At 67.0% G+C, this 54,626-nt stretch carries 57 protein-coding genes and 2 pseudogenes (2 of these 59 running past the window's edge); 20 read left to right on the top strand and 39 right to left on the bottom strand.

Annotation, left to right across the window (positions count from 1 at the left end):
- On the top strand, positions 1-324 hold the 3' portion of the coding sequence (locus KIT53_RS05585; RefSeq protein ID WP_297748915.1) for a hypothetical protein. Its footprint begins 1,239 nt before the window's first position; the window shows 324 of its 1,563 coding nt (coding positions 1,240-1,563); the start codon falls outside the window, past its left edge; its stop codon occupies positions 322-324.
- A 14-nt stretch (positions 325-338) separates the two neighbouring features.
- On the opposite strand, the gene KIT53_RS05580 is transcribed toward KIT53_RS05585, so the two are convergent.
- Genes KIT53_RS05580 through KIT53_RS05555 form a run of 6 tightly spaced genes read right to left on the bottom strand, consistent with a single transcriptional unit; the run spans position 339 to position 7,784 of the window.
- Positions 339-1,319, bottom strand: a complete 981-nt coding sequence (locus KIT53_RS05580; protein WP_297748913.1) for an aldo/keto reductase — start codon at positions 1,317-1,319, stop codon at positions 339-341.
- 40 nt (positions 1,320-1,359) lie between these two features.
- Positions 1,360-1,878 carry an OB-fold domain-containing protein gene (locus KIT53_RS05575; RefSeq protein ID WP_297748911.1) on the bottom strand — a complete coding sequence of 173 codons (519 nt, stop codon included), beginning with the start codon at positions 1,876-1,878 and terminating at the stop codon, positions 1,360-1,362.
- 13 nt (positions 1,879-1,891) lie between these two features.
- Positions 1,892-3,130 (bottom strand): hypothetical protein, encoded by a 1,239-nt coding sequence (locus KIT53_RS05570; RefSeq protein ID WP_297748909.1) that lies wholly within the window; start codon positions 3,128-3,130, stop codon positions 1,892-1,894.
- Positions 3,130-4,707, bottom strand: coding sequence for a class I adenylate-forming enzyme family protein (locus KIT53_RS05565; RefSeq protein ID WP_297748907.1), 1,578 nt, complete (start codon positions 4,705-4,707; stop codon positions 3,130-3,132). Before KIT53_RS05565 ends, KIT53_RS05570 begins: the two co-directional genes overlap by 1 nt.
- A 9-nt stretch (positions 4,708-4,716) precedes the next feature.
- A complete protein-coding gene (locus KIT53_RS05560) occupies positions 4,717-6,852 on the bottom strand; it encodes an acetate--CoA ligase family protein (protein ID WP_297748905.1) in 2,136 nt (711 codons plus the stop codon).
- Complete coding sequence (locus KIT53_RS05555; RefSeq protein ID WP_297748903.1) at positions 6,849-7,784, bottom strand: alpha/beta hydrolase; 936 nt, start codon at positions 7,782-7,784, stop codon at positions 6,849-6,851. Before KIT53_RS05555 ends, KIT53_RS05560 begins: the two co-directional genes overlap by 4 nt.
- A gap of 191 nt (positions 7,785-7,975) precedes the next feature.
- On the opposite strand from KIT53_RS05555, the gene KIT53_RS05550 reads away from it, so the two are divergent.
- Both KIT53_RS05550 and KIT53_RS05545 read left to right on the top strand, forming a co-directional pair.
- Entirely contained in the window at positions 7,976-9,592 is a 1,617-nt protein-coding gene (locus KIT53_RS05550; protein ID WP_297748901.1) for an NAD(P)/FAD-dependent oxidoreductase, read from the top strand.
- Between the two features lie 49 nt (positions 9,593-9,641).
- Positions 9,642-10,088, top strand: a complete 447-nt coding sequence (locus KIT53_RS05545) for a MarR family transcriptional regulator (protein WP_297748899.1) — start codon at positions 9,642-9,644, stop codon at positions 10,086-10,088.
- A gap of 787 nt (positions 10,089-10,875) precedes the next feature.
- Here KIT53_RS05545 and KIT53_RS05540 read toward each other — a convergent pair.
- Together KIT53_RS05540 and KIT53_RS05535 are read right to left on the bottom strand one after the other, a co-directional pair.
- The gene (locus tag KIT53_RS05540) at positions 10,876-11,610 is read right to left on the bottom strand and encodes an SDR family NAD(P)-dependent oxidoreductase (RefSeq protein ID WP_297748897.1); all 735 of its coding nucleotides are present in this window, start codon (positions 11,608-11,610) and stop codon (positions 10,876-10,878) included.
- Entirely contained in the window at positions 11,607-12,431 is an 825-nt protein-coding gene (locus tag KIT53_RS05535) for a glucose 1-dehydrogenase (RefSeq protein WP_297748894.1), read from the bottom strand. The genes KIT53_RS05540 and KIT53_RS05535 overlap by 4 nt, the downstream gene beginning before the upstream one ends.
- 163 nt (positions 12,432-12,594) lie before the next feature.
- On the opposite strand from KIT53_RS05535, the gene KIT53_RS05530 reads away from it, so the two are divergent.
- Together KIT53_RS05530 and KIT53_RS05525 are read left to right on the top strand one after the other, a co-directional pair.
- The gene (locus KIT53_RS05530) at positions 12,595-13,569 is read left to right on the top strand and encodes a tripartite tricarboxylate transporter substrate binding protein (protein WP_297748891.1); all 975 of its coding nucleotides are present in this window, start codon (positions 12,595-12,597) and stop codon (positions 13,567-13,569) included.
- A gap of 71 nt (positions 13,570-13,640) precedes the next feature.
- The gene (locus tag KIT53_RS05525; RefSeq protein ID WP_297748889.1) at positions 13,641-14,138 is read left to right on the top strand and encodes a MaoC/PaaZ C-terminal domain-containing protein; all 498 of its coding nucleotides are present in this window, start codon (positions 13,641-13,643) and stop codon (positions 14,136-14,138) included.
- A 17-nt stretch (positions 14,139-14,155) separates the two neighbouring features.
- On the opposite strand, the gene KIT53_RS05520 is transcribed toward KIT53_RS05525, so the two are convergent.
- Genes KIT53_RS05520 through KIT53_RS05510 form a run of 3 tightly spaced genes read right to left on the bottom strand, consistent with a single transcriptional unit; the run spans position 14,156 to position 17,564 of the window.
- Positions 14,156-15,913, bottom strand: coding sequence for an FAD-dependent oxidoreductase (locus tag KIT53_RS05520; protein WP_297748886.1), 1,758 nt, complete (start codon positions 15,911-15,913; stop codon positions 14,156-14,158).
- Positions 15,913-16,860, bottom strand: a complete 948-nt coding sequence (locus KIT53_RS05515) for an NAD(P)-dependent oxidoreductase (RefSeq protein WP_297748883.1) — start codon at positions 16,858-16,860, stop codon at positions 15,913-15,915. The genes KIT53_RS05520 and KIT53_RS05515 overlap by 1 nt, the downstream gene beginning before the upstream one ends.
- The gene (locus KIT53_RS05510; protein WP_297748880.1) at positions 16,857-17,564 is read right to left on the bottom strand and encodes an EthD domain-containing protein; all 708 of its coding nucleotides are present in this window, start codon (positions 17,562-17,564) and stop codon (positions 16,857-16,859) included. Before KIT53_RS05510 ends, KIT53_RS05515 begins: the two co-directional genes overlap by 4 nt.
- A 455-nt stretch (positions 17,565-18,019) precedes the next feature.
- Here KIT53_RS05510 and KIT53_RS05505 point away from each other — a divergent pair, with 455 nt between their 5' ends.
- The 5 genes from KIT53_RS05505 (at position 18,020) to KIT53_RS05485 (ending at position 23,376) form a co-directional block, all read left to right on the top strand.
- Positions 18,020-18,535 (top strand): TRAP transporter small permease, encoded by a 516-nt coding sequence (locus KIT53_RS05505; RefSeq protein ID WP_297748877.1) that lies wholly within the window; start codon positions 18,020-18,022, stop codon positions 18,533-18,535.
- Positions 18,532-19,809 (top strand): TRAP transporter large permease subunit, encoded by a 1,278-nt coding sequence (locus tag KIT53_RS05500; protein WP_297748874.1) that lies wholly within the window; start codon positions 18,532-18,534, stop codon positions 19,807-19,809. Before KIT53_RS05505 ends, KIT53_RS05500 begins: the two co-directional genes overlap by 4 nt.
- A gap of 63 nt (positions 19,810-19,872) precedes the next feature.
- Positions 19,873-20,895 carry a DctP family TRAP transporter solute-binding subunit gene (locus KIT53_RS05495; RefSeq protein ID WP_297748871.1) on the top strand — a complete coding sequence of 341 codons (1,023 nt, stop codon included), beginning with the start codon at positions 19,873-19,875 and terminating at the stop codon, positions 20,893-20,895.
- Positions 20,896-20,915: 20 nt separating this feature from the next.
- Complete coding sequence (locus KIT53_RS05490; protein WP_297748869.1) at positions 20,916-22,556, top strand: GMC family oxidoreductase N-terminal domain-containing protein; 1,641 nt, start codon at positions 20,916-20,918, stop codon at positions 22,554-22,556.
- Between the two features lie 61 nt (positions 22,557-22,617).
- Complete coding sequence (locus KIT53_RS05485; RefSeq protein WP_297748866.1) at positions 22,618-23,376, top strand: GntR family transcriptional regulator; 759 nt, start codon at positions 22,618-22,620, stop codon at positions 23,374-23,376.
- A gap of 27 nt (positions 23,377-23,403) precedes the next feature.
- Here the strand turns inward: KIT53_RS05485 and KIT53_RS05480 are convergent, their stop codons facing one another.
- The 8 genes and pseudogenes from KIT53_RS05480 to KIT53_RS05445 form a co-directional block, all read right to left on the bottom strand.
- Complete coding sequence (locus tag KIT53_RS05480) at positions 23,404-24,429, bottom strand: DctP family TRAP transporter solute-binding subunit (protein ID WP_297748863.1); 1,026 nt, start codon at positions 24,427-24,429, stop codon at positions 23,404-23,406.
- 54 nt (positions 24,430-24,483) lie between these two features.
- Entirely contained in the window at positions 24,484-25,509 is a 1,026-nt protein-coding gene (locus KIT53_RS05475) for a DctP family TRAP transporter solute-binding subunit (protein WP_297748860.1), read from the bottom strand.
- A gap of 73 nt (positions 25,510-25,582) precedes the next feature.
- A pseudogene (locus KIT53_RS05470) lies at positions 25,583-26,847 on the bottom strand (CoA transferase).
- A 198-nt stretch (positions 26,848-27,045) separates the two neighbouring features.
- Entirely contained in the window at positions 27,046-28,536 is a 1,491-nt protein-coding gene (locus KIT53_RS05465) for an aldehyde dehydrogenase family protein (RefSeq protein WP_297748857.1), read from the bottom strand.
- Positions 28,537-28,551: 15 nt separating this feature from the next.
- A complete protein-coding gene (locus KIT53_RS05460) occupies positions 28,552-29,811 on the bottom strand; it encodes a cytochrome P450 (protein ID WP_297748854.1) in 1,260 nt (419 codons plus the stop codon).
- A 23-nt stretch (positions 29,812-29,834) separates the two neighbouring features.
- Complete coding sequence (locus KIT53_RS05455; protein WP_297748850.1) at positions 29,835-30,155, bottom strand: 2Fe-2S iron-sulfur cluster-binding protein; 321 nt, start codon at positions 30,153-30,155, stop codon at positions 29,835-29,837.
- A gap of 73 nt (positions 30,156-30,228) precedes the next feature.
- Positions 30,229-31,467, bottom strand: coding sequence for an FAD-dependent oxidoreductase (locus KIT53_RS05450; RefSeq protein WP_297748848.1), 1,239 nt, complete (start codon positions 31,465-31,467; stop codon positions 30,229-30,231).
- A gap of 248 nt (positions 31,468-31,715) precedes the next feature.
- Positions 31,716-31,796, bottom strand: a pseudogene (locus tag KIT53_RS05445) (cupin); the annotation flags it as partial.
- Positions 31,797-31,873: 77 nt separating this feature from the next.
- Between KIT53_RS05445 and KIT53_RS05440 the strand changes: the two are divergent.
- Positions 31,874-32,797, top strand: a complete 924-nt coding sequence (locus KIT53_RS05440; RefSeq protein ID WP_297748845.1) for a DMT family transporter — start codon at positions 31,874-31,876, stop codon at positions 32,795-32,797.
- Here the strand turns inward: KIT53_RS05440 and KIT53_RS05435 are convergent.
- The 7 genes from KIT53_RS05435 to KIT53_RS05405 all read right to left on the bottom strand — a co-directional run bounded on the left by KIT53_RS05435 (position 32,781) and on the right by KIT53_RS05405 (position 39,054).
- Positions 32,781-34,166 (bottom strand): ATP-binding protein, encoded by a 1,386-nt coding sequence (locus KIT53_RS05435; protein WP_297748842.1) that lies wholly within the window; start codon positions 34,164-34,166, stop codon positions 32,781-32,783. The two genes, KIT53_RS05440 and KIT53_RS05435, sit on opposite strands and share 17 nt — an antisense overlap.
- Positions 34,167-34,168: 2 nt before the next feature.
- Complete coding sequence (locus KIT53_RS05430) at positions 34,169-34,828, bottom strand: response regulator transcription factor (RefSeq protein ID WP_297748839.1); 660 nt, start codon at positions 34,826-34,828, stop codon at positions 34,169-34,171.
- 117 nt (positions 34,829-34,945) lie between these two features.
- On the bottom strand, positions 34,946-35,515 hold the full coding sequence (locus tag KIT53_RS05425; protein WP_297748825.1) for an SCO family protein: 570 nt from the start codon (positions 35,513-35,515) through the stop codon (positions 34,946-34,948).
- A gap of 44 nt (positions 35,516-35,559) precedes the next feature.
- The gene (cyoE, locus tag KIT53_RS05420; RefSeq protein WP_297748822.1) at positions 35,560-36,468 is read right to left on the bottom strand and encodes a heme o synthase; all 909 of its coding nucleotides are present in this window, start codon (positions 36,466-36,468) and stop codon (positions 35,560-35,562) included.
- Positions 36,465-37,637 (bottom strand): COX15/CtaA family protein, encoded by a 1,173-nt coding sequence (locus KIT53_RS05415; protein WP_297748820.1) that lies wholly within the window; start codon positions 37,635-37,637, stop codon positions 36,465-36,467. The genes cyoE and KIT53_RS05415 overlap by 4 nt, the downstream gene beginning before the upstream one ends.
- A gap of 12 nt (positions 37,638-37,649) precedes the next feature.
- The gene (locus tag KIT53_RS05410; protein WP_297748817.1) at positions 37,650-38,327 is read right to left on the bottom strand and encodes a hypothetical protein; all 678 of its coding nucleotides are present in this window, start codon (positions 38,325-38,327) and stop codon (positions 37,650-37,652) included.
- Positions 38,308-39,054, bottom strand: a complete 747-nt coding sequence (locus KIT53_RS05405) for an SURF1 family protein (protein ID WP_297748813.1) — start codon at positions 39,052-39,054, stop codon at positions 38,308-38,310. The genes KIT53_RS05410 and KIT53_RS05405 overlap by 20 nt, the downstream gene beginning before the upstream one ends.
- Positions 39,055-39,109: 55 nt before the next feature.
- On the opposite strand from KIT53_RS05405, the gene KIT53_RS05400 reads away from it, so the two are divergent.
- Positions 39,110-39,352, top strand: a complete 243-nt coding sequence (locus KIT53_RS05400; protein ID WP_297748810.1) for a twin transmembrane helix small protein — start codon at positions 39,110-39,112, stop codon at positions 39,350-39,352.
- A 91-nt stretch (positions 39,353-39,443) separates the two neighbouring features.
- On the opposite strand, the gene KIT53_RS05395 is transcribed toward KIT53_RS05400, so the two are convergent.
- From KIT53_RS05395 to KIT53_RS05360, 8 genes are all read right to left on the bottom strand, one after another.
- Positions 39,444-40,325 carry a cytochrome c oxidase subunit 3 gene (locus tag KIT53_RS05395; protein WP_297748807.1) on the bottom strand — a complete coding sequence of 294 codons (882 nt, stop codon included), beginning with the start codon at positions 40,323-40,325 and terminating at the stop codon, positions 39,444-39,446.
- An 84-nt stretch (positions 40,326-40,409) separates the two neighbouring features.
- Complete coding sequence (locus KIT53_RS05390) at positions 40,410-40,619, bottom strand: DUF2970 domain-containing protein (protein ID WP_297748804.1); 210 nt, start codon at positions 40,617-40,619, stop codon at positions 40,410-40,412.
- A complete protein-coding gene (locus tag KIT53_RS05385; RefSeq protein ID WP_297748801.1) occupies positions 40,616-41,230 on the bottom strand; it encodes a cytochrome c oxidase assembly protein in 615 nt (204 codons plus the stop codon). Before KIT53_RS05385 ends, KIT53_RS05390 begins: the two co-directional genes overlap by 4 nt.
- A 19-nt stretch (positions 41,231-41,249) precedes the next feature.
- Positions 41,250-41,363, bottom strand: a complete 114-nt coding sequence (locus KIT53_RS05380; RefSeq protein WP_297748797.1) for a cytochrome oxidase small assembly protein — start codon at positions 41,361-41,363, stop codon at positions 41,250-41,252.
- Between the two features lie 37 nt (positions 41,364-41,400).
- Complete coding sequence (gene ctaD / locus KIT53_RS05375; protein ID WP_297748794.1) at positions 41,401-43,020, bottom strand: cytochrome c oxidase subunit I; 1,620 nt, start codon at positions 43,018-43,020, stop codon at positions 41,401-41,403.
- Between the two features lie 41 nt (positions 43,021-43,061).
- Positions 43,062-44,195, bottom strand: a complete 1,134-nt coding sequence (gene coxB, locus KIT53_RS05370; RefSeq protein ID WP_297748791.1) for a cytochrome c oxidase subunit II — start codon at positions 44,193-44,195, stop codon at positions 43,062-43,064.
- Positions 44,196-44,357: 162 nt separating this feature from the next.
- The gene (locus KIT53_RS05365) at positions 44,358-44,861 is read right to left on the bottom strand and encodes a DUF2244 domain-containing protein (RefSeq protein WP_297748788.1); all 504 of its coding nucleotides are present in this window, start codon (positions 44,859-44,861) and stop codon (positions 44,358-44,360) included.
- Between the two features lie 147 nt (positions 44,862-45,008).
- Positions 45,009-45,932 carry a biotin synthase gene (locus KIT53_RS05360; RefSeq protein ID WP_297748787.1) on the bottom strand — a complete coding sequence of 308 codons (924 nt, stop codon included), beginning with the start codon at positions 45,930-45,932 and terminating at the stop codon, positions 45,009-45,011.
- A 53-nt stretch (positions 45,933-45,985) separates the two neighbouring features.
- On the opposite strand from KIT53_RS05360, the gene KIT53_RS05355 reads away from it, so the two are divergent.
- The 3 genes from KIT53_RS05355 to KIT53_RS05345 all read left to right on the top strand — a co-directional run bounded on the left by KIT53_RS05355 (position 45,986) and on the right by KIT53_RS05345 (position 47,763).
- Complete coding sequence (locus tag KIT53_RS05355) at positions 45,986-46,714, top strand: phosphoribosyltransferase family protein (RefSeq protein ID WP_297748784.1); 729 nt, start codon at positions 45,986-45,988, stop codon at positions 46,712-46,714.
- 70 nt (positions 46,715-46,784) lie between these two features.
- Positions 46,785-47,258: a tRNA (uridine(34)/cytosine(34)/5-carboxymethylaminomethyluridine(34)-2'-O)-methyltransferase TrmL gene (trmL, locus tag KIT53_RS05350; protein ID WP_297748781.1), complete on the top strand. Its 474-nt coding sequence runs from the start codon at positions 46,785-46,787 to the stop codon at positions 47,256-47,258.
- Between the two features lie 235 nt (positions 47,259-47,493).
- Positions 47,494-47,763 carry a hypothetical protein gene (locus KIT53_RS05345; RefSeq protein ID WP_297748778.1) on the top strand — a complete coding sequence of 90 codons (270 nt, stop codon included), beginning with the start codon at positions 47,494-47,496 and terminating at the stop codon, positions 47,761-47,763.
- On the opposite strand, the gene KIT53_RS05340 is transcribed toward KIT53_RS05345, so the two are convergent.
- The 3 genes from KIT53_RS05340 to KIT53_RS05330 all read right to left on the bottom strand — a co-directional run bounded on the left by KIT53_RS05340 (position 47,754) and on the right by KIT53_RS05330 (position 49,654).
- Complete coding sequence (locus KIT53_RS05340) at positions 47,754-48,212, bottom strand: MaoC family dehydratase (RefSeq protein WP_297748775.1); 459 nt, start codon at positions 48,210-48,212, stop codon at positions 47,754-47,756. The genes KIT53_RS05345 and KIT53_RS05340 overlap by 10 nt on opposite strands.
- A complete protein-coding gene (locus KIT53_RS05335; RefSeq protein ID WP_297748772.1) occupies positions 48,209-48,826 on the bottom strand; it encodes a ParA family protein in 618 nt (205 codons plus the stop codon). The genes KIT53_RS05340 and KIT53_RS05335 overlap by 4 nt, the downstream gene beginning before the upstream one ends.
- A gap of 66 nt (positions 48,827-48,892) precedes the next feature.
- Positions 48,893-49,654, bottom strand: coding sequence for a sulfite exporter TauE/SafE family protein (locus KIT53_RS05330; protein WP_297748769.1), 762 nt, complete (start codon positions 49,652-49,654; stop codon positions 48,893-48,895).
- A gap of 53 nt (positions 49,655-49,707) precedes the next feature.
- Here KIT53_RS05330 and KIT53_RS05325 point away from each other — a divergent pair, with 53 nt between their 5' ends.
- Positions 49,708-50,346, top strand: coding sequence for a trimeric intracellular cation channel family protein (locus KIT53_RS05325; RefSeq protein WP_297748766.1), 639 nt, complete (start codon positions 49,708-49,710; stop codon positions 50,344-50,346).
- 177 nt (positions 50,347-50,523) lie between these two features.
- Here the strand turns inward: KIT53_RS05325 and pcaF are convergent, their stop codons facing one another.
- Complete coding sequence (gene pcaF / locus KIT53_RS05320; RefSeq protein ID WP_297748763.1) at positions 50,524-51,729, bottom strand: 3-oxoadipyl-CoA thiolase; 1,206 nt, start codon at positions 51,727-51,729, stop codon at positions 50,524-50,526.
- A 76-nt stretch (positions 51,730-51,805) separates the two neighbouring features.
- On the opposite strand from pcaF, the gene KIT53_RS05315 reads away from it, so the two are divergent.
- On the top strand, positions 51,806-52,240 hold the full coding sequence (locus KIT53_RS05315; RefSeq protein WP_297748759.1) for a DUF1841 family protein: 435 nt from the start codon (positions 51,806-51,808) through the stop codon (positions 52,238-52,240).
- A gap of 64 nt (positions 52,241-52,304) precedes the next feature.
- On the opposite strand, the gene KIT53_RS05310 is transcribed toward KIT53_RS05315, so the two are convergent.
- Positions 52,305-52,976: a c-type cytochrome gene (locus KIT53_RS05310; protein WP_297748756.1), complete on the bottom strand. Its 672-nt coding sequence runs from the start codon at positions 52,974-52,976 to the stop codon at positions 52,305-52,307.
- Between the two features lie 112 nt (positions 52,977-53,088).
- Here KIT53_RS05310 and KIT53_RS05305 point away from each other — a divergent pair, with 112 nt between their 5' ends.
- The 3 genes in view from KIT53_RS05305 to KIT53_RS05295 are tightly spaced (at most 29 nt apart) and all read left to right on the top strand, a layout consistent with a single transcriptional unit that may run on beyond the window.
- Positions 53,089-53,943: a MoxR family ATPase gene (locus tag KIT53_RS05305; RefSeq protein ID WP_297748753.1), complete on the top strand. Its 855-nt coding sequence runs from the start codon at positions 53,089-53,091 to the stop codon at positions 53,941-53,943.
- A complete protein-coding gene (locus tag KIT53_RS05300) occupies positions 53,940-54,533 on the top strand; it encodes a GNAT family N-acetyltransferase (protein ID WP_297748750.1) in 594 nt (197 codons plus the stop codon). The genes KIT53_RS05305 and KIT53_RS05300 overlap by 4 nt, the downstream gene beginning before the upstream one ends.
- A 29-nt stretch (positions 54,534-54,562) precedes the next feature.
- Positions 54,563-54,626 carry the 5' end (the start) of a VWA domain-containing protein gene (locus KIT53_RS05295; protein ID WP_297748747.1) on the top strand. Its footprint extends 1,124 nt past the window's final position, so only the first 64 of its 1,188 coding nucleotides appear in the window; its start codon is at positions 54,563-54,565; its stop codon lies beyond the right edge, outside the window.

Here is a 54,626-nt window from a genome sequence, read left to right as displayed (position 1 = left end):
AGGTTTAGGTTTGACAAAGCAATGTCCGGACCTAGTAGCGACCGTCTGCTGAGCAACCACATGCCCGCCCTGGAGCAGGCCGTGAACGAGGCCCGGCTCGCCGCCGGTGGTGCCGGAGCCCCGCGGGAGCACGCCTCCGAAGCCATCCCTGCCGCCCGTGACGGCGCAAGGGGCGCGGGATCCTTCTCGCTCCTCCACTTCAAGGACGTGCTGGCACGCCAGCCCGCCGCTGGCGCACAACAAACGCCTGCGTCCCCTACGGCGGGCGCGGCGGCGGCCGCCGCACCACCACCACCGACACCCGGCCGGCAACACGGCCTCTGAGCCGGGGAGTCCTGTCAGGAGAATCCCGCGACCGCGTGCGGCACGTACGGCGCCTCCAGCGCGGCCACTTCGTCGGGCGTGAGCTGCAGCGAGAGCGCGGCGACGGCGTCGCGCAGGTGCTCGGGCCTGGAGGCGCCCACGATGGGGGCGGTCACGTCCGGGCGGCTGGCCACCCAGGCCAGGGCCACCTGGGCCCGAGGGACGCCGCGTGCGGTGGCGACGGCGGCCACCGCTTCGGTGACGCGGCGGTCGGCATCGCCCAGGCCTTTGTGCAGGTGCTTGCCGTACTGGTCGGTCTCGGTGCGGAAGGTCTTTTCGTCGAAGTCGCGCGTGAGGCGGCCGCGCGCCAGCGGGCTCCAGGGAATGACGCCGACGCCTTCCTCGCGGCACAGGCGCAGCATCTCGCGCTCTTCTTCGCGGTAGAGCAGGTTGTAGTGGTTCTGCATGGAGACGAACCGCGTCCAGCCGTGCCGCTCGGCCAGGTACAGCGCCTTGCAGAACTGGTAGGCGTACATGGACGAGGCGCCGATGTAGCGCGCCTTGCCGGCCTTGACCACGTCGTGCAGCGCCTCCAGCGTTTCCTCCATGGGCGTGGTGTAGTCAAAGCGGTGGATCTGGTAGAGGTCCACGTAGTCCGTGCCCAGGCGCCGCAGGCTGGCGTCGATCTCGGTCATGATGGCCTTGCGCGAGAGGCCCAGGGCATTGGGGTCCTGGCGCATGGCGCCGTTGACCTTGGTGGCGATGACCACTTCCTCGCGCCGCGAGAACTCGCGGATGGCGCGGCCGAGGAATTCCTCGCTGGTGCCGTCGGAGTAGACGTTGGCGGTGTCGAAGAAGTTGATGCCGGCCTCGATGGCCTGGCGCAGCAGGGGGCGGCTGGCCTCTTCGTTCAGGGTCCATTCATGCGGTCCGCGCGTGGGGTCGCCGTAGGTCATGCAGCCCAGGCAGAGGCGGGAGACCTTGAGGCCGGTGCGGCCGAGTCGTACATAGTCCATGGCGTTGTCCTTTCTGCTTGCTGTGCTTCCTGGAAGCGGCTCAACCGGGGTAGCGCCAGGGCACGGGCTGGGCGGCGCTGTCGTCCAGCGTCCACTGGGGAATCGAGAAGCCTTCACCCACGTCGGTGTAGACCATCCTGACGCGCGAACCTATGCCCACGCGGGCGACGTCTGCGGGCGGTGCCAGGCGTCCGTCTGGTGTGACCAGATTGCCGAACACCCGCAAGGCTTCGTGCGGGGAGGGTCTTTCGCGCTGCTCGTCCAGCTCCACGAGCAGCACCATGTAGGGGGTGTGCGGCTTGAACCCGGGCTGGATGGCCTGCACCACCTCGTGGTAGGAGTAGACGGTGCCCCTGCCCTGGACGCGCCGCCATGCGTGCGCGGCGCCACCGCACCAGGGGCAGCCGGGCGCAGGCGGGTAACGCAGCAGATCGCAGGCCTTGCACGCCTGCAGGTGGAAGTCGTGGCGCGCGCAATGGGCGAAATAGCCGCGATGGACCTCGTCGATGGCGGCCAGGTGCAGGCTCATGCCCAGGTACTCGTGGCGGGCGTCTTCCATGCGTGCTTCTCCTTCAGGCGCGCCGCAGCACCATGGCCGAGCCGGTACCGGGCGAGTGCCAGCCGAGGTTGGCCGTGAGTTGCGGGTTCCTGACCTGGCGACAGCCGCCTTCGCGGTAGTCGTGCGTGTGCATGCGCCGTCCGTTCGGCCCGATCGGGCAACTGTCGTCCACGTCGTGGCGGAGCTGGCGCACGTTCTCGATCACCATGCTGATGCCATGGGTGTACCCCTCGCACAGGTGGCCGCCGCTGGTGTTGTTCGGTCGCCGCCCGCCCAGGCGTATGGTGCCGTCGCTCACGTAGTGCCCGCCCTCGCCCTTCCGGCAGAAGCCGTAGTCCTCCAGCTGCATCAGGGTGGTGAAGGTGAACGCGTCGTAGGAGCCGGTGATGTCGATCTCGTCGGGCAGCACGCCGGCGTTGCGCCACAGGATCTCGCGGCCGTAGTGGCCGGCGGTGAGCGTGATGGGGCCGTGCTGGAAATGGTTGTCGGTGCGCGGCTTGCTGCAGCGCCCGACCACGCCCTCGATGAGAACCGGGTGCTGGCGGCAGTCCCGCGCGCGCGCCGTGCTGGTGACGACGATGGCGGTGGCGTTGTCGGATTCGGTACAGCAGTCCAGCAGGTGCAGGGGCTTGCAGATCATGCGGCTGCCCAGCACGTCGTCCACCGTGACGCGCTGCTTGTACAGCGCCTTGGGGTTGTTGGACGCGTGCTCGCTGTGCGCGACCTTGACCGCGGCCACCTGCTCGGGCGTGGTGCCGTACTCGTACATGTGGCGCATGAAGCTGGGCGCGAACATCTGCCCGGCGCTGCGGTGGCCGTAGGGCCGGGTGTGCAGGAACTCGTCGAGCACCGGGCTGGCGGCCACCACGCCGGTGCCACCGATGCGCACGCCGGAATAGCCGTTCATGGCGCGGAAGATCACCACCGCCTTGCACATGCCGGCCTCGATGGCGCCAATGGCCAGGCCGATCAGCGCCTCGGTGGAGGAACCGCCGCCCATCACGTCCATGTAGAAGTTCAGGCGCAGGCCCTGGTCGGCCGCCACCAGCGGCGACTGGGTGGAGTCCGCGAGCTGGTAGGACAGCATGCCGTCGATGTCGCCGCGGTCCAGGCCGGCGTCCGCGATGGCCTTGCCCACCGCCTCATGCGCCATGGCGCGGTGCGTGCGGCCCGAGCCGCGCACGTAGGCGGTCTCGCCCACGCCGACGATGGCGTACTTGCTGCGCAGGTGGGAATGGGTGGTGGTCTCCATCAGGCGGTCTCCTGGCCCAGTCGTTCTTCCAGCAGATGGCGCATCACCTTGCCGGTGGTGCTGCGCGGCATGTCGTCGTGGGCCATGAAGCGGACCTCACGCGGCACCTTGTAGCCGGCGATGCGTCCGCGGCACAGGGCCAGCACGTCCTCGGCGCTCAGGCTCGGGTCCACCCGCGCCACGAAGGCCACGGGCACTTCGCCCCACTTCGGGTCGGGCTTCCTGACCACGGCCGCGTCCATGATGCGTGGCGAGGCCAGCAGGAGTTGTTCGATCTCCGCCGGGTAGATGTTTTCGCCGCCAGACTTGATGAGGTATTTGCGGCGGTCGACGAAGCGCAGCAGGCCGTCGGGCTGGCGCACGAACACGTCGCCGGTGTGGAACCAGCCACCCGCAAAGGCCTCGGCGGTGGCTTCGGGCATGCCCCAGTAGCCGCTGAACAGCGTGGGGCTGCGCAGCAGCAGCTCACCGGGTTCGCCAGGGCGCACATCGTGGCCGTCCTCGTCCACCAGGCGCACCCGGCACAGGGCGCTCTGGGTCTTGGCCAGATCGTCGGGCGGCACGCCCACCGCGATGCGCCCCGCGCTGGCGGGTGCGGGGCCGGTTTCGGTGGAACCGAAGCTGTTGCGAAAAGGCGCGTTGAACAGCCGCGTCACCTCGGCGATCTGGTGGCGCGGCACCAGATCGGCCATGCAGCCCACGGAATCCACCGGCCGCGGCTGCAGCCCCCGCCGCCGTGCTTCGTCGAGGAAGCGTTCGACCATGCCGGGCATGAGCACGAACCAGCCGATGTCCGCCTCGTTCTGGGCCGCATCGCAGAGGGCGTCGATCTGCAGGCCGTCCACCACGATCACCTTGCCGCCGCCGATCAGCGTGACCATGAGGTTGTCGGCCGAGGCCATGTGGAACATCGGTGGCCAGGCGATGAAGTGGCTGCCCCGCCGGACCCCGCGGTCCATGGTGCCAACGGCGCCGCGCGCCAGCAGCGCACGGTGGCTGATGAGCGCGGCCTTGGGTTTGCCGGTGGTTCCGCTGGTGTAAAGGATATAGAGGCCGTCCTCCGGCTGCACCCCGGCATCGGGTGGTGCGTGCACCGGCATGGCCAGCAAGGTCTGGTCCAGCGCATCGCCCAGCGTCAGGAGGCTGCCGACGCCCGCGGCGCGCAGCAGCGGCGCCTGCGACGCGAACCGGGGCGAGACCAGCGCGACGCGGGGGCCGACGAGCGCCAGACAGTGCGTCAGTTCCTCGGCGGACTGGCGCCAGTTCAGGCAGGCGACGATGGCGCCCAGCCTGGCCGCGGCCATCAGCAATTCCGCATACTCGGGCCGGTTCTCCGACAGGATGGCCACGCGCTCACCCCGCACCACGCCGCGCGATGCGAGCAAATGGCAGAGCCGGTTGACGCGTGCGTCCATCTCGGCATAGGTCCAGTGCCTGTCGCCGGCTTGCAGGGCGATCGCATCGGGACGCAGGGCGACCTGGTCGGCGAACAGGTCGCCCACGCACAGCGATGCCGCCGCGCCCGTCAGCGCGGCCGCGGCACGCGCGGACTCATCGGACAGGGGGCGGGCATCCATGGCGGCGGGTCATGGATGGGGCTCAGTGCCGCCCGGCGACCGATGGGTGGCCAGTGCGTCGAGCGCTTCGATGCGGTCCCCTTCGGCCAGCAAGGGGTTGACCTCCAGCGTGTCCAGCCCATCGCCCAGGGCCAGCGCGGCGTCGCCGATGCGCGCGACCAGCCGGGCCAGTCCATCGAGGTCCACCGGCGCGGCGCCGCGAAAGCCGCCAAGCAGGCTGGCACCGCGCAGCTCACCGACCATGCGCCTGACCTCATCGGGCGAGACCGGCAGCACACGCAGGCTCACGTCCTTCAACGCCTCGATCCACACGCCACCCAGCCCGAGCGCGAGCACATGGCCCCACTGGGCGTCACGCCGCACGCCCACGAACAGTTCCACGCCGCCGCGCCGCATGGGCGAGACGACCACGCCCTCCAGCCGGGCCCGTGGCTGCGCCGCGCGCGCCGAGGCCATGATGCGCCGGAAGCCCTCGGCCACCGCCGCCTCGCCCTGCAGATTGAGCAGCACGCCTCCCACCTCGGTCTTGTGGGCAATGTCGGGCGAGGCGATCTTGAGCACCACCGGTCCACCTCCCATGGCGCCGGCCGCCGCGACGGCCGCGGCCTCCGTCTCGGCCAGCACCTGCGGCACCACCGCCACGCCCGCGCCGGCCAGGTAGGCCATGGCCTCGCGCTCGGAAGACGGCCAGGCGGCGGGCGGCGTCACACCGCCAGCGGTGGCGCTGTCCGTGGCCTGGGCTCCCAGCTCACGCTGCTGCGCGGACCAGCGCTGCGCATGGCGCAACGCCTTCATGCCCACGTCCAGCCCGCAGGCCAGGTAGGGCAGGCCCGCCGCCGCGATCTCGGCACGGCTGCGGTCGGAGACGTACTTGACGGTGTTGCTGATCGCCAGGAAGCGCACGCGCCCCTGCGGCTTGAAGCGGCCGATCGCCTGCAGCGAACCCACGGCGAACGGCGCCCAGTCGTTGTTGAGGTCGGTGGGTACGTCGAACACGCAGACCAGCACCGAGATCGCCGGGTCCTGCTCCAGCACCTGCATGCATTCCAGGAACAGCTCGGGCTTGTTGACCACCGCACCAGTGAGGTCCAGCGGATTGGCCGGCGTGGCCATGGGCGGCAGCGCCGCGGCCAGGCCGTCCAGCGTCTGCGGCGCGAGGCGAGGCAGGGCCACGCCCTCCAGGTGTGCATAGTCGGCGGCCAGTTCGCCCATGCCACCGGAGGCGGACAGGACAGCCACGCCCTCGCCCTGCAGAACGCCGGTCTTCTCCAGCAGGGCGGCGGTGAACATCAGCTCTTCGATGGACCGCACGCGCAGCAGGCCGAACTGGCGGCAGACGCCGTCGAACACGCCATCGTCGCCCACCAGGGAACCGGTGTGCGACTGCGCGGCCTGCACGGTGATCTCCGAGCGGCCCACTTTGAGCACCACGATGGGCTTGCCGGCATGCAGCGCGCGTGCAGCGGCCGCGCGCAGCAACGCGGTGTCGCGGACGGACTCGGCGAATACCGTGATCACGCGCGTCTGCGGATCGTCCACCAAATAGTCCACCACCTCGGCCAGGCCCAACGCGGCCTCGTTGCCGGTGGCGGCCACCACGTTCAGGCCGATGCCGTGCTGGTGCGCGAAGTGCTTCATCACCGTGGCCACGGCGCCGCTCTGCGAAACGATGCTGATGCCGCCCTTGAGCGGGGGCGTGCGCATGGAGCCGGTCCAGCACACGCCTCCGGTGTTGAAGTTGATGAAGCCCAGGCAGTTGGGACCCAGCAGGCGGATGCCGAGCGAACGCGCGGTCGCCACCATGGCGTCCTGCAGCGCGCGGCCTTCGGCGCCGGTCTCGGCGAACCCCCCAGCCAGCACCACGGCGCTCTTCACGCCCGCCGCGCCCAGGTCGCGCAGGGCGTCGTTCATGGCGGCGATGGGCACCATCAGCAAGGCCACGTCCACCGGTTCGCCGATCTCCGCGACAGAAGTGAAGGTCTGCTGCCCATGCGCCTGTCCACCGCTGCGGCTGACCAGGTGCACCTTGCCGGCGAAGCCCAGCAGGCGCAGGTTGTCGTAGGCCATCTTCGACCAGGTGGAGCGGTCGGTGGCCCCGACCAGCACCACCGAGCGCGGATTGAACAGCGAGGACAGACCGCTCACTTGGCCGTCACCCGCGCGATGGCCGCCACCATTTTCTCGAACGCGCGGCCCGCGCTGGGCGCGTAGTGGATCATGGCCAGGAAACCGTGCACCAGGCCTTCGCCGCGCACCACCTCGGTGGGCACGCCGGCGGCCTTGAGGCGGGCACCGTAGGCTTCACCCTCGTCGCGCAGCGGGTCACGGCCGGCGGTCACGATCAGGGCCTCGGGCGAGACCGCGAGATCGCTGGCGTGCATGGGCGATGCGTCCGGATGGGAGCGGCGCGCCTCGTCCGGGCAATAGTGGTTCCAGAACCACTTCATGTCGTTGCGCGTGAGCAGGTTGCCTTCGGCGAACTCGTGGTAGCTGCCGGTGTCGAAGTCGTGGTCGGCCACCGGGTAGGCCAGCACCTGCAGGTCCACCTTGCGCGCCGGGCCCGCCGCGTTGTGCACGCGCGAGGCCACCGTCGCCAGGTTGCCGCCGGCGCTGTCGCCCATGGTGATCAGCGCACCCGGCGCCACACCCAGCGCCTTGACGGCCTCTTCCGACGCCGCCCAGCGCACGGCGGCCAGCGCATCGTCCACCGGCAGGGGGAACGCATGCTCGGGCGCGAGCCGGTAGTCGACCGACAGCACCGCGCAGCCGGTGCGGTTGGCCAGCGTGGCTGTAAAGGGGTGGTAACCCGCCACGGTACCGATGACCCAGCCGCCGCCATGGAAATAGACGATCAGGCCCTTGGGCGTTCCGGACGGCACATAGAGCCGGACCGGCAGAGCGTGGCCATGGGAGGAAGGGATGGTGAAACTCTCGTCGCGCTCGACCGCTGGCGGCTCCCCGAACAGCAGCGCCATCAGCATCGGGCCGCTGCGGGCCTCCTGCGGCGTGCTCTGCCAGAACGGCTTGCGGTTGGCTTCCTTGACCTTCTGCAAAAGGTCCTCTATTTCCTTGTCCATGGGGGTGTCTCCTGGGTGCGGGTGACGGCAGGGTGCCGCCAATACTTCAATGGCTTGACCATTATCACCAGATTCGATTTGATGTCCATTTTCGTTGCTCAGTCAACCTATTAGGTTGACATGACAACAATGATGCCGCAGAATCCATACCCATCATCCGTACACCAGCAAACAACACGAGGAGATATCCGATGACGACGAATGCGAGCCCCCGCAAGGTAGACCTGGTGATCGTGGGCGCCGGCTTTGCCGGGCTCTACCAGCTTCATCGCGCCCTGGGCATGGGCCTGTCGGTACAGGTGCTGGAGGCCGGCGACGGCGTGGGCGGCACTTGGTTCTGGAACCGCTACCCCGGCGCGCGCTGCGACGTGGAGAGCCTGGACTATTCCTACTCCTTCAGCGACGAGCTGCAGCAGGAGTGGAACTGGACCGAGCGCTACGCACCGCAACCCGAGATCCTGCGCTACATCAACCATGTGGCCGACCGTTTCAACCTGCGGCCGCACATCCAGTTCAACAGCCGCGTGGCCAGTGCCACCTTCGACGAGGCCGCCACCCACTGGACCGTGCTCACCGAAGCCGGCGAGCGCTTCGAGGCGCAATACCTGGTGATGGCCACCGGCTGCCTGTCCATTCCCCAGCCGCCCAAGTTCAAGGGCCTGGAGACCTTCAAGGGCCAGTGGTACCACAGCGCCAACTGGCCGCGCGAGGGCGTGGATTTCGCCGGCAAGCGCGTGGGTCTGATCGGCACCGGCTCCAGCGGCGTGCAGATGACCCCGGTGATCGCCGAGCAGGCGGATCACCTCACGGTGTTCCAACGCACCGCCAACTTCAGCGTCCCAGCTCAGAACGAACCCCTCACCGAGGCGGTGCTGGCCCATGTGAAAGCCCACTACGCGGAGCGCCGCGCCCTGGGCCGCGAAGCGGTGACCGGGCAGTTCCTCAGCGCCAACGACAAGAGCGCGCTGGAGGTGAGCGACGAGGAACGCATCAAGGAATTCGAGTTCCGCTGGCGCGGCGCGGGCGGCGGCTTTCGCATGCTGCGCGCCTTCAACGACCTGCTGCGCAACCCGGTGGCCAACAGGTACGCGGCCGACTTCGTGCGCGGCAAGATCCGCGCCACCGTCAAGGACCCGGCCAAGGCCGAGCTGCTGTGCCCCAAGGACGACCTGCCCTTTGGCACCAAGCGCCTGTGTGTGGACACCAACTACTACGAAACCTTCAACCGCGACAACGTGGACCTGGTCGATGTGAAGGCCAACCCGATCACCGAGATCACCCCCACGGGCCTGCGCACCACGCAGGGAGACCACCCGCTGGACGTCATCGTCTTCGCCACCGGCTTCGACGCCATGACCGGCGCGCTGCTGGCCATCGACATCCGCGGCACGGGCGGCCAGTCGCTGCGCGAGAAGTGGGCCGCCGGCCCCCGGACCTACCTGGGCGTATCGATCGCGGGCTTCCCCAACCTGTTCGTCATCGCCGGCCCGGGCAGCCCTTCGGTGCTGAGCAACGTGGTGCACTCCATCGAAACCCACGTGGACTGGATCAGCAACTTCCTGGAGCGCAGCCGCGCCAAAGGCGTCAAGCGCATCGAGGCCGAGCAGGTCCACGAGGACAAATGGGTGGACCACGTCAACGAAGCCGCCAATCAGACGCTCTACCCGGTGGGCAATTCCTGGTACGTGGGCGCCAACATGCCGGGCAAACCCAGGGTGTTCATGCCCTACGTGGCCGGCGTTCCCGCGTACCGCCGCATCATCGAGGGCGTGGCGGAAAAAGGCTACGAAGGCTTCGCGCTGAGCTGAGCGCCGGGCCCGCGGCCCCGGTGGGCGCAAGCCCACTACCATTCAGGGCATGAAACTGAACCTTGACCGCTATGTCCCCGGCCTGCTGCTGTGGCTGTCCAACAAGATGGCCAGCAGCGCCTCCAGCCTGTACCGGGCGCGCTTCGACCTCGGCGTGACCGACTGGCGGGTGCTGTCCTATTTCGAGATACACCCCTGGACCACGGCGTCCGCGGCCTGCGACCTCATGGGCCTGGACAAGGCGGCCGTGAGCCGCAGCGTGGCTCTTTTGCAGGAACGTGGGTACCTCCGGTCGCGCCCGCTGGGCCTTCGCAAGATCGAGTACAGCCTCACGCCGGCCGGCAAGAAGCAGCACGACCGCATCATCCGTCTGGCGCGCGCCCGCGAAGAAGCCCTGCTGACCGGCTTCTCCGACGAAGAGCGCGATGCCCTCATCGGCTACATGCAGCGCATGCTGGCGAATCTGGAAGCGGTCCGCCACGTGGGCAAGGATTGAGTCGCTTCCGTTCGGGCTGTGAGTCACCTCCGTTCGGGCTGAGCCCCCCTCCGTTCGGGCTGAGCCCCCCTCCGTTCGAACTGAGCCCCTTCCGTTCGGGCTGAGCCCCTTCCGTTCGGGCTGAGCCTGTCGAAGCCCCCGCCTGCACATTGAAGAACCCTTCGACAAGCTCAGGGCGAACGGATATCTGCCCCAGCACCAACGGCACCCGGGATCAGTTACCTCGATTCGGATTCAGTCCCCACCATTCGGATTCAAGCCCCCTCCATCTGGATTCAGCCCCCCGTTCGAACTGCCCCCCGTTCGGGCTGAGCCCCTCGTTCGGACTGAGCCCCCTCCGTTCGGACTGAGCCCCCTCCGTTCGGGCTGAGCCTGTCGAAGCCCTCGCCTGCACACTGGAGAGCCCTTCGACAAGCTCAGGGCGAACGGAGATCTGCCCCAGCACCAACGGTACCTGGGATCAGTTACCTCGATTCGGATTCAGTCCCCCCATTCGGATTCAAGCCTCCTTCATCCGGATGCAGCCTCAGTTCGAACTGAGCCCCTCCGTTCGAACTGAGCCCTCGTTCGGGCTGAGCCCCCTCCGTTCGGGCTGAGCCTGTCGAAGCCCCCGCCTGCACATTGAAAAGCCCTTCGACAAGCTCAGGGCGAACGGATATCTGCCCCGGCACCAACGGTACTCGGGATCAGTTACCTCGATTCGGATTCAAGCCCCCTCCATCCGGATGCAGCCCCCGTTCGAACTGAGCCCCTCCGTTCAGACTGAGGTCCCCCAAGCACCAGCGCCTCAGGAGCCGTTGAGCACGCCGCCGTCCACCGTCAGCAGTTGCCCGGTCACGTAAGCCGAATCCGGCCCGCACAGGAAGCGCACCACGCCTGCGATGTCCTCGGGCGTGCCGTAGCGGCCCAGAGGAATCTCGGCCATGCGCTGGTCGCCGGCGCGGGCGATCAGTTCGGCCGTCATGCGCGTCTCGATCAGCCCGGGGGCCACCGCGTTGACCAGGATGCCGGGCGCGAACTCGCGCGAGAAGGTGCGCGTGAGGCCGACGATGCCGCCCTTGGCCGCCGTGTAGGCGGCGCGTCCGGGCGCGCCACGCTGGAACGCGCGCGAGCTGCAGAGCACGATGCGGCCACCGCCGGGCGTGCCGCCCGCGTACTGGGCGCGGAAGGCGATCGCCATGTCGTAGGCGTTGCTGAGGTTGCTGGCGATGGCGCGCTCCCATACGCTGCGGTCGTCGGCGTCGAGCGGGTCGTGCTCGAACACACCGGCCATGTGCACCAGGGCATGCACCGGTCCGCCGCTGGTGGCGAAGGCGTGCCGGCAGGCCAGTGGCGAGTCCAGCGCCGAGCGGTGCACCGAGAGCGGGCCCAGCGGCTGCAGCTCGCGTCGGGCGGCCTCCAGGCGGTCGCCGTCGATGTCCACCAGGTGCACCCGCGCTCCCTCGCGCAGAAAGACCGCGGCGGTGGCGCGACCTATGTCGCCCGCACCGCCGGTGACGAGGATGCAGCGGCCTTCGCTCACTTGGGCGACACGCGCTTTTCGGCCACCGTGCCCAGCTTGCCGGGAGGCGCGCCGAAGGCCGCCCAGCCGCCATCGACCGGCAGGGTGACGCCGGTGATGAAGCTCGCGCGGTCGGAGGCCAGGAAGGCGATCGCTTCGGCGATTTCCTGCGGCTGCGCGGTGCGGCCCATGGGTGTGCAGCGTTCGAGGTCCTGCAGGTCCAGCGCGCCCTTGGCGGCCAGGTTCTTCACCAGGTCGGTGAGCACATAGCCCGGGGCCACGGCATTGACGCGGATGCCATCGCGCGCCCACTCGCTGGCCATGGCCGCCGTCATGGTGGAGATGCCGGCCTTGGCGGCGCCGTAGGCGTTGCGGCCCGGGTGGCCCTGCATGCCTGCGATGGAACTGATGTTGACGATGGCGCCGGACTGCTGCTGCACGAAGATCCGCCCGGCCTCGCGGCTGGCCAGGAAGGTGCCGCGCAGGTGCACCGCGAGGATGCGGTCGAAGGCCTCGACCGTCTGCTCCAGCGTCATCACGGTCTGCTCGCCAATGCCGGCGTTGTTGACCAGCGCGTTCAGGCGGCCAAAGCGTTCCTGCACCTGGCGCATCAACGCCACCACCGAGTCCTCGGAGGTCACATCGCAACCCAGGCCGAGATGGCCCGCCCCCAGTTCGGCCGCGCGCTGCGCGGCCACGTCGGCACGCACGTCCGCGATCACCACGTGCTCGAAATCCTGCGCCAGCCGCTGCGCGGTTGCCCAACCGATGCCGTCGCCCGCACCGGTCACCACGGCCACGCGTGCGGTCGTCGAAGGGGAATGCCTGTCCTGTCCTGCCAAGGGAGTCTCCTGAAGGGTTGATGCGAGAAGGGTGAAGGGTTTGCCCCAGCCACCCGGAGTGTCTTACGGGCTATTATGCCCCTGCATTTTTATTGGTCTGTCCTATAGCCCTTTGTACCAATACACCCCAAAGCCTCTCTCAAACGTTGACAGGAGACACGCCATGCTTCACCGCCGCACCACCCTCATCGCGTCGCTCGCCCTGGGCATCCTGGGCACCGCCGGCCTGGCGAGCGCGCAGGACAACTGGCCCAGCAAACCCATCAAGTTCGTGGTACCGGCCGCACCGGGTGGCACCAACGACGTGCTGGGCCGCCACCTGCAGGAGAACCTCAGCAAGCTGCTGGGCCAGCCGGTGGTGATGGAGTACAAGGCGGGCGCGGGCGGCGCCATCGCCTCGCAGTTCGTGGCCACGCAACCGGCCGACGGCTACACCTTCCTGCTGCACGGCAGCGGTCTGGTGACCGTGCCGCTGGTGCAGCGCAAGCCGCTGTACGACGCGATGAAGGACTTCGTTCCGGTCTCCCTCATCGGTACCTCGCCGATGGTGCTGATGACCCACCCCTCGACCCCACCCACGCTCAAGGAGTTCGTGGACTATGCACGCGCCAACCCGGGCAAGCTGGAGTGGGGCGCGTCCGCGCTGGGCGGCGTGGGACAACTGGCGATGGAGGCCTTCCACGGTGCCGCTGGCATCAAGAACATGGTGATGGTGCCCTTCCCCGGCGCTGGTCCGTCTGCCCAGGCCCTGCTGGCCGGGCAGACCAAGTACATGCTGTCGACGCCGTCATCGGCCACGCGCGGCCTGGTGGCCGAAGGCAAGATGCGCATTCTGGGTGTTTCCACCGCCAAGCGCAGCCCGCTGCTGCCCGACGTGCCCAGCATCGCAGAGGTGGTGCCGGGCTACGACACCGAGACCTGGTTCGGCCTGGTGGCGCGCACCGGCACACCGCAGCCCATCGTCGCCCGCATGGCCGACGCCATCGCGCAGACGGTGACCCTGCCGGACATCCAGGAGAAGATCCGCAGCGTGAACGTGGTGCCGCAGAGCGGCACCCAGGCCCTGGGCGACATCCTCAAGAAGGACCACGCGCTCTGGGGCAAGGTGGTCAAGGAACACAACATCGTGATGGATTGAGGATCGCCCTCCCGGAGGACGATCCTCCGGACCTGCAGCCTGCAACCCTACCCAGAGGAACTCCACACACCATGCAGACGACCCCCGATCAGGCACCCGCCACACGCGGCAGGTACTTCGAAGAGCTGGAGGTGGGCGATGTGTTCGTCTCCCCCTGCCGAACCATCACACGGGCGGACATCGTGAACTTCGCCTGCATGTCTGGCGACTTCAATGCGCCCCATGTCGACGACGAGTTCTGCCGCCAGCAGCCCTACGGCGAGGTGCTGGCCCACGGCTGGATGATCTTCGGCATTGCCGCCGGCCTGACCTTCCAGACCGGCTTTCAGCACGGGCGCGTGGTGGCCATGCTGGGCCTGGACCGCTGGGACATCCACCACCCGGTGAAGAGCGGCGACACCTTGCACGTGCGCATCACCATCCAGGCCAAGCGGCCCACGAGCAAGCCGGGCTTTGGCGTGATCCATTTCGAACGGGAGGTGATCAACCAGCGTGGCGAGGTGGTGCAGTCCATGCTGGTGCCCAACCTCTTCCTGCGCAAGCCCGCGCAGACGGCGGCGACCGCCTGAAGCGGCCGCCGCCCGGCTCAGGCCGTGGTTTCGGCCAGCCGGCCGAGCGGCGCATCGACAGCAGCGGCTTCCTCTGCCATGGTCTCCGCGGCCACGAAGCCAAAGGTCATGGCCGGGCCCAGCGTGATGCCACCGCCCGGATAGCCGCCACCCATCACGCTGGCGTTGTCGTTGCCGGCGGCGAACAGACCGGGGATCGGCTGCCCCTGGCCATCGAGCACCTGGGCCCGTCCGTTGGTGCGGATGCCGGCAAAGGTCCCGAGGTCGCCCATGACCACCCGCACCGCGTAGAACGGCCCTTGCGCGACCGGTGCCACGCAGGGGTTGGGCTGGTGGGTCTTGTCACCCAGGAAGCGGTTGTAGACGCGCCAGCCACGGCGGAACTGCAGGTCCTTGCCATCGACCGCGCCCTGGTTGTATTCGGCGATGGTCTTCTGCAGCTGCTCACCGTCGATGCCAGCCTGCGCCGCCAGATCCTGCAACGTGGCGCCACGCAGCAGGTAGCCCGAGCGCAGGTGAGGGCCCAGTGGCAGCGGGAAGGGCTTGGCAAAACCCAGGCCGTAGCGGCGGATGGTGCGGTGGTCGGCGATCAACCAGGCGGCCACTTCGGTTTCTTCCGCGCAGGACTTCTGCATCGCCATGCCCACGTCGTGGTACGAGTCGGATTCGTTGGCGAAGCGCTGGCCCCGGCGGTTGACGGCGATGATGCCCGGCTTGTAGCGGTCGATCAGGTGCGGGAACACCCCCATCTCGCCATTGGCGCGCTTCACGCGGGAGACCGGGATCCAGGCCCCCGCGTTGGGCAGGTCCGTCACCACCCGGCCACCCACCGATTCGGCCAGCCGCAGGCCGTCGCCGGTGTTGCCCGGCGGCGCCGGCGACAAGTGCTCGCGGCCCGAGGGCGCGTGCGGAAACAACTGCTTCCTGCGCTCGGTGTCCTGCGGGAAGCCGCCGGCCGCCAGCACCACGCCGCGGCGGGCGCCCACGCGCACCATGCCGCCATCCTTGCGCCCGACCACCACGCCGGTGACGCGTTCACCGTCGCGCACCAGCGCCTTCGCGGGCGAGTCCAGCCAGAGTGGAATGCCCAGATCGAAGGCGGTGCGCGCCAGCCGTGCGGCCAGCGCATTGCCATTGGTCAGGCGCATGGCGCGGCCGTGGAACAGCATCTCGAAAGCATGCGTGACCAAGCGCCGCGCCACATACACGGCCGAGGTCAACGAACGGGTGACATTGAAGAAGTGCCCCACCTCTGCGCTGGAGTTGAACATCATGCCGACGAAGGTGATCTCCTTGAGCGGCGGCCGCAGTTGCTTGATGTGCGTCCCCAGCTCGCGGCCGTCCATGGGCGCGGCCATGATGGAGCGGCCGGCGATGCGCCCGCCGGGACTCTCCGCGTGGTAGTCCGGGTACTCGGGCAGCGGTATGAGCTGCACCTTTGTCTCCTTGACGAAGAAGTCCACCATGCGCGGGCCGTTGGCCAGGAAGGCTTCCACGCGCTCCTCGTCGTAGAACGCACCGCACTCGCAGCGCAGGTAGGTGCGCGCGTCTTCCAGGGAGTCCGGCTCCGGGCGGGCCGTGGAGATGGGGTTGTTGGGCACCCAGAGCACGCCGCCTGAGCGCGCGGTGGTGCCACCATACAGAGGCTCCTTTTCCAGCAGCAACACGTCCAGGCCGAGCTTGCGCGCCTTCACGGCGGCGGCCATGCCACCGGCACCGGTGCCCACCACCACCACGTCGACCACCTGGTCGAAGCCCTGTTCTTTCGCGTTCATCACGGTGTGTCCTTGGGTTTGTCCGTTGGAGAAAGGGAAGCACCCCGCCCCGGCAACTGCGTGGCGGGTTTGAGCGGGCCTTGTGCATAGAGTCGCATCGGCGTGGCCAGGCCGCCAGTGACAAAGCCCTGGGCAATCTGCATGCGGAAGAACGAGGCCACCAGCCCCGTGACCGGCATGGCGCTGCCGGTCACGCGCCCCAGGTCCAGCGCGATGTCGATGTCCTTCATGCCGGTCAGCGTATTGCCCTTGTAGGTACCGGCCACCATCTGCTGCCCGTAGTGGCGCAGCACGTTGGAGTCCGCGAAGCCGCCGGCCACCGCCTCCGGGATCAGCGAGGGGTCGATGCCGAAGCGCGCGGCGAAGTTCAGCGTCTCGGCCACCACGGCGCCGGTACCGAAGTTGAGCATCTGGTTGCAGGCCTTGGTGGCCATGCCGCAACCCACCGGCCCCATGTGGGTGACCCGGCCGCCGAAAGCCAGCAGCACCGGACGCACGCGCTCGACCAGAGCGGCCTCGCCCCCGGCCATCACCGCCAGCGTGCCGGCGCGCGCACCGGCCGGACCGCCGGAAACGGGGGCATCCACCCAGGCCATGCCGCGCTCGGCCTGCAGCCGTGCCGCCATCTGCTGGGTGTGCACAGGATGGATGGTGGAGAGGTCCACCACGACCTGGCCGGAACGCCCGTGCGCCGCCACGCCGTCGGCGCCGAAGATCACCTCCTCCACCGCCTGGCCATGGCTTACGCAGAGCAGGATGACGTCGCTCTGCGCGACCAGTTCGGCCACGGACGCAGCCACCTTCACGCCGCGTTCGGCGAAAGGGACGGCCCTGCCCGGGCTGCGGTTGTAGACCGTGAGCGCGTGGCCCGCGTCGTGAATGCGCATGGCCATGGGTGCGCCGATGTCACCCAGGCCGATGAAGCCGACGCGCACGGCGGCGGTCATTTGAGCACCTGGCCGTCGATGAGGACGGTGCTCACGCGCGCGTTGAGCTCCGCTCCGTCGTCCTTGAGCGGCAGGCGCTCGTTGGACGCATAGCTTTCGTTCATCGCGGCCTCGTCCGCGTAGCAGACCTCGGCAATGCCATCGATTGGCAAGGCTTCATAGGTCGCCGGGCGCCCCTGGGCATCGAACCGTGCGCTCACGAGGTTCTGCACATAGCCATCCAGCCGCGGCAGGCGCTTCACCAAATCGGCATGGCGAACAAACCAGCCCTCGCGGAACGCTTCGGGCGTGGCGGCCTTGCGCGTCAGCAGCAGCCAGCGGCGAAAGCCCCCCTGCGCCGAGCGCCCGCGCAAGGGCACCGGAACGTTGGCCTCGCTGTCCAGCGAGAAGAGCACGCGCGCCGCGGGCGCGATGGCCTGCAGGAACTGCACCCACGCCGGGCTGGCCACGAGCGCCGCGCCCACCGCAGGGCTGTCCAGATGCAGGTCCAGCACGGCGCCGATGTGATCTGCGTCGGCCACCGCGCCTCCATAGGGCTTGTCGTTGGCGATGTAGTCGGTGGGGATGTGCCGAACGACCCCGCTGAGCGCGATCTGCCGCACACCCGGTTGCGGCAGCAACAGGCGGCGTGCCTCACGTTCGATGGTGGCCAGGGCCTCGGGAATGGCCTGCACGGTGGCCAGGCAGAGGGTCTTCATGCTCATGGAGGGGGCTCTCGTTGCGGGTGGATGACATGCCTTCAACCGATTATAGGTCTGACCATTGTCTTGTTTACACCCTCACCCACCGTGCCTGCCCTCATATGTCCTACCAAAAATGATAAGTACCTTGGCTACCTATAGAGGACCAATGCGTGAGCATAAGATGCTTAAAAAACTCCTTTTATATCAATATGTTAAAGAAAAACAATCGGATGAAAAAATGTGCATTCCCATATATTGACAAAGGTCTTACCTAAGCTCCATTTAGGGTAAACCCGGCATGAAAAACCTGCTCGCGAACGTATCCTCTGCACCCTGAACCGGCTTGCCAACACCACAAGACCACGGAGACAGCCTTGCGAAAGCCAGACGCACTCGCCCCCACGGGGAGCGGTGTTCCGACCATCGGATCCACCGCGACACGCCAACCGCCAGATACCCGACCGTCGGCCGCCGACATGCTGTTCAAGGGTGTTGACGCCCTGCTCGCCCTGCTGCTGCTGTCCATGGTCATCATGGTGCTGGGCAACGTGGTGCTGCGCTACGGCTTCAGCACCGGCATCGCCTCCGCCGAAGAGCTGTCTCGCACCTTGTTCATCTGGCTCACCTTCATCGGCGCCGTGGTGGCCACGCGCGAGGGAACGCACCTGGGCGTGGACAGCCTGCTCATGCGCCTGCCGCGAAAAGGCCAGCTCGCCATGGTCTTCGTGAGCGAACTCATCGTGCTGGCCTGCTGCGTGCTGCTGTTCCGCGGCACCTGGTCCCAGCACGAGGTCAATGCCACCACCGTCTCGCTGGTCACGTCCATGCCGCTGATCTGGATTTTCGGCGTGGGCTACATCACCAGTGCCGGCATTGGCCTGCTGTCGCTGTGCAAGCTCTGGCGCATCGCCACCGGCCGCGCCACCGACCGGGACATCTTTGGTGCCGCCGCCGACCAGTTGCCCGACGACATGAAGGGAGAACGGCCATGACCGTCGCCGTCTTCCTGGTCTCTCTCCTCGGCGCCATGGCGCTGGGCATGCCCATCGCCTTCGCACTGCTGGTGTGCGCTCTGGCGCTCATGGTGTCGCAGGGCATGGTCGACATGACCATCCTGTCGCAGAAGCTCATCGAGGGTGCCGACAGCTTCCCGCTGCTGGCCATTCCCTTCTTCATCCTGGCTGGCGAACTGATGAACGCCGGCGGCATGTCCAAGCGCATCGTCGCTTTTGCGCTGGCCTGCGTGGGCCACATCCGGGGTGGCCTGGGTATCGTGGCGGTGATGGCCGCGGTGCTGATGGCCGCCATCTCGGGGTCGGCTGCCGCGGACGCAGCAGCCCTGGGCACGCTGCTCATCCCCATGATGCGGCAGGCCAACTACGACATTCCGCGCTCGGCCGGCCTGATCGCCGCCGGCAGCATCATCGCGCCGGTCATGCCGCCGTCGGTCGCGCTGATCGTCTTCGGCGTGGTGGCCAACGTCTCCATCGGCAAGCTCTTCATTGCCAGCATCGTGCCCGGGCTGCTGATGGGCGTGTCGCTGCTGATCGCCTGGATGTGGGTGGCACGCCGCGACAAGGTCAACGTGCTGCCGCGCAAGACCCTGAGCGAGACCCTCAAGGCGTCTCGCGACGCCGTGTGGGCGCTGGTGATGCCTTTTGGCATCGTGGGCGGCATGAAGATGGGGGTCTTCACCCCCACCGAGGCGGCGGTGGCGGCATGCGCCTATGCCTTCATCGTCGGCATGTTCTTTTACCGCGAACTCAAGCTGCGCCACCTCTATCCGCTGCTGGTCACCGCGGCCAAGACCACCTCGGTGGTGGTGTTCCTGATTGCGTCGGCGCTGGTCTCGGCCTGGCTCATCACCACCTCCAGCGTGCCGCAGCAGATCGCCGCCATCCTCGAACCTTTCCTGGACGATCCGCGCCTGCTGATGTTCCTGATGATGCTGCTGGTGATCGTGGTCGGCACCGCGCTGGACTTCGCGCCCACGCTGCTGATCCTCACGCCGGTGCTCATGCCCATCGTCAAGCACGCGGGCATCGACCCGGTGTACTTCGGCGTGCTCTTCATCATGAACAACGCCATCGGCCTGATCACGCCTCCCGTGGGCATCGTGCTCAACGTGCTCAGCGGCGTGGCCAAGATCAGCATGGGCGCGATCGTCAGAGGCGTGTGGCCCTTCCTGCTGGCCCAGACCATCGTGCTGTTCCTGCTGGTTCTCTTCCCCGAGATCGTGCTGGTTCCGCTCGGCTGGTTCTATTGAGATATTGAGAGATTGTTTTCCCCACCCGCCGGCCAGTCCCGGCTCACGACACAGGAGACAACCATGGTGCGCTTTACCTCCCGCACGGCCAAGGCCGCGCTGTCTGCCGCAATGGCCCTGGCTTTCGCCGCTCCCCTGCATGCCCAGAACTTCCCGGAGCGCACCGCACGCGCCTCGCTGTCCCTGGGCAAGGGCCATTCCCTGGGCATAGGCCTGCAGAAGGTGGCCGAGTGCGTGGCGCAGAAGACCGGTGGCAAGTTCAAGATCCAGCCCTACTTCGACTCCGCCCTCGGGGGCGACGGCCCGGCACTGCAGCAGTTGCGCTCCGGCACGCTGGACATGGTGATCGCCGCCACGGCCTCCACCACGGCCATCCTGCCGGCGGCCGGCGTGTTCGACCTGCCCTTCATGTTCAACAACGAGAAGGAGGCCGACACGCTGCTGGACGGTCCCGTGGGTGAGATGCTGGCCAGCAAGATGCCCAGCGTGGGTCTGGTGAGCCTGGGTTACTGGGAATACGGTTTCCGCCAGACCACCAACTCGCGGCACGCCATCAACAAGATGGAGGATCTGCAGAACCTGAAGATGCGCGTGATGCCCAACCCGGTGATCGTCGATGCCTTCAAGAACATGGGCGGCTTCCCCATCACCATGCCCATCACCGAGCTCTACACCGCCATGGAGACCAAGGCAGCCGATGGCCAGGAAAACCCGTTCAGCACCATCGAGCAGCTCAAGTTCTACGAAGTGCAGAAGTACCTGAGCCTGACCAAGCACATGTACAACCCGGTGATGGTCTTCTACTCCAAGCGGCTGTTCGACCAGCTCACGCCGCCCGAACAGGCCGTGCTGCGCGAATGCGGCAGCGTGGGCCGCGACGAGCAGCGGCGCGTCAACCGCCAGCAGAACGAGCAGAGCCTGGCACGCCTGAAAGAGAAGGGCATGGCCGTCAACGAGATCAGCCCGGCGGAGATCCAGCGCATGCGTGACCGCGTTCAGCCGCTCTGGGAGCGCCAGGCCGCCGCCATCGGCCCCGAGATGATGAACGCCGTGACCGCCGAACTCAAACGGATCCGCGGCAACTGACCCCCTCAAAGGTACCTACCGTGACCCTCTCCCAGACAGGCTTCGACTACATCGTCATTGGCGGCGGCTCGGCCGGCTGCGTGCTGGCCAACCGCCTCAGCGCCGACCCCGCCGTGCGCGTGGCCCTGATCGAAGCTGGCCCGTCCGACCGCAGCTTTCCCGCCAACCTGAAGACATCGCTGCCGGCGGGCAACCTGTTCCTGCTGCCGCACGCCAAGTACAACTGGCAATACCGCTTCGCCCCGCACACGGGCGTCAATGGCCGGGAACTGCCCTGCCCTCGCGGCAAGGTGCTGGGCGGCTGCAGCTCGATCAATGGTTCGGTCTACATCCGCGGCCACCGGCTGGACTACGACGAGTGGGCTTCGCTGGGCAACCCGGGCTGGGGCTGGGACGAGGTGCTGCCGGTGTTCAAGAGTTTCGAGAACCACGCCGACGGCGCCAACGCCTGGCACGGCACCGGTGGTGAGTTGCAGGTCAGCATCCCCCCGGGCACCAACCCGCTCTCGCACGCCTTCGTCAAGGCCGCGGTCTCGGTGGGCCATGCACACAACCCGGACCCCAATGGGGCCGAGCAGGACGGCTTTGGCCTCACGCACGTGACGCAGAACCACGGCGTGCGCTCCAGCGCATCGCGCGCCTTCCTGCACCCCATCTGGCACCGCCCCAACCTGACCGTCATGACCGAGACCCGGGTGGAGCGCATCGACCTGCGCGGCCACCGCGCGACCGGCGTGACCGTGGTGCGCGACGGCCAACGCGTCTCGCTGACCGCCAGCACCGAGGTGGTGCTGTCTGGCGGCGCGGTCGCCTCGCCCCAACTGCTGATGCTCTCCGGCATCGGCCCTTCGGCGGACCTTTCGCGGCTGGGCATCCCGGTCGTCGGCGACCTGCCGGGCGTGGGCGCCAACCTGCAGGACCACCCCACGGTGCAGGTGTCCAACCTCAACCCCAGCGCGGAATCCTATGCGCTGACCGCCCGCACCTTTCCCCGCGTGGCGTCTGCACCGCTGGCCTGGCTGCTCGCCCGGCGCGGCATGCTGGCGTCGAACGCGGCAGAGGCCGGCGGCTACCTGCGCACCTTGCCGGACCTGGATCGGCCGGACATTCAGATGACCTTCGTCGTCGGCCTCAAGGCCGCGGTGCAGAAGCTGCCTCGCGTGCACGGCATGATGCTGATGGTGCACCTCATGCGTCCGCTGTCGCGCGGCCGCATCACGCTGCAGAGCACTGACCCGGCACAGGCCCCGCTGCTGCAGCCGAACTTCCTTTCGGACAAGGCCGATGTCGATACCCTCATGCGCGGCGTGCGCGAGGCGCGCCGTATCCTCGCCGCCGACTCCTTCAAGCCCTACGTGGGCGACGAGGTCACCCCCGGCGCCCAGCACCAGAGCGATGCCGAACTCGACACCGCGATCCGCTCCCAGGTCGGCACCGCCTACCACCCCGTGGGCACCTGCAAGATGGGCCCGGACAGTGACCCGATGGCGGTCGTCGACGCCGAGTTGCGCGTCAAGGGCATGGAGAACCTGCGGGTGGCCGACGCGTCCATCATGCCGCGCGTCATCGGCGGCAACACGAATGCGCCGGCCATGATGATCGGCGAGCGCGCGGCGCGCTTCATGCTCCAGGCGCGACAGACTCTGCGCCAGGCTGCGTGAGCCTCCCCTAGAATCTGTCTACCCTTCAAACGAGGCCCAAACCCGCGACCGGCGGGACACCATGACCACCCCAGCCATTGAACCCTCGCCCCGACTGCAGTTCTCCAAGGTGAAGCGCCGCCGCGTGTTCGAGGAGATCTGCGACCAGATCCGGCGCAAGCTGGCCCGGGGAGAGTTCAGGCCAGGGGACAAGCTTCCCACCGAGCGTGAACTGGCGGCCGAATTCAGCGTCGGCCGACCCGCCGTCCGCGAGGCCCTGCGCACGCTGGAGAGTTCCGGGGTGCTGGTGCTCAAGAAGGGACTCAAGGGCGGCGCCTTCGTGCGCGAAGGCGACCCCACCGTGGTGACCCAGTCCATCCACGACCTGATCAACCTGGGCCACATCTCCACCCTGGACCTGATGGAGGCGCGGATCGTGCTCACGGACTCGGTGGTGAAGCTCGCCTGCGAACGCGGCACCACGGAGGAATTCGACGCGGTGGAACGTAGCATCGAAATCAGCGAACGGCTGGAGATCTACGGCGAGCTCGAAGAAAGGCTGAAGGCCGGTACCGAGTTCTTCCGCCTGATCGCCGTCGCCGCGCACAACGACGCCTTGCTGCTGCTGGTCGACTCGTTGGGTGTCATCGTCCGCCACATGGTGCTGCAGGTGCGCCCGCAGACCACGGCCATGATCGATGAGCGGCGCCGGGTGCTGGCCGCCCTGCGGGAGCGCGATGCCGAGACGGCCCAGCGCGAGGTGCGCAGCATCTTCTCCCAGCTCAAGGACCGGCTGGCGATGGCCGAGGCGCAGTTCAAGCGCCCCCGCGCCCTGATCTGAAACCAGGGACGGGGCCGCCCTCCGTGGCTACTTGCGGACCTGCTTCAGGTCCGCCTCCACCAGCGACATCATGTCCGCGCCGATGGCGGCCGCGCTCTTGTCGTACACCACGCGGACCGCTTCACGCATGCGGGCCAATTCGGCCGGGGCGATGGTGTTGACCTGCATGCCCTTGGCCTTGAGGCGATCGACGCCCTCCACCGCCATCTGGCGGTTGATCCTGCGCTGCTCGCCACGCAGGGTATTGGCGCAGTCCCGCAGCACGGTCTGTTCAGCCGGACTGAGCTTCTCGAACAGGCTCTTCGAATACAGCAGCAGCGAGGGGTTGTACATGTGCCGCGTCATGCTCAGGTACTTCTGCACCTCGTAGAACTTCGCGGTCTCGATGATGGGCACCGGGTTCTCCTGTCCGTCGACCGCCTTGGTCTCCAGCGCGGAATAGAGCTCCGTGAAAGGCATGGGAAAGGCAAAGCCGCCCATGGCCTTGAAGGTCTCCACCACCATGGGGTTGGGCATGGAGCGGATCTTCAGTCCCTTGAGGTCTTCCATGCGGGTGATGGGAAGCTTGGAGTTGGTGGCGTTGCGGAAACCATTCTCCAGGTAGGTCAGGTTGACCAGGCCGACGTCGAGCATGCGCCGCGTCAGCAGCTCGCCAGACTTGCCGTCCAGCGCAGCGTCCGCTTCCTTCTCGTCCGCGAACAGGAAGGGCAGATCGTAGACCGCGGCGGAGGGAATCATCTGGGACATGGCGGAGGTGGCGGTGACCACCATGTCCAGCGTGCCGGAGCGCAGTTGCGCGATGGCCGGTGCATCGTTGCCCAGGGTGCCGTCAAAAAAGTTCTGCACCTTCATCTTGCCAGCGGACTTGTCACCCACGCACTGGGCGTACTTGACCAACCCCACGCCCAGCGAGTGCTCCTTGGAGAGCACCAGCGACGCACGGATGGTGCGCTCCTGAATCTGGGCTTGGGCAGTGGTGCCGGCGGCCGCCAGCGCGAGAGCGGCCGCGCAGGCGGCCAGCGGGCGCAAGGCGCGCCGTTGGAGGAATTGCATGGGTAGGTTCCTTGAAGCGGTCAAAGGGGAATGGGGGAATGTGCCGGGCCAGGCTCAGCGCGTGCGGGCGCGCCGCAGTTCGTCGTTGACGAGGTTCATCATCTCCTCGCCGATCACCGGGGCTTGGCTGGCATAGAGGCTGGCCGATTTCTCGCGCATGCGTTGCAGCTCGGCGTCGCTGACCTCGTTGATCTGCATGCCGTGCGACTTCAGCCGGGCAATGCTTTCGCCCACCTGCTGACGGCTGATGCGCCGCTGGGCCTCGCGTGTCTGCACCGCGCAATCGCGCAGGGCCGCCTGCTCCACAGGCGCGAGCTGGTCGAACAGGCGCTTGGAGTACAGCACCATGGCGATGTTGTACATGTGCCTGGTCAGGCTCATGTACTTCTGGACCTCGTAGAACTTGGTCTGTTCCGTGATGTTGACCGGGTTCTCCTGTCCGTCCACCGCCTTGGTCTCGAGCGCCGAGTACAGCTCGGGGAATGGCATGGGAATGGCGAAGCTGCCCAGGTTCTTGAAGGCTTCGACCATGACGGCGTTCTGCAGAATCCGCAGCTTGAGCCCTTGCAGGTCTTCCATCTTCTGGATCGGGCGCTTGGAGTTGGTCACGTGGCGAAAGCCGGTTTCCCAGTACGCCAGATTGACCAGGCCCACGCCGGCGAGCTTGCTGCTGAGCAGTTCACCGGCCTTGCCGTCGGCGAGCAGGTCGCCTTCGCGCTCGTTGGCCACCAGGAAAGGCAGGTCGAACACACCTGCCATGGGGATCATGGCCGTCATGAAGGAGGTCTGCGAGACCACCATGTCCAGGGTGCCGGAGCGCAACTGCTGGATCGCGGGTGCGTCGGGCCCCAGGGAAGCGGACCAGTAGGGCTCGATCTTCATCTTGCCGCCGGACTTCTGTGCCACGCACTGCTGCACCATGAGCAGACCCTGGCCCAGCGCGTGCTCCTTGGTCAGCGTGAACGATGCGCGGATGGTGCGTTCCTGGAACTGGGCCTGTGCGGTGCCGCTGGCCAGCAGAATGGCCGTCGCGATGGGAGCGGCCCAGCGCGAACCTAGAAGCGCTTGGAAAAAGGACATTTCTTGTCTCCTGTTGTGATGGTGATGGTGGGATGGATGCGCCTGTGCCGACGCTTTGGAACAGCAGATCCGCTCAGCGAGCGGCCTGCGGATTCAGGAAAGGACAGCGCAGCATGGCGGCTTCGCGGGATTCGGGCACTGGCGCGTCAGGCAGGCGGTTGCCGAAGACGCCCGCCGCCTGGAGTGCCTGGAGCTGCTCGTCGCTGTAGCCCAGCGTGTCGCGCAGGACATCGCGGGTGTGCTCGCCCAGGCGCGGCGCGGCCACCGGCTCGGCCATGGGTGTCTTGGACAGCGTGACCGAGGAGCGGATGTTGGCCACCGTGCCGCCGGCCGGATGCGGAACGTGCGAGACGATGTCGAGCGCCTCCGTCTCCGGCGCACGCAGGGCTTCGGCAATGGTGCGCACAGCGCCCGCCGGCACCCGCGCGGCGCGCAGCCGCGCCAGCCAGTTCTCGCGGGTGTCGGTGGCAAAGGCCTCGTTCACGGCCGCGAACAGGCGGTCGCGGTGCTGGAGACGGCCGGGCTTGTCCAGCAGCACCGGGTCGTTGGCCATGTCCTCGCAGCCGATCAGCTTGAACAGGCGCTGGTAGATGTCGGTGCCGGTGCAGGCGATGTAGATCGGCCGTCGCTCGCATGGAACACACCGGTGGGTGCGGTGTCGGGGCTGCCGTTGCCATGGCGCCCAGCGTTCCAGTTGTCCGAACTCAACACCTGCAAGGGGGAATAACCCACCATGGTCATGGCGCTGGCGTAGAGCGAGGTCTCGACGAGCTGGCCGCGCCCGCTGCGCTCGCGCTCGATGACCGCAGCCAGGATGCCATTGGCCGCCATCATGGAGGTGCCGATGTCCATGACGGACGCGCCGGTGCGCACGCCTTCCCGATCGGGATACCCGTTGAGCGACATGAAACCGCTCTCGGCCTGCACGATGGGATCGAAGCCCACGCGGTCGGCAAACGGACCGCTGCGGCCATAGGCCGACACCGAGCAGTAGATCAGGCGCGGATGGTCTTCGGCCAGTTCCTCGTAGCCCAGGCCAAAGCGCTCCATCACGCCGGTGGAAAAATTCTCCACCACGATGTCCGCGTCCTTGATCAGCTCGCGCAGCAACTGCTGGCCCTGCGGTGTCTTCATGTCCACCGCCACGCTCTTCTTGTTGCGGTTGACCCAGAGGAACGGCGCGCCCTCGCCATCGAGCTTGTCCAGCGCGGGCGGGTAGTGCCGGAACTCGTCCCCCCGCTTGGGGTTCTCGATCTTGATCACTTCCGCCCCGAGGTCTGCCAGCAGCAGCGTGGCGTAAGGCCCGGCCACGAAATGGGTGAAGTCGATCACCCGCATGCCGCGCAAGGGACCCTGCGGCCGGGCAGGCGCAGGTGTGTGTGCAAAAGATTCCATCACGGTTCTCCAAAGACATCCAGCCAATGAACCAAGCCCACGAGGGCCCGTTCCTCGACAGCTTCTGAAAAGCCCAGCTGTCGACCCTTCGCCGCGCCCCAGGCGCGACAGAGTGAGGCCGCGCTGCGGTGCGGGGCTCTGTCAGGTCCTGACAAACACCGCTTTGGTGTTGAGGAACTCCTCGATGTGCTCCACCCCGGACTCACGTCCGTAGCCACTCATCTTGTAGCCCCCGAAAGGCACCGCCGGGTCCATGGCCTGGTAGCAGTTCACCCACACGGTGCCGGCGCGGATCGCCGCCGCCATGCGGTGCGCCTTGCTGACGTCGCGCGTCCACACACCGCTGCCGAGCCCGAAAGGGGTGTCGTTGGCCCGGCGCACGAGGTCGTCCATGTCCTCGAAAGGCAGCGCGCTGATCACCGGCCCGAAGATTTCCTCCCGGGCGATGGTCATGCCGTCGCTCACATTCGCGAACACCGTGGGCGGCACGAAGTAGCCCTGGTCGTATTCACCTCCGCGCAGGCGCTGGCCACCGCTGAGGGCCGTGGCGCCTTCCTTCTGACCCACGTCCAGATAGCCCAGCACGCGCTCGAGCTGCCCACTGGAGACCACCGGCCCGATCTGCGTCTGCGGATCCAGGCCATTGCCCACTTTCAGCGTCTTGCCGTACTCGGCCACGCGGTGGGTGAACTCCTCGTAGATCTTCTTCTCCACGAACAGGCGCGTGCCCGCGCTGCAGATCTGTCCGGTGTTGGAGAACACCGCCATGGCCGCACCGGGCACGGCTTCGTCGAGGTTGGCGTCGGCGAAGACGATGTCGGGCGACTTGCCACCCAGCTCCAGCGAGAGGCGCTTGATGTTGCCCGCCGAGGCGCGGATGATGGCCTGCCCGGTCTCCGTGGAGCCGGTGAAGGCAATCTTGTCCACGCCAGGGTGAGCGGCCAGCGTGGCACCGGCTTCACCGAAGCCGGTGACGACGTTGACCACACCGGGCGGAAAACCCGCTTCCATCACCAGCTCGGCCAGCCGCAGCGGCGACAGCGAGGCTTGTTCCGCCGGCTTGAGCACGATGGTGCAGCCACTGGCCAGGGCCGGCGCGATCTTCCAGATGGACAGACCCAGGGGGCCGTTCCAGGGAATGATGGCGCCCACCACACCCACGGGCTCCTTCAGCGTGTAGCTGAAGACTTCGCCCGGCAGGGAGTTCTCTATGGTCTGGCCATGGATGGTGGTGGCCAGGCCGGCGTAGAAGCGCAGCAGGCCCACGGCACGGCGGCGACCGGCCTTGGTACGGGTGATGGGGCCACCCATGTCCAGGGTGTCGAGCAAGGCGAGTTCGTCGAAATGCCGCTCGACCAGGTCGGCCAGCCTGAGCAGAAGCTGCTGACGCTCGAAAGGCTTGGTCTTGCGCCAGGGGCCTTCGAAGGCACGGCGCGCGGCGGCCACCGCGCGGTCCACGTCGGCGGCGCCGGCTTCGGCCATTGTGGCCAGCTCTTCGCCGGTGGCCGGGTTGCTGGTGGCGAACGTCTTGCCGGAAGCGGCCGGCACCCATTGGCCGTCGATCAGCAGGCCCTTGGCCTTGCCGTCGAGGAACGCGGGGCGCAGGTACTGGGCAGGTGTCTGGTCGTTCATTGGTGGCTCCTTGGTTCAGGCATTGCGGATGCGCACCGGCATGGCGGCAAAACCCCGCAGGTTGTTGGCGAACTTGCGCTCGGCGGGGCCGACCACATCGATGACCCAGGGGCGCTTGAGGATCTCTTCCCAGAGCACGCGCAGCTGCAGCTCGGCCAGCCGGTTGCCCAGGCAACGGTGGATGCCCATGCCGAAGGACAGGTGCGCGCGCGGGTTGGCGCGGTCGATCTTGAACTGGTAGGGCTCGGGGATCATCTCCTCGTCCCGGTTGCCGGAGATGTACCAGATGACGACCTTGTCGCCCTTCTTCATCTTGTGGCCGCGGAACTCGGTGTCCTGCGTGACGGTGCGGCGCATGTGCGGCACCGGCGTGACCCAGCGGATGATCTCGGGTACCAGAGAGTTGACCAGCTTGGGGTTGGCACGCAGGCGGGCGTACTCGTCAGGAAACTGGTTGAGCGCAAGCAGTCCGCCGGTGATGGAATTGCGCGTGGTGTCGTTGCCGCCCACCATGAGCAGCACGATCATGCCCAGGAACTCCTGCGCCGGCATGTTGGCGGTGGCCGGCGAGTGCGCGAGCATGGAGATCAAATCCGGCCCGGGCGCCTGCTGCTTGCGCTGGTTGAACAGCACGCCGAAGTAGGCCGCGCACTCCTTGAGCTTGGCGTAGCGCTTCTCCTCGGTGTCGATGTCGCCACCCACCTGCAGGTCCACGTTGACGATGTCGCTCCAGTAGGTGAGCAGGCGGCGCTCGTCGCGCGGCGTGTCCATCAGCTCGGCCAGCACGCGACCGGTCAGCTCGATGGCCACGCGATCGACCCAGTCGAAGGTCTCGCCCACGGGCAGCGAATCGAGGATGTCGTTGGCCTCCTTGCGCACGCGGTCCTCCATGCGCACCAGGTTGCCCGGAGAGACCACGGGGCTGACCACCTTGCGCTGGTCGTCGTGCAGCGGTGGATCCGCATTGATGAAGCTGGTGCGGCGCATGCTTTCGGGCAGATCCTTGATGAGAATGCCGCCGTACTTCACGTCGGAAGAGAAGGTCTGGTGATCGATCTCGATATCGACAATGTCCTTGTAGCGCGTGACGTTCCACAGCGGGCCGTACTGGCTCTGCTTGAGGTAGTGCACCGGCGCTTCCTTGCGCAGGCGGGCGAAGATCGCGTCCTGCGTATCGGTCATGAAGCGGTACTGCAGCGTCGGATCGAGGTCCTCGATCGCTTGCTTTGTGGCATCGGGTGCGGGTGTCAGGGAGTCTTTGAGCACGGCTTGCATGGGGTGGTCTCCTCGTCGTGGGTTCAGTGCTGGCCGATGGGCAGGTGCAGGACCAGGCCATCGAGTTCGGGACGCATGGTGATCTGGCAGCACAGGCGGGAGTTGTCCTCCAGGATGGGCGAGAAGGTCAGCATGGAATGCTCCTGCTCGCCACGGCCACCGGTGCGCTCCACCCAGTCCTTGTCCACATAGACATGGCAGGTGGCGCAGGCGCAGATGCCGCCGCAGTCGCCATCGATGCCGGGCACGCCGTTGCTGACGGCGGCCTGCATGGCCGAGGTTCCGTCGGGCACGTCAACCACGTGTTCGGTGCCGCCGTGTTCGACAAATTTGATGATGGGCATGGGCTGTTTCTCCTGGATGGTGGGATGGTCAAGGCCCGTTCGGGCCGCTGTTTTTGTGAGGCGAATCGGTCGGTCAGGCAATGGCCACTTCCTTGAGTGGAATGGCCACATCGCGCAGGCGCTCGCCCGGCGTTCGCATGCGCTTGCCAATGGCCATGCGGGCGAAGGCAAAGTCCATGGGCGAGTTGACGGCTTCGACGGCGCGCAGAACGCCTTCGGGCGACAGATGGAAGATGGCGAACGCACGGCCCTCTGGATCGCCGCGCACGACCACCTGGTCGCCCGGCGTGGTCAGGCCGGCGATCTGCAGACGCAGGTCGAACTGGTCGGACCAGGTCCAGGGGGCCTCGGCCGGCGGTTGGGGCTTGCCGCACAGGCGGGCAGCCACCTGCTTGGCCTGTTCCATGGCGTTGTGCACGCTCTCCAGGCGCGCGCGCCGCTCAAAAAGAGCGATCGGGCGACGGGTGCAATCCCCGATCGCGCTGACGGCGGGGTCGCCGGTGCGCGCCTCCTCGTCCACCACGATGCCGTCTTCGCACGCCAGGCCGGCCTGCTCGGCCAGCGACTGTTCGGCCAGCACGCCGATGCCGACGAGCGCGAGGTCGCAGGGCAGCACACGGCCATCGGCCAGCCGGGCGGCGCGCACGCGCTCGGCCTCACCGTCAAAACCCACCACGCTGGCGCCGAGTTCGATGGCCACCCCCTGGCCGCGCGCATAGCCGGCCACGAAAGCCGCCAGCTCCCGCGAGGCCACGCGCGCCATCAGGCGGTCTTCGCGCTCCAGCACGCAGACTTCGGCGCCCAGGCTGCGCGCCGACGCCGCCGCCTCCAGGCCGATGTAGCCACCCCCGACCACGACGACACGCGTGCCAGGCCGCACCGCCTCGCGCAGGCGCATGGCGTCGTCGGCGGTGCGCAGCGACACCACACCCGCCAGCCCGGCACCGGGCACTGGCAACGGCCTGAGCCGTGCGCCGGTCGCGATCACCAGGTGTTCATAGGGCAGAAACTCACCGCCATCCAGATGCACCTGGCGGGATTCGCGGTCGATGCGCAGGACCTCGCGGCCCAGGCGCAGCGCGATCTGCCGTTCGGCGTAAAACGCATCGGGCTTGAGCTGCAGCTCGTCGGGAGCCACCTTGCCCAACATCAACCCCTTGGACAGCGGCGGACGCTGGTAGGGCGCACGCCGCTCTGCCCCAACGAGCGTGATGGCGCCGACCCAGCCGTACTGGCGCAACAGCGCGGCAACGGTGCCGCCCGCGTGGCCGGCGCCGACGACGACCACCGGACCGTGCATGCCTGTCGACATCAAACCTGTCTCCTTGTTTTCTTGGTAAGACCATTGTATTTAGACAAGATCAATGCGTCAACAATGATGTTTTGTTCATAAAAATCATATATTTACACAAATTATCCAAAAGACGACCATGGTCATATGGATCCAAAACTTTCATGGTCCTACCAATTGATGCGCCCAAACGTGGCCGCTTCCAGCAATCCAGCGGGTGGCTCAGGCGCTTGCAGGAATGGGGTTCAGCGCACGAACTGATCGACGAAGCCTTCGGCCGCCACCCCATCGTGCTCCAGGTACAGCCAACGCCCCTTCAGCACCAGACCATGCACCGGAGCCGGGTGACGGTCGTTCATGAGTGGGCTTTCAGGTCTTGTGAGGCCGCGCCAGCGCGCAACTCACGGTTACAGATAGCATCGGATCAATGGACCAACCTTATATAACCGCCAGCGCTGCCAAGCCAACCTGGTTGGTGGACTTCATCCTCGTCGCCGCCATCTGGGGATCGTCCTTTCTCTTCATGCGGCTGGCCGTGATCGAGTTCGGCACGCTGCCCACGGCCACACTGCGCGCCGGCATCGGCGCGCTCGCCCTGCTGCCGCTGCTGTTCCTGCACCGCCAGACCCGGCAGGCTTTGCGGGCATGGAAACCGCTGTTGGTCGCGGGCACGCTCAACGCCGCGCTGCCCTCGGCCGGCCTGTCCTTCGCGCTGCTCACCTTGAGCACGGGCCTGGCTTCCATCATGAACGCCACGGTGCCGCTGTTCGGTGCGCTGGCGGCCTTTCTCTGGCTCGGCCAGCGCCCCACCCGTCTGGCGACGCTGGGCCTGATCATCGGCTTCACCGGCGTGGCGTTGCTGGCCGGAGACAAGATCGGTTTCAAGGGAGGCGCGCAGGGTTGGAGCGCGGCACTGGCCATGTTGAGTGCCGCCGGCGGTGCGTGCAGCGGGGCCATATCGGCGCTGTACGCCCGCAAGCACCTGAGCCATGCCCCGCCCCTGGTCATCGCGGCCGGCAGCCAGATCGGCGCCACCGTGGTCATGGCCGTGCCCGCCCTGCTGCTCTGGCCGCAGGCGGCGCCGGGCCTGCGCGCCTGGCTCGCCGTGGGCGCGGCCGGCGTGCTGTGCACCGGCCTGGGCTACGTGCTGTTCTTCCGCGTGCTTGAACGCGCGGGCTCCACCCGCGCGCTCACGGTCACTTTCGTGATGCCGCTCTTCGCGATGTTCTACGGGCTGGTGTTCCTGAACGAACGCGTGACCCTCTCCATGCTGGCCTGCGCGGCGGTGGTGATCGGGGGAACGGCGCTGTCCATGGGCTTTGGGAGCGGCGTGGTCAAGAAGCCTTCTTGAGGGGCGGGTCGATCTTTCCGCCTCCCCCATCCATTCCCCCACGCAGCCGCACCACCACCTTCAGCCCACCCAGCGTTTCGGCACGTCCCAACTCCAGCCGGCCGCCATGCAGCCGCACGATGGTGTCCACGATCGCCAACCCCAGGCCACTGCCGGGCGCCTCGCTGCCGGGCACCCGGTAGAAGCGGTCAAGCACACGCACCCGGTCGGCTTCGGCGATACCAGGACCGCTGTCTTCCACCGCCAGCAGCACCTCGCCCCCTTCGGCAAGCACGCTCACATCCACCCGCCCGCCTTCCGGGGTGTACTTGAGGGCGTTGTCCACCAAGTTGCTCAGCAGAATGCGCAGAGGCTCGCTGTGGCCGATCACCTCGGCAGCAGCAGCGTGGCCAAGACCGAGGTCGATGCGCCGGGCGAGCGCCTGTGGCGCGGCGTCGGCCACGACCTGCGCGGCCAGCGTGGTCAGGTCTACCGCTTCTGCCGCATCGCCTTCTGTGCGGTGCGCCTGTTGCCGGGCCAGCATGAGCAGTTGTTCGACCAGGCGCGTGGCGCGGTCTATGCCCGCCAGCAGGCGCGTCACCGCGAGTTCGCGCGTGGCGTCGTCGCGCGCACGTTGCAGGCCCTGCGCCTGCAAGCGCAGCGCGGCCAGCGGCGATCGCAGCTCGTGCGCGGCTTCGGCCACGAAATGCTTCTGGGCGTCGAAGGCCTGGCGCACGCGGCCGAAGAGCAGGTTGAGCTCGCGCACCAGCGGGCGGATCTCGTCCGGCAGACCTGCTTCGCTCACCTCGGCCAGCTCATCCGCCTCGCGCGCGGCCACCTGCTGGCGAACCCGCGCCACAGGCGCCAGCGACACGCTCACCACCGCCCACGCCACCAGCATCAGGAGTGGCGCGATACCCAGGATGGGCAGCACGGTGCGCCAGGCAAGCGCACGCGCCATGTCCTGGCGCGGCCGCATGTCCTGCGCCACCTGGATCACCTGGGTGCGCGAGTTCATGGAAAACACACGGAAGGGCCGGCCATCCACGTCGATGTTGGAAAAACCCAGCACCGCGCGCTGCGGCAGGCTCGCCGCGGAGCCGGACTGGAAGACACGCAGACCGTCGTGCGTCCAGACCTGCACGAAGAAGTCGAACGCCTCCGGCGGAGGCTGTTCACCACCGGGCAGCGGCAGACCAGGCAAGGGGACGCCCGCGCGCAGCGCCTGCGCCATCTGCTCCATGTGGTAGTCGAACATCGCATCCGCCTCGGCGCGGGCCTGGCGGTAAACAATGGCCGCCTGCACCGCGGCAGCGCCCACGATGGCCAGCAGCAGCAGGGCCAGCAGGCGCGCGCGCAGCGAATGCAGGGACAGCCTTGGCAGCCGCATCGTCACACCTTGGGCACCATGTAGCCGACCCCGCGCACGTTCTGGATCAGACCGGCGCCCAGCTTCTTGCGCACGCCATGGATGTAGACCTCCACCGCGTTGCTGCTGACGTCGTCCTTCCAGCCATAGAGCTTCTCTTCCAGTTGCTCGCGGGAAAGCACGCGGCCGGGACGCGCGATCAGAGGCTCCAGCACCGCCCATTCGCGCGCCGAAAGCACCACGGGCTGGCCCTGTGCCATGACCTCGCGCGTGGCGGTATTGATGCTCACACCCAGGTGCTCGTACACCGGTTCGGCCCGGCCGGCGGCACGGCGCAGCAGGGCACGGATGCGCGCCAGCAGTTCATCGAGGTCGTAGGGCTTGAGGATGTAGTCGTCGGCGCCCGCATCGAGCCCCTGAATGCGCTGCTGCACCGAGTCGCGCGCGGTGGCGATGAGCACGGGCACCCGGTCCTTGCGAGCGCGCAGCTCGCGCAACACATCCAGGCCGTCGCGTCGGGGCAGGCCCAGATCCAGCAGGATCAGGTCGTAGCTCTGCGACCGCGCGGCCGTCGCCGCCATCTCGCCATCACGCACCCAGTCCACCGCATAGTGTTCGGCGCGCAGGAGGTCGAGCACCGCCTCGCCGATCATGGTGTCGTCTTCTACCAGCAACAACCTCATGCCTGTCTGCTCCCCGGACCGGATTCAAGCAGGGCCCGCACCGTGCATGGTGGGGTGTTTGACTTAGATCTATCTTAGGCGCTTGCGCGCCGGTTGCCGGTTGCCGGTTGCCGGCCATCAACCCTCGGCCAGCAGTTTCTTCACGTCGTTGGCGAGCAGTTGCGCGCCGCTGCCGTAGCGGTGGTAGAGGCGGATGCGGCCCTGGGTGTCGTAGACGTAGCTGCCCGCCGAATGGTCCATGGTGTAGCTGGTGGGCGTGGGCCCTTCCACTTTCTTGTAGTAGATCTTGAAGCTCTTGGCGAGCTCCGGCAGCTTGTCCAACGAGGTGTAGAGGGCCAGGAAGCTCGGGTCGAAGTTGGCCATGTACTGCTTCATGATCTCGGGCGTATCGCGCTCGGGATCGACGCTGATGAACAGGCCCTGCAGACGATCGCCGTCCGGACCCAGCAGGCGTTTGGCCTCGGCCATCTCGGCCATGGAGGTCGGGCACACGTCGGGGCACTGGGTGAAGCCGAAGAAGATCACCACCACCTTGCCCTTGAAATCGGCCAGGGTGCGGGTCTGTCCATTGTGGTCGGTCAGCGAGAAGCCGGTGGCGTAGTCCGCGCCGGTGATGTCGACCGCCGCGAAGGATGGCGAGGACGCCTGGTCGGAACAGGCGGCCAGTCCCAGGGAGCCCAGGCTCATGGCAAGAAGTTGTCGGCGGTTCACGGTGGTGCCCTTGTTGCAGGTCAGAGGTAGTGATCCACCAGCAGCGCCGCAAAAAGCAGCGAAAGGTGGACCAACGAAAAACGGAAGGTCTTGCGCGCCAGCTCATCGGAGTAATTGCGCCACAGCGCGAAGGCATAGGCAAAAAAGCCGGCGTTCAGCAACACGGCGCTGATGAGGTACAGCCAGCCGCTCATGCGCATCATGAAGGGCATGAGGCAGGCAGCGAACAGCACCAGCGTGTAGAGCAGGATCTGCAGCCGCGTGAACTCGGAGCCGTGCGTGACGGGCAGCATGGGCAGCCCGGACTTGCGGTAGTCCTCCACGCGGTAGAGCGCCAATGCCCAGAAGTGCGGAGGCGTCCAGAGGAAGATGATCAGGAACAGGATCAGCGCCTCTGGCGCGACCACGCCCGTCATGGCAGCCCAACCCAGCACCGGGGGCATGGCACCCGAGGCGCCGCCAATGACGATGTTCTGCGGCGTCAGGGGCTTGAGAATCACCGTGTAGACCACGGCATAGCCGACGAAAGTGGCAAAGGTCAGCCACATCGTCAGCGGGTTCACGAACAGGTAGAGGATCGCCGAGCCGGCCGCGCACAGCGCGGCGGAGAAGGTCAGTGTCTTGCCGTTGGTGAGTTCGCCCTTCGCCGTTGGGCGCCAGGCGGTGCGCTTCATCCGGGCGTCGATGTGCTGCTCGACCACGCAGTTGAAGGCCGCGGCCGCGCCAGCGACCAGCCAGATACCGAAGCAGGCCACAGCCGCCAGCCTGACCTGCGGCCAGCTGGGCAGGCCCGGCACGGCCAGCACCATGCCGATCAGGGCACAGAAGACGATGAGCTGGATCACGCGCGGCTTGGTCAGCGCGTGGTACTGGCGCCAGGCCGAGGGCAAGGCGGGCGTGGCGGCGGAAGAGGTGGGGACACCGCTCATGGGGTGGGCCGGGAAAGATGCAGGGATGAAGAACTGGCCGCGCGCGGTGCGTCGGCCTCTGGCGCGCGGCGCGTGCCCGTGAGCGCTCCGGTGAGCACGACGACCATCGCCGCGGCTCCGCCGGTGTGCGCCACGGCGGCCAGCAGCGGCCAGTCCAGCACCACGTTGGTCAGGCCGCTGGCGAACTGCCAGGCGGCCAGCAACAGCAGCGCACGGGCCGTGGACTGCAGGCCATCCACTCGGCGCAGGCGCCAGCCCAGCCAGGTCAGCGCGGCCAGCACGGCGTAGGCCACCAAGCGGTGCGTGTAATGGATGGCGGTGAGCGCGGGAAACGCGATGGATTCGCCGGCCCGGTTCTGGCCGAGTTCGCGCCAGAGCGTGAAGCCCTGGCGGAAGTCCATGGTCGGCCACCAACTGCCCTGGCAGGTCGGGAAGTCGCCGCAGGCCAGCACGGCGTAGTTGGTGCTGACCCACCCGCCCAGCGCGATCTGCAACCAGAGCAAGGCGGTCATCAGCACCAGTGCCAGGCGCAAGCGCCCGGGCAGCGCCACCGGTCCGCGGTGCCCCGGCTCGGCCAGCGCGTAACCCACCGACTGCGCGCGCAGCAGCGCGAGCAGCACCATGCCGCCCAGCAGGTGCAGGGTGACGACGGCGGGAAACAGCTTCATGGTCACGGTGAGTGCGCCAAAAGCCCCTTGCAGGCAAACCCAGAGCAGGGTGACCAGCGGCCACACGAAGGACACGGCCAGGCGGCGACGTTCCACCCAGCTCACCATGGCCAGCACCAGGATGAGCACGCCCACGGCGGTGGCCAGGTAGCGGTGGATCATCTCGATCCAGGCCTTGGAGAAGGTCACGGGGCCGGTGGGCATGGCCTCCTGCGCCGCCGAGATCGAGGCGTGCGCACCCACGGGACTCAGACTGCCATAGCAGCCTGGCCAGTCCGGGCAGCCCAGGCCGGAATCGGTCAGGCGCGTGAAGGCGCCAAACAGCACCAGGTCAAAGGTGAGAAACAGCGTGACCAGGGTCAGCACACGCAGGCGGTGCGCGGGCGGCGCATGCCGGTTGCGCAGCCAGACCCAGGCCAGCGGCCCGAGCGCAATCACCACGCCCAGCAACATCATGCGGGCCACGGGGGCCAGGTTGTAAAGCGGTTGTGCGGCGTCCATGGGGCTCGGTATTCAGTGTCCGCTGCCGGAACGGTCCCACGACGACGAGGCTCGCAGCAGGCGTTCGAGGTCGCGCTTGGCGCGCGAGGGATCGAGCTGCGCGGGAAAACGCATCATCCAGTTACCCAGCGGGTCGACCACATAGAGGTGGTCCTCGATCTTCTGGCCCGGCGCCGGTTGCAGCCAGTCGGCCACCGCCTGGGCATCCACCTTGAGCACGACCGCTGCAGCCGTGGCCTTCTGCAGGGCAGGTGCGACCTCGGACTCGCCGGTGCGCAGCCAGACCCAGTCCACCCGGTCCTTTTCACGCCCCAGCGTCTCGCGCAACTGGCGCTGCAGGTAGAGGTGCTCCTGGCAGACCTGCGGGCAACTGCTGTCGGCCACGCTGATGAGCAACCATTGGTCCTTGAGCGTGTTCAGCGGCACCGCCTGGCCCTGGGCGTCGAGGCCGGTCCACACAGGCAACGGGCGCTGCGGCGTCACCAGTTCGCCATAGTTGGTGCGGCCCTCGGGCCGGATCACGTAGTAGGTGAAGTAAGAGGCGATCACCGGCGTGGCACACACCAGCAGCAGGCCCAGCATCTTCCAGCGCCCCATGCGGGTGGAGGCCAGCGCCTGGGCGCCGGCCTCGCCAGGACTGGGCAGGCTGTGCACGGTCAGCGTCAGGGGTTCATCGGGCGTCCGATCCATGGGCGCGGCGCTTTCTGCGGGGGGAGATGATTTGGAACCAGACATAGAGGATGCCCACGAGGGCGCACAGGGCAAACCACTGGAAGGCATACCCGTGGTGCTTGCTCACATCGACCGCCACGCGCGGCCATTCGCGCAGCAGGCCGTCGCTCGCATCGCCGGACTGCTGCACCGACACCGCCAGCAACGGCAGCCCGGTCTCGCGCGCGAACGCGGCGAGGTCGATATTCTGCCGGATCGGTCCCTCACCCGCCTCGCCCAACTCATATAGCTTGCCAGGCGGGGGGGCCAATCGGCCTTCGACACGGACCTCGCCCGGGGGCGTGGCGATCGAGGGCACGCGCGTACGGTCGTTGAAGTCTCGTGGCACCCAGCCGCGCTGCACCAGCATCACGCGGTCGCTGCCGCTCAAGCGCAGCGGGGTGACGAGGAAGAAGCCCGTACGGCCATTCATCTGGCGATTGTCCAGAAACACGCTGGCCGATGGCACCCAGGTGCCGCTGAGCGAGGCGGGCCGGTACACGCCGTCCAGGATGCCCGCACCTGCCCCGAGCAGATCGCCGTTGCGCCACGGCGCGAGGGCTTGCCGCGCGTCCATCTGCGCCTGCAAGGCCAGCTTCTGCGCAGCACGATCCAGTTGCCAGCGGCCCAGCGAGGCCGTGACCACCATGGTAGCCAGGGCCGCGATCGTCACGGTCCAGAAGCGCAGGGCGGAGCGGGGCGGCATGTTTCAGGCCCGCAGCCACGCAAGAGGCCGGCGCAGGAGGAGGATAATTCCGGGCATGAAGTATCTGGTTATCGTGGCCTTCGTGGCCATCATCGGCAGCCTGGGAGCGGCGCTCGTGTTCATGATGCGAGGAGGCCAGCAAGATGGCGATGCGGGCGACGGCCATGCGCCGCGCCGCAACCACATGGCCCGGGCCCTGGCATTCCGGGTGGGCTTTTCGGTGCTGCTGTTCGTGGTGGTGCTCATCAGCTACCTCATGGGCTGGATACAGCCCACCGGCCTGCCGCTGCGCGGCTGACCGGCGCCGCCCCCTTCAGCAGAAAAGGCGCCTCGCGGCGCCTTTTGCTTTGCGGGGCCCGCAAGGGTGGACAAGCGGCCACCCAGGTGCCTCACATCCAGTAGACCAGGATGTACAGGCCGAGCCAGACCACGTCCACGAAGTGCCAGTACCACGCCGCACCTTCGAAACCGAAGTGGCGCTGGGCCGTGAAGTGACCCTTCTGCAACCGCAGCGTGATGAACAGCAGCATCAGCATGCCCACGAACACGTGGAAACCGTGGAAGCCGGTGAGCATGAAGAAAGTGGAGCCGAACACGCCCGAGGACAGCTTGAGGTTCAGATCGGCGTAAGCGTGCGCGTATTCGTAGCCCTGCACGAACAGGAAGACGATACCCAGCAGCACGGTCATCCACATGAAGGCAATGGTCTTGCCACGGTTGCCGACTTGCAGCGCATGGTGGGCAATGGTCAGCGTCACGCCCGAGGTCAGCAGCAACGCGGTGTTGATGGTGGGCAGCCAGAACGGGCCCATGGTCTGGAACGGCTCCACGATGCCGGCCGGCGAAGCGGTGGCACCGGCCTGCAGGCTCGGCCACACGGCGGAGAAGTCCGGCCAGATCAGGGAGTTCTCGAAGTTGCCCAGCGCCGGCACCGAGTGGGTACGCGTCCACCACAGCGCGGTGAAGAAGGCGCCGAAGAACATCACTTCCGAGAAGATGAACCAGCTCATGCTCCAGCGGTAAGAAAGATCGATCTTGCGGCCGTACAGGCCGGTCTCGCTTTCGTGGACCGAATCACGGAACCACTGGAACAGCACGAACAGCCAGAAGACGAGGCCGAAAGCCAGCGAGTAGGCACCCCAGCCATGGCCATTGATCCACTGGCCCGCGCCCAGGATGACGAAAAAGAGGCCAATCGCCGCCATCACCGGATGCCGCGAGGGACCGGGGACGAAGTAGTAGGGCGTCGTGCCGTGGGTTGCTGCTGACATGCTCACTCCTGTTTTGCTTTCGCTTGTATCGGTGTCAATGGATCAAGATGCGTGGTCGTCTTCGTCTGCCCGGTCGCGGCGGCCTCAGCCGGCCACCCAGTTCACGAGCAGGATCAGTCCCAGTACGAACAGCAAGGCCATGCCCAGGCCCACGGCGATCAGGTGCAGCGGGTTGAGCTTGGCAATGTCGTTCTGGTAGTCGGCGTTGCGGCGCACACCCAGAAAACCCCAGAGAACCGCCTTGACGGTGCCCAGCAGGGACCCCTTGCGTTGGTGGACGGGCGTGGTGCTCATACGGCTCCTTCGGGTTTGGCGGCGGCAGGGCTCATGGCCTGAGGCGGCTCGTCACGCGGTGCGTCGGGCACCTTGCCGCCCACCTCGAAGAAGGTATAGGACAGCGTGATGGTGGTCACGTCCTTGGACAGCCGCGGATCGATCACGAAGGCCACCGGCCATTCCTTCTTCTCGCCAGGCTGCAGCGTGTACTGCGTGAAGCAGAAGCACTCCAGCTTGTTGAAATGCGCCGCGGCCTGCTTGGGCGCGTAGCTCGGAATGGCCTGGGCCGCCATGGTGCGGTTCTGGATGTTCTGGAACTCGTACATCACGGTGGTGAGTTCACCCGGATGCACCTGCATCGAACGCACGGCCGGCTTGAAATACCAGGGACCGCGCGCATTGGTGTCGAACTCCACGGTGATGGTGCGCGTCAGGTCGACCTGCGTATTCGCCGGCAGCTTGACGGCGGCGCCCGGCACGCGCGTCTCGGACACGGCCAGCACGTTGATGCCGAGGGCATCGCAGATCGAACGGTAGATCGGCACCAGCGCATACCCGAAGGCGAACATGCCCAGCGCGATCACGCAGAGCTTGCCCACCATCCTGAGGTTTTCGCGTTGCAGTCCCATGCGCGCCGTCCTTCGGGCTTCAGCCGCCCAGCAGAACCATCTTGCCAATGAAGCCCAGGAAGAACACCAGCGCCACCGAGGCCAGGATCAGCCCCAGGCGCAGGTTGTTCTTCTTCTGTTCGGGTGTGGTCATGGCGGTGTGCGGTCCGGTGTCTCTAGGGTCTGCTGCTTCAGCCAATCACCTTGGTGGCGGTGGCGTCCAGCTTGGGCGGGTTCTCGAAGGTGTGGAAAGGTGCGGGCGAGGGCACTTCCCACTCCAGGCCTTCCGCACCTTCCCAGGGCTTCTGCACCGCCTTCTCGCCCTTGCCACGCATGGCCGGCACGATCACGGCGAGGAAGAAGTAGACCTGGGCCAGGCCGAAACCGAAGGCACCCACGGAAGCGACGGCGTTGAAGTCCGCGAACTGCATCGGGTAGTCGGCATAGCGGCGGGGCATGCCGGCCAGACCCAGGAAGTGCATCGGGAAGAAGGTGAAGTTGAAGGAGATCATCGACCACCAGAAGTGGATCTTGCCGCGCCTCTCGCTGTACATCACGCCCGTCCACTTGGGCAGCCAGTAGTAGATGCCCGAGAACATGGCAAACAGCGAGCCCGCCACCAGCACGTAGTGGAAGTGGGCCACCACGTAATAGGTGTCCTGCATCTGGATGTCGATCGGCGCGACGGAGAGGATCAGGCCGGTGAAGCCGCCGATGGTGAACACGAAGATGAAGCCGACGGCCCACAGCATGGGCGTCTCGAAGGTCATGGAGCCCTTCCACATGGTCGCGATCCAGTTGAAGATCTTCACGCCCGTGGGCACGGCGATCAGCATGGTCGAGTACATGAAGAACAACTGGCCCGTCACCGGCATGCCGGTGGTGAACATGTGGTGCGCCCACACGACGAAGGACAGGATGGCGATGGAACCGGTGGCATAGACCATGGAGGCGTAGCCAAACAGCTTCTTGCGCGCAAAGGCCGGCACGACCTGGCTCACGATGCCGAAGGCCGGCAGGATCATGATGTACACCTCGGGGTGGCCGAAGAACCAGAAGATGTGCTGGTACATCACCGGATCGCCGCCGCCGGCGGGGTTGAAGAAGCTGGTGCCGAAATGGCGGTCGGTCAGCGTCATGGTGATCGCGCCGGCCAGCACGGGCATCACGGCGATCAGCAGGTACGCGGTGATGAGCCAGGTCCAGCAGAACATGGGCATCTTCATCAGCGTCATGCCGGGGGCGCGCATGTTCAGGATGGTCACGATGATGTTGATCGAGCCCATGATGGACGAGGCGCCGAGGATGTGCATGGCGAAGATGCCAGCGTCCATCGACGGCCCCATCTGCAGGGTCAGCGGCGCATACAGCGTCCAGCCGGCCGCCGGTGCGCCACCCGGCATGAAGAACGAGGCCACGAGCATGATGGCCGCGGGAATCATCAGCCAGAAGCTGAAGTTGTTCATCCGCGCAAAGGCCATGTCGGAAGCACCGATCTGCAGCGGAATCATCCAGTTCGCAAAGCCCACGAAGGCCGGCATGATGGCGCCGAACACCATGATCAGGCCGTGCATGGTGGTGAGCTGGTTGAACAGCTCGGGGTTCACCAGTTGCAGGCCCGGCTTGAACAGCTCGGCGCGGATCAGCAGGGCCAGCACGCCGCCCACCATCAGCATGGTGAAGGCGAACAGCAGGTACAGCGTACCGATGTCCTTGTGGTTGGTGGCATAGACCCAGCGGCGCCAGCCCGTGGGGGCGTGGTGGTCGTGATCGTGGCCGTGTGCGTCGTGGTGGTCAAGAACTGCACTCATGATCGATTCCTTAGAGACTCAATGTTGTTCTGCCAGACAGATCACTTGCGGGCGGCCAGCACTTCGGCGGGCTGCACGATCTGCTCGGTCTTGTTCGACCAGTTGTTCTTGGCAAAGGTCATGACGGCGGCCAGTTCGGTGTCCGAGAGCCGATTCCAGGCAGGCATGGCGCCATTGTTCGCACCATGCAGCAGCACCTCGATCATCTTGCCGTGGTCGGTGGCGGTGACGATGGCGGAACCATCCAGCGGCTTGATCGGGCCGGCGCCCTTGCCGTTGGCCTGGTGGCAGGCCGCGCAGTTGGCGGCGTAGACGGACTCGCCGCGCTTGACCAGGTCGGCCAGCGTCCAGACCTTGCTCGGGTCATCCGCGGCGGCGGCCATGGCCTTCTTCTGCTTGGTCACCCAGGCGGTGTAATCCTCGGCGCTCACCACTTTCACGTGGATGGGCATGTAGGCATGCTCCTTGCCACAGAGCTCGGCGCATTGGCCGTAGAAATCACCGGTCTTCTCGGCACGGAACCAGGTGTCGCGTACGAAGCCGGGAATCGCATCCTGCTTGACGCCGAAGGCCGGCACCATCCAGGCGTGGATCACGTCGTTGGCGGTGGTGATGATGCGGACCTTCTTGTTGACCGGAACCACCAGCGGGTTGTCCACCTTGAGCAGGTAGTCGATGGTGGCTTCGGGCTTGCCGCTGTTGGACATCACGCGGTGGCTGTTGTCCAGCGTGGAGAGGAAGCCGATGCCTTCGCCTTCGCCCTTGATGTAGTCGTAGCCCCACTTCCACTGCATGCCCGTGGCCTTGATGGTGAGGTCGCTGTTGGTGGTGTCCTTCTGGGCCACCAGCACCTTGGTGGCCGGCAAGGCCATGCCGATCACGATCAGCAGCGGCACGATGGTCCAGCCCAGTTCCACCCAGATCGGTTCGGCCAGGGTCTTCGACTTGTGGCCCACCGATTTGCGGTGCTTGAGGATGGAATAGAACATCACCCCAAAGACGACGACGAAGATCACCGCGCAGATGCCCATCATGAACCAGTGCAGCCAGTGCTGCTCTTCGGCAATGCGGGTCGCTGGGGGATGGAAGTTCAACTGGTTGACTGCCGGGCCGCCAGGCAGGTTGCCGACCGGCTGGGCCGCCACCGAGGTCCAAACGCCGGCCCCCAGCACCAAGGTGGCTCCCGCGGCGCGGAGCGTGGACCACCGGTTTCGCAGGGAATGCAGCGTTTTCTTCGTCGTACTCACTTTTTGCGCCTCAAATATAAGTATTGATTTATATCAATGCCGATTAGAACAAATTTTCCCGGGCTCGCCACCGAAACCCACCCAAAGCACTCACCCACCGCGCAGCGCGAAGCGGATCTCGCCGGCCAGTTGCGACCGGAGTTCGGAACGCACGAAACGCCCCACCCTGACCGACCGCCCCCCACCCCGGACTTCGATCATCTGACCGTCGCCCGGTTGCGGCTCCACCCTCACCCACTCGCGGGCGAATTCGCACCGCTCTATCCTGCCCGCCGTCTCCAGTTCCACGACCAGCCGGCCATCCACCAGGCGGATGCGCTCGGCATCGGCGGCATGGCGGGCGTACACCAGAAACGCCAGCCCCACGGTCACCACTTCCAGCGCGGCGAAAGGCAGCACCAGCGTGGCCCCCATGGACCAGAAGCCAACCGCAACACCCAGCGACACCAGGCACAGCGACGCATAGAGCCAGGCCAGTTGCGCGGGCGTGACGGAACAGTTGCGCTTGAGCGACCATTCCAGCCCCACATCGGACTGGGTCGCAAAGCGAAAGGAACCGCTGCGGGCCTGGTTCACCGACCACCACCTGTTCATCGCCGATGCAGGGAAGATGCCCTTGACGAAACGACAACCTCGCATTGTAGCGGCGCTCTACCGCCTGCCCCCCGCAGTACCGCCACATCGGAGTGGGGCACTGCGGATTCGCAGGCGATCCGCCACACGCACGGACCGTGCCCGGGCTCAGGCAGCGCTGTCGCGGCGGCGCTGCTGGCGCAACATGGCGCGCATGTCTTCCATGGACACGGCCGTGTCCGGAGCCAGCGCGACGCGCGGCACCGGCTTGTAGGCATGGCCGTAGATCACCTCGAAGGTCAGCAGCAGCCGCCCATCGGGCGAGCGGGGCAGGCCGGCTTCGATGGCTTGGCACAGGTGTTCTCGCCAGGCCCTCGAACGGCAGGCGGTGAAACGCCGTTCCGACAGATTGCGCCCCAGGCCCCGCAACTCCTCCAGCAGCGGCTGCGCGCCGCTGTACGACAAGGTGATGCGCTCCATGTCCATCACCGGTTCGGCAAAGCCGTTGTGCACCAGCATGTCGCCCCAGTCGTGCATGTCGGTGAAGTCGTGAGAGGGCGCGGGCCAGCCAGCCTGCGCGTAGACGGTTCGCAGCTCGCGCAGGCTGTCCGGGCCGAGGCAGGAGAACATCAGGAAACCATCGGTCTCGATGTGGGCGTGCCAGCGGCGGATGAGCGCTTGCGGGCGTGGCTCCATGTGCAGTTGCATGTTGGCCCAGAGCATGCGCACGCGGGTCTGGGCATCGGCGGCCTGGGGCCCTCGCGAACGCCCCCAACGCAACGGGTTCCAGGCCGCACCGCCTTCCTCCCGCGTCGCTTTCAAGGCGTCGTCCAGGCGCTCCGCGGCCACCCAGGCCTGCGCCTGCGGCAACAGGCTGCGCAAACGCTGGTGCGCCTGTACCCCGCCGCGCACCGGCTCCCAGTGCAGCCAGCTTGCGGGTGGTTCGCGGAACCATTGCAGGCGCTCGGCCATGCGCGAGGCCACTTCTTCGTGCAGCCAGGGGCTGTCGCCGTGGGCGTGCCGCTGCCAGCGCAGCGCAGCCACCGGGTCCAGGCCGGGCACCGCGGTTTCGGGTTCGGGGGGCGTGTTCAATCGGGACGCCGTCAAGCGGCAGGGGGCGGAAAGCGTCCCAGTATATTGGCCCCATGTTCAGCATATGGCGCGCATGGATGGATCGGTTGCCTGGCATCTGCCAGGTGTGTGGCGCCTGGCCGGCCCAACCGGTCTGCGTGGGCTGCGCCCGCTGCTTCGCGGGTGCCCAGGGACGATGCACCACCTGTGCCGCGCCCATGGCCGACGACATGCCGGCGTGTGGCGCCTGCCTCACACGCGCGCACCCGTCGGCGGTTCACGCCTGCGTGGCCAGCGTGGACTACGCCTATCCCTGGGACCGCCTGATCGCGCGCTTCAAGTTCCAGGGTGAGCCTGGCTGGGCCCGGGTCTTCGCGCGAGAAATGCTGGGTCAGGAGCGGGCGCGCGATCTGCTGGGCCGGTGCGCACTCATGGTGCCGGTACCGCTTACCGCATCGCGTCTGGCCCGGCGAGGCCATAACCAAGCTTGGGAACTGGCCAAGGCGGTGCGCCGGCAAGGGCGGCACATGGGGTTGCCCCTGCCCGCGCAGGCGTGCGCCGATGCCCTGGTGCGGCTGCGCGAAACACCCGATCAGCACAGCCTCACCCGCGAGCAGCGTCTGCGCAACCTGGACGGCGTGTTCGCCGCGCACCCACGGCGGACGCCGCAGATACGGGGGCAGCATGTGCTGCTGATGGACGACGTCAGCACCACCGGCGCGACGCTGGACGCGGCCGCGCAGGCGCTGCTGCAGGCGGGCGCATCGCGCGTGAGCGCGATGGTGTTTGCCAGAACCGGGTAACGCAGGCCCCGCAACCTGCCCGGCGAGATGGGCTCGCGGTACAGTCCCAGCCCACCTCAACGCCAGCACCATGTTCCACGTCGTCCTCGTCGCCCCAGAGATTCCGCCCAACACGGGCAATGTGATTCGCCTGTGCGCGAACACCGGCTGCAGCCTGCACCTGATCGAGCCCCTGGGTTTCTCCATGGAAGACCGGCTGATGCGACGCGCCGGGCTCGATTACCACGAGTACGCCGACGTGCACCGCCACGCCGACTGGGCGAGCTTTCTGGCGACGGCGGCGCCGGACCCGCAAAGACTGTTTGCCTTCACCACGCGCGGCAGCCACAGCGTGTTCGACAACCCCTTTGCGGCGGGCGATTGGCTGGTGTTCGGCTCCGAGTCCCGGGGACTGCCGGAAGACGTGCGCGCCGCTTTCCCACCGGAGCAGCGGCTGCGGCTGCCCATGCTCGAAGGCCAGCGCAGCCTCAACCTGTCCAACGCGGTGGCGGTCACGGTGTACGAAGCCTGGCGCCAGCAGCGATTTTCCCGGGCAGTTCCGTGATGCAGGTCACGCGGGTGCGGGACGCCCGTCTTCACAAGCCATGGGAAACGCGGAACATCACGCTTGCAGCCTGTTACAGGCTCGGCCGGTGATCCCGGATCGGGTCGGTCCAGCCTTTCGCCCATCCACGGGCTGCCCGGAGACCGAATTGATTTCTTCCCTTGCCCGGATCTTCGGGGTGAACATGGCGCCGCATCAGCGCCCACCCCGCACCGCCAGTCTGAAAGACCTGGCCATGATCCGCCAACAGCTGGTGCACAGCGTCGCGGACTGCACGAGCCAGACCGCGCAACGGCTGCGCTCCCGCATCGACCAGGCACGCAGCCCTCAGGAACTCTGGCTGCTGCGCAACGACGCCTTCCAGGTGATCTCGCAGCAGCACGACCAGTCGATCGCGGCCGAACGCATCAACGACCTCATCCAGTGTTTCGAAGGATGGCTTGAGCCCAAGCAACTGGTGCGCATCAAACACCAGACGCCATCGCGCCAGGCCACTCAGGGATAAAGCCGCACCAGCGACTCGGCCACGCACACAGGCCGCTCGGCGCCCTCGCGCTCCACCCGCACCAGCCACGTCAACTGCCGCCCGTCGCGTTCGATGGATTCGATGGCCTGCAGCGTCAGGTGCGCGCGCAGGCGGCTGCCCACCGGAACCGGCGCGGTGAAACGCACACGGTTGAGCCCGTAGTTCACCCCCATGCGCACGCCGCGGATGTCCAATGCGGACTCGAGAAACACCGGCAGCAGGGACAGTGTCAGAAACCCATGCGCGATCGGCCCCCCGAAAGGCCCTGCCCTGGCCCGCTCCACGTCCACATGGATCCACTGGTGGTCGCCGGTGGCCTCGGCGAAGCGGTTGACCTGCTCCTGGGTGATGCTCACCCAGTCGCTCGTGGCCACGTCTTCCTGGCCCAGGCAGGCCGCCAGTTCGGCCAGCGACTCGAAGACCCTCACCGGTCCAGCCACTCGCAGATGCCCTGCCACTGGGCGAGGTCCTTCTGCAGGCGGCCGGGCGTGACGTCGAAGAGCGTGAGACCTCGCGCGGCGAGATGCACATAGTTCTGCGTGTCACGCAAGGCACCCAGCACCGGCAGCCCCAGTCCCGTCACGAACTCGCGCAGCTTGTCCGCCGAAATGGTGCGCATGTCCACGCGCATACCCACCAGCCCCACCTGCAGCTTGCTGGCCCGGCTGGACTCGGCCAGCTCATCCAGGAAGGCGCGGGTCGCGTACATGTCGAACAGGCTGGGCTGCAGCGGCACCAGCACCTTGTCCGCCACGCGCAGCACGTCCTTGAGGCGGGCGCCATGCAGGCCTGCCGGCGTGTCCAGCACCACATGGGTCACATCCTTCGGGGGCCGCCCCACCTGGTCCTCGGACACCTCCCAGGTCTGGATCGGTCGTGCCTGCGGTGGTCGCAGCTTGAGCCAGAGGGCCGACGACTGCTGCCGGTCGGCATCGCCGAGCATGACCGAATGTCCCTGGCGGGCAAAGTAGCCGGCGACATTGGTCGACAGCGTGGACTTGCCCACGCCTCCTTTGGGATTGGCAACCACCACGATGGGCATGTGAAGCTCCTTGGCGAGTGTGTAGACCCCCATCCGAACGTTGCGGCGGGGAGGGCGGAAGGAACCCTATGGTATCGCCACCGCGTCCCACACCAATTTGCAGCCGGTCAGGAACATACCGGTATAGACCATCTTGTAGAACAAAGAGGGCTGGATGCGGTGCGCGATCCTCACACCGATCCACACGCCCACGGGCGCCAACGGCAGCAGCACCAGCGAGGTGGTCATGTTGCGCAGATCCAGCAGGCCCAGCCAGGCATAGGGCACCCACTTGGCCAGATTGATGAAGAAAAAGAAGTACGCCATGGTGCCTGTGAACAGCAGCGGAGACAGCCGCAACGGGATCACATAGGCGTTGATGGGCGGCCCCCCCGCATGCGCGATGAAGCTGGTAAAGCCGGAGGTGGCGCTGAGCAACGAACCCATCCACCGCGGCGGTGGGGGGCTGTCAGGCCGTGGCGGAAACAGCAGGCGCTGGGCCAGGAAAAGCAGCGTGAACACGCCCACGATGCCTGCCACCACACGGGCGTCGAGCAACTTGAAGAGCAGCGTTCCGATCACGATGCCTGCCAGCCCCGAAGGCAACAGGAACCACAGCAGGCGACGGTCCACACTCTTGCGGAACGCCGCCATGCCCAGCACGTCCATGAGCAGCAGCACCGGCATGAGGATGGCGGCAGCCTGCGGCACGCTGACCGCCAGAGCCATCAGCGGCACGGCCAGCGAGCCGAAGCCGGCGCCAAAGCCGCTCTTGCTGATGCCCAGCAAGAGCACGGCAGGCACCGCGACGGCGTAGAAATGGGGATCGGTGATGAGAGGGAAGTTCAAGCCTGGGATTGTCGCCGTTCCGCAGTGGGCACCTGAAACGCGACAATCCGCCCATGCACAACGTTCAGTTCTGGGGCGAAACCGTGCGCCTGCTGGTGGAACTCGCCGCCACCGCCGCATTCGCCCTCTCCGGCATCCTCATGGGAGCGCGCACACGGCTCGACGCGGTGGGTGTCGCAGTGGTCGGCTTTCTCGCCGCGTTTGGCGGCGGCACCCTGCGCGACCTGTTGCTCGATCAACGCCCCTTCTTCTGGGTGCGCCACGTCGAGCTGCTCTGGGGCGTGCTGGGGCTGTGCCTGCTGGCCATGCTGTTCCTGCGCGGTCGGCACGTAAAGCTGACCGAGCGCGCCATCCAATGGCCCGACGCACTCGGCCTGGGCCTGTTCACCGCCACGGGCGTCCACCAGGCGCTGCTGCTGGACATGCCGGCGCTGGTGGCCGTGCTCATGGGTCTGATCACCGGCGTGTTCGGCGGCGTGCTGCGCGACGTGGTCTGCAACGAAATCCCCACCGCCTTCCGAGACCACCGACCCTACGCCGTCTGCGCATTCGCCGGCGGCTGGCTGTACGTCGGCCTGTGGGAACTGCAGGCACCGGGCTGGGCGTCCCTGGTGGCCTGCGTGGTCTTCACCGCCGGCCTGCGCGGCCTGGCCCTGTGGCGCAACTGGCAGTTGCCGGCTTGGCGGCTGTAACACCCCACACCGAACCTCAAAGCCGCCCCAACCGAGCCCGCTCCTTCACGTGGGCCCACCCTCCAGACTGAGCCAACTTCCGCTCGGGCAGAGTCACCCCCATTCGGGCTGAGTCACCCCCCGTTCGGGCTGAGTCCCCCCCGTTCGGGCTGAGCCTGTCGAAGCCCCTCCCCACCCTCAGACCTTCTCCAGCACCACCGCGATGCCCTGCCCCACGCCGATGCACATGGTGCACAGCGCATACCGCCCACCGGTGGTGTGCAGTCGGTTGACCGCCGTGGTGGCCAGACGTGCGCCGCTGGCACCCAGCGGATGGCCCAGCGCGATCGCCCCACCCCAGGCATTGACACGCTCGTCGTCGTCCTTCAGCCCCAGCAGGCGCAGCACCGCCAGCCCCTGCGCCGCAAACGCCTCATTGAGTTCGATCACATCCATCTGTGCCAACGAAAGCCCCGTGAGCGCCAGCACCTTCTCCGTGGCCGGCGCCGGGCCAATGCCCATGACGCGCGGCGCCACGCCGGCCGTGGCCATGCCCACCACGCGCGCGCGCGGCGTGAGCCCGTGCTTTGCTGCCGAAGCTTCGTCGGCCAGCAGGAGCGCACAGGAGCCGTCGTTGACCCCGCTTGCGTTGCCCGCGGTCACCGACCCCTCCGGTTTCACCACGCCCTTGAGTTTGGCCAGTGCCTCCAGGCTGGTGCTGCGCGGATGCTCGTCGTGCTCGACCAGCACAGGATCGCCCTTCTTCTGCGGAATGCTCACCGGCACGATCTCGCGCGCCAGGTGGCCGGCCTGCTGCGCCGCCACCGCCTTGAGCTGGCTGGCCAGGGCCATGCGGTCCTGCGCCTCGCGCTCGATCTTGTAGTCCACCGCCACGTTCTCGGCGGTCTCCGGCATGGAGTCGACGCCGAACTGCGCTTTCATCAGCTTGTTCACGAAACGCCAACCGATGGTGGTGTCGTAGACCGCGTTCGAGCGGCTGAACGCGCTCTCCGCCTTGGGCATCACGAAGGGCGCGCGGCTCATGCTCTCCACGCCACCGGCGATCATCAGGCCGGCTTCACCGGCCTTGATGGCCCGCGCGGCCGTGCCCACCGCGTCCAGTCCCGAACCACACAGCCGGTTGATGGTGGCGCCAGGCACCTCCAGCGGCAACCCCGACAACAGGCCCGCCATGCGCGCCACGTTGCGGTTGTCCTCGCCAGCCTGGTTGGCGCAGCCGTAGATCACATCCACCACCGCCGCCCAGTCCACCCCGGGGTTGCGCTGCATCAGCGCCCGGATGGGAATGGCGGCCAGATCGTCGGTGCGCACACTGGAGAGAGCGCCGCCGTAGCGGCCGATGGGGGTACGGATGGCGTCGCAGATGAAAGCGTGTCGGGTCATGGTTGGGTTCCTCGGGTCAACCCCGCACTGTACCCAAACCCGTTGGGGGTCTCGCGTGGAGGACAATCCAGGCACGATGTTCAACCCCTCCCAAGCCGACGTCCGCCGTTTTTTCTGCTCGGTCCACACGAAACGCCTGCAGCAGCAACCCATGGAGGCGATCGAGGTCCTCGCCGGGCAATGGATCGGCGAACATCCCGAATACCACGAAGAACTGTCCGACCTGGACGGCGCCCTGGCGCGGCTGGCCCAGGCCGATGCCGGGCGCGAGAACCCGTTTCTGCATCTGTCCATGCACCTGTCCATCAGCGAGCAGTGCAGCATCGACCAGCCGCCGGGCATACGGCAGGCGGTGGAATTGCTGGCAGCGCGGCGCGGTGACCTGCATGCGGCGCACCATGAGGTGATGGAGTGCCTGGGCCGCATGCTCTGGGAGAGCCAGCGCGCCGGACGTCCGCCCGATGGACAGGCCTACATCGACGCCGTCCGGCGGCGGGCCACGCGCGACTGAAGCCTGGGGGCCCAAACAGAAAAGCCGTCTTGCGACGGCTTTCTGCGGGTGAGCATGGCGCGGATCAGCGGAAACGCGACTGGGGCACGACCTTGAGTTCGCCATCGACCGTGGACAGGTACTTGGCGATCTCGCGCATCTCGGCGTGGGTGAATTGCTTGGCGATGCCCGCCATGACGCCATTGGAGCGGCCGATCATGTTGTTGCCCTCGACGGTGTAGGACTTGAGCGCGACAAACAGGTAGTCGGCGTGCTGGCCACCGATCTTGGGATAGCTGGGGTCGATGGGCTTGCTGAAGTTGGCGCCGTGGCAAGAGGCACAGGCCCCCTTCTCGATCAGCGCGGCGGCGGCGGTGCCGGCGGTGCGGGGTGTTTCGGCGGCCGTCTTGCCAGCGCCTTGTGACGCATAGAACGCCGCCAGGTCCGCCATGTCCTGATCGCTGAGCGAGCCCGCGATGCCACGCATCGTGGGGTGCTTGCGGTCGCCCTTCTTGTAGGCGTGCAGCGCGGCGGAGATGTAGGCGCCGGACTGGCCCGAGATCATGGGCACCTTGTGGATTTCGGGGAAGGCGTTCTGGTAACCGGGAATGCCGTGGCAGCCGATGCACATCTCGGCCTTCTTCTGGCCGGCCTGCACATCACCCGTCACGCCCTGGGCCTGTGCGGAAATGGCCACGGCGGAGAACGTCGCAGCGGCGACAAGGGTACGGGCGATCGTGGACAACGTTTGAATCATTTTGCAAGCACAATGAATGGAACGGCTGGGGAAAATCAACCGGTGATTATATAGACTGGGCTCAACCACCCCCCGTATCCCGACCTGCCAACCACTGCATATTGCCGCGCCCATGAAATTCCAAGGCTCCCAGAACTACGTCGCTACCCAGGATCTGATGCTGGCGGTCAACGCCGCGATCACTTTGCAGCGCCCGCTGCTGGTCAAGGGAGAGCCCGGCACCGGCAAGACCATGCTGGCCGAAGAGGTTGCACAGGCGCTGGACATGCCGCTGCTGCAGTGGCACATCAAGAGCACCACCAAAGCCCAGCAGGGCCTGTACGAGTACGACGCCGTGAGCCGGCTGCGCGACTCGCAACTGGCCGAGCACGACAGCGCCGAGCGCGTCAAGGACATCCGGAACTACATCGTCAAGGGCGTGCTGTGGCAGGCCTTCACGGCCGACCGGCCGGTGGCGCTGCTGATCGACGAGATCGACAAGGCCGACATCGAGTTCCCCAACGACCTCCTGCGCGAACTCGACCGCATGGAGTTCTACTGCTACGAGACGCGCGAGCTGATCCGTGCGAAGCACCGGCCGCTGGTGTTCATCACGTCGAACAACGAAAAGGAGTTGCCCGACGCCTTCCTGCGCCGCTGCTTCTTCCACTACATCAAGTTCCCCGACGCCGAGACCATGCAGCGCATCGTGGACGTGCACTTCCCCAAGCTCAAGAAGGAGCTGCTGGCCGCGGCCATGAAGACCTTCTACGACGTGCGCAACCTGCCCGGGCTGAAGAAGAAGCCCAGCACCTCGGAACTGCTGGACTGGCTCAAGCTGCTGATGGCGGAAGACATTCCGCTGGAAGCGCTGCAGAGTGCGGACAGCAAGGTCAGCGTGCCGCCGCTGGTGGGCGCGTTGCTCAAGAACGAGCAGGACACCACGCTGTTCGAGAAGCTGGTGTTCATGAACCAGAGGAACCGATGAGCTTCGTGACCCCGGTGACGCTGCGCGACCTTGGCGTGCGCCTTGAGCCCTTGGAACTGGCGCATGAGCCAGGGCTGGCCGCGGCCGCCGCTGATGGCGAACTGTGGCGGCTGCGCATCACCTCCGTGCCCGAGCCCGACCAGACCCGCGCCTATATCGAGAGCGCGCTGCAGATGCGCGCCGAAGGCCACCGCTTCGCTTTTGCGGTCATCGCGGAGTCCTCCGGTCGCGTCCTGGGCTCCACCAGCTACCACGACATCCTGCCGGCCGTGAAGCGGGTGGAAATTGGCTACACCTGGTACGCAAAAAGCGCGCAGCGCACCCACGTCAACACCACCTGCAAGCTGCTGATGATGGGCCATGCCTTCGACACCCTGGGCTGCCACGTGGTCGGCTGGCGCACGGACAATTTCAACTTCGCCTCGCAGCAGGCCATCGAGCGCCTGGGCGCCCGCAAGGATGGCGTCATCCGCGGCCACGCCCTGCGGCGCGACGGCACCATCCGCGACACCGTGATGTACAGCATGCGGGCGGGCGAATGGCCCGAGGCCCGCGCGCAGTTGCTGTACCTGCGCGGCCGCCACGGCTGAATGATGGACATGGGCACTGGGAGATCGCCATGCTGATCGACTTCTTCTACACCCTGCGCTCGGCCAAGCTGCCGGTTTCGGTCAAGGAATACC

This window comes from Hydrogenophaga sp. (genome assembly GCF_026125785.1).
GTDB lineage: Bacteria > Pseudomonadota > Gammaproteobacteria > Burkholderiales > Burkholderiaceae_C > Hydrogenophaga.
Note: the sequence above shows the minus strand (reverse complement) of the source record. Positions and strands in the feature narration are given on the sequence as shown.

Excerpts from the sequence above, each read along its gene's own strand:
- ctaD (WP_297748794.1), bottom strand. The coding sequence starts at position 43,020 with ATGAGTGCAGTTCTTGACCACCACGACGCACACGGCCACGATCACGAC.
- KIT53_RS05415 (WP_297748820.1), bottom strand. The coding sequence starts at position 37,637 with ATGGACGCCGCACAACCGCTTTACAACCTGGCCCCCGTGGCCCGCATG.
- KIT53_RS05405 (WP_297748813.1), bottom strand. The coding sequence starts at position 39,054 with ATGCCGCCCCGCTCCGCCCTGCGCTTCTGGACCGTGACGATCGCGGCC.
- KIT53_RS05565 (WP_297748907.1), bottom strand. The coding sequence starts at position 4,707 with ATGGATGCCCGCCCCCTGTCCGATGAGTCCGCGCGTGCCGCGGCCGCG.
- pcaF (WP_297748763.1), bottom strand. The coding sequence starts at position 51,729 with ATGACCCGACACGCTTTCATCTGCGACGCCATCCGTACCCCCATCGGC.
- KIT53_RS05440 (WP_297748845.1), top strand. The coding sequence starts at position 31,874 with ATGGACCAACCTTATATAACCGCCAGCGCTGCCAAGCCAACCTGGTTG.
- KIT53_RS05395 (WP_297748807.1), bottom strand. The coding sequence starts at position 40,325 with ATGTCAGCAGCAACCCACGGCACGACGCCCTACTACTTCGTCCCCGGT.
- KIT53_RS05500 (WP_297748874.1), top strand. The coding sequence starts at position 18,532 with ATGACCGTCGCCGTCTTCCTGGTCTCTCTCCTCGGCGCCATGGCGCTG.
- KIT53_RS05410 (WP_297748817.1), bottom strand. The coding sequence starts at position 38,327 with ATGGATCGGACGCCCGATGAACCCCTGACGCTGACCGTGCACAGCCTG.
- trmL (WP_297748781.1), top strand. The coding sequence starts at position 46,785 with ATGTTCCACGTCGTCCTCGTCGCCCCAGAGATTCCGCCCAACACGGGC.
- KIT53_RS05425 (WP_297748825.1), bottom strand. The coding sequence starts at position 35,515 with ATGAGCCTGGGCTCCCTGGGACTGGCCGCCTGTTCCGACCAGGCGTCC.
- KIT53_RS05325 (WP_297748766.1), top strand. The coding sequence starts at position 49,708 with ATGCACAACGTTCAGTTCTGGGGCGAAACCGTGCGCCTGCTGGTGGAA.
- KIT53_RS05365 (WP_297748788.1), bottom strand. The coding sequence starts at position 44,861 with ATGAACAGGTGGTGGTCGGTGAACCAGGCCCGCAGCGGTTCCTTTCGC.
- KIT53_RS05530 (WP_297748891.1), top strand. The coding sequence starts at position 12,595 with ATGCTTCACCGCCGCACCACCCTCATCGCGTCGCTCGCCCTGGGCATC.
- KIT53_RS05570 (WP_297748909.1), bottom strand. The coding sequence starts at position 3,130 with ATGGAGACCACCACCCATTCCCACCTGCGCAGCAAGTACGCCATCGTC.
- KIT53_RS05345 (WP_297748778.1), top strand. The coding sequence starts at position 47,494 with ATGATCCGCCAACAGCTGGTGCACAGCGTCGCGGACTGCACGAGCCAG.
- KIT53_RS05430 (WP_297748839.1), bottom strand. The coding sequence starts at position 34,828 with ATGAGGTTGTTGCTGGTAGAAGACGACACCATGATCGGCGAGGCGGTG.
- KIT53_RS05355 (WP_297748784.1), top strand. The coding sequence starts at position 45,986 with ATGTTCAGCATATGGCGCGCATGGATGGATCGGTTGCCTGGCATCTGC.
- KIT53_RS05380 (WP_297748797.1), bottom strand. The coding sequence starts at position 41,363 with ATGACCACACCCGAACAGAAGAAGAACAACCTGCGCCTGGGGCTGATC.
- KIT53_RS05460 (WP_297748854.1), bottom strand. The coding sequence starts at position 29,811 with ATGCAAGCCGTGCTCAAAGACTCCCTGACACCCGCACCCGATGCCACA.
- cyoE (WP_297748822.1), bottom strand. The coding sequence starts at position 36,468 with ATGAGCGGTGTCCCCACCTCTTCCGCCGCCACGCCCGCCTTGCCCTCG.
- KIT53_RS05505 (WP_297748877.1), top strand. The coding sequence starts at position 18,020 with ATGCTGTTCAAGGGTGTTGACGCCCTGCTCGCCCTGCTGCTGCTGTCC.
- KIT53_RS05510 (WP_297748880.1), bottom strand. The coding sequence starts at position 17,564 with ATGAGCATGAAGACCCTCTGCCTGGCCACCGTGCAGGCCATTCCCGAG.
- KIT53_RS05465 (WP_297748857.1), bottom strand. The coding sequence starts at position 28,536 with ATGAACGACCAGACACCTGCCCAGTACCTGCGCCCCGCGTTCCTCGAC.
- KIT53_RS05475 (WP_297748860.1), bottom strand. The coding sequence starts at position 25,509 with ATGTCCTTTTTCCAAGCGCTTCTAGGTTCGCGCTGGGCCGCTCCCATC.
- KIT53_RS05315 (WP_297748759.1), top strand. The coding sequence starts at position 51,806 with ATGTTCAACCCCTCCCAAGCCGACGTCCGCCGTTTTTTCTGCTCGGTC.
- KIT53_RS05580 (WP_297748913.1), bottom strand. The coding sequence starts at position 1,319 with ATGGACTATGTACGACTCGGCCGCACCGGCCTCAAGGTCTCCCGCCTC.
- KIT53_RS05305 (WP_297748753.1), top strand. The coding sequence starts at position 53,089 with ATGAAATTCCAAGGCTCCCAGAACTACGTCGCTACCCAGGATCTGATG.
- KIT53_RS05450 (WP_297748848.1), bottom strand. The coding sequence starts at position 31,467 with ATGTCGACAGGCATGCACGGTCCGGTGGTCGTCGTCGGCGCCGGCCAC.
- KIT53_RS05310 (WP_297748756.1), bottom strand. The coding sequence starts at position 52,976 with ATGATTCAAACGTTGTCCACGATCGCCCGTACCCTTGTCGCCGCTGCG.
- KIT53_RS05525 (WP_297748889.1), top strand. The coding sequence starts at position 13,641 with ATGCAGACGACCCCCGATCAGGCACCCGCCACACGCGGCAGGTACTTC.
- KIT53_RS05385 (WP_297748801.1), bottom strand. The coding sequence starts at position 41,230 with ATGGGACTGCAACGCGAAAACCTCAGGATGGTGGGCAAGCTCTGCGTG.
- KIT53_RS05390 (WP_297748804.1), bottom strand. The coding sequence starts at position 40,619 with ATGAGCACCACGCCCGTCCACCAACGCAAGGGGTCCCTGCTGGGCACC.
- KIT53_RS05495 (WP_297748871.1), top strand. The coding sequence starts at position 19,873 with ATGGTGCGCTTTACCTCCCGCACGGCCAAGGCCGCGCTGTCTGCCGCA.
- KIT53_RS05550 (WP_297748901.1), top strand. The coding sequence starts at position 7,976 with ATGACGACGAATGCGAGCCCCCGCAAGGTAGACCTGGTGATCGTGGGC.
- KIT53_RS05435 (WP_297748842.1), bottom strand. The coding sequence starts at position 34,166 with ATGCGGCTGCCAAGGCTGTCCCTGCATTCGCTGCGCGCGCGCCTGCTG.
- KIT53_RS05335 (WP_297748772.1), bottom strand. The coding sequence starts at position 48,826 with ATGCCCATCGTGGTGGTTGCCAATCCCAAAGGAGGCGTGGGCAAGTCC.
- KIT53_RS05480 (WP_297748863.1), bottom strand. The coding sequence starts at position 24,429 with ATGCAATTCCTCCAACGGCGCGCCTTGCGCCCGCTGGCCGCCTGCGCG.
- KIT53_RS05555 (WP_297748903.1), bottom strand. The coding sequence starts at position 7,784 with ATGGACAAGGAAATAGAGGACCTTTTGCAGAAGGTCAAGGAAGCCAAC.
- KIT53_RS05515 (WP_297748883.1), bottom strand. The coding sequence starts at position 16,860 with ATGACCGCCGCCGTGCGCGTCGGCTTCATCGGCCTGGGTGACATCGGC.
- KIT53_RS05485 (WP_297748866.1), top strand. The coding sequence starts at position 22,618 with ATGACCACCCCAGCCATTGAACCCTCGCCCCGACTGCAGTTCTCCAAG.
- KIT53_RS05575 (WP_297748911.1), bottom strand. The coding sequence starts at position 1,878 with ATGGAAGACGCCCGCCACGAGTACCTGGGCATGAGCCTGCACCTGGCC.
- KIT53_RS05400 (WP_297748810.1), top strand. The coding sequence starts at position 39,110 with ATGAAGTATCTGGTTATCGTGGCCTTCGTGGCCATCATCGGCAGCCTG.
- KIT53_RS05300 (WP_297748750.1), top strand. The coding sequence starts at position 53,940 with ATGAGCTTCGTGACCCCGGTGACGCTGCGCGACCTTGGCGTGCGCCTT.
- KIT53_RS05455 (WP_297748850.1), bottom strand. The coding sequence starts at position 30,155 with ATGCCCATCATCAAATTTGTCGAACACGGCGGCACCGAACACGTGGTT.
- KIT53_RS05520 (WP_297748886.1), bottom strand. The coding sequence starts at position 15,913 with ATGAACGCGAAAGAACAGGGCTTCGACCAGGTGGTCGACGTGGTGGTG.
- KIT53_RS05545 (WP_297748899.1), top strand. The coding sequence starts at position 9,642 with ATGAAACTGAACCTTGACCGCTATGTCCCCGGCCTGCTGCTGTGGCTG.